44 protein-coding genes and 6 pseudogenes (1 of these 50 only partly in view) are annotated in these 57225 nt (G+C 72.2%); 15 read left to right on the forward strand and 35 right to left on the reverse strand.

The window, feature by feature from the left end:
* Window positions 1–275: 275 nt before the first annotated feature.
* The 9 genes and pseudogenes from ACH5AO_RS27090 to ACH5AO_RS27130 form a co-directional block, all read right to left on the reverse strand.
* Window positions 276–918: pseudogene (locus tag ACH5AO_RS27090) on the reverse strand (SDR family NAD(P)-dependent oxidoreductase).
* A gap of 130 nt (window positions 919–1048) precedes the next feature.
* The gene (locus tag ACH5AO_RS27095) at window positions 1049–1372 is read right to left on the reverse strand and encodes a putative quinol monooxygenase (RefSeq protein WP_398929036.1); all 324 of its coding nucleotides are present in this window, start codon (window positions 1370–1372) and stop codon (window positions 1049–1051) included.
* A gap of 66 nt (window positions 1373–1438) precedes the next feature.
* The gene (locus ACH5AO_RS27100) at window positions 1439–2263 is read right to left on the reverse strand and encodes an alpha/beta fold hydrolase (RefSeq protein WP_398929038.1); all 825 of its coding nucleotides are present in this window, start codon (window positions 2261–2263) and stop codon (window positions 1439–1441) included.
* A gap of 160 nt (window positions 2264–2423) precedes the next feature.
* Window positions 2424–5183, reverse strand: coding sequence for an AAA family ATPase (locus tag ACH5AO_RS27105; protein ID WP_398929040.1), 2760 nt, complete (start codon window positions 5181–5183; stop codon window positions 2424–2426).
* A 561-nt stretch (window positions 5184–5744) separates the two neighbouring features.
* A complete protein-coding gene (locus ACH5AO_RS27110) occupies window positions 5745–6986 on the reverse strand; it encodes a low temperature requirement protein A (RefSeq protein ID WP_398929042.1) in 1242 nt (413 codons plus the stop codon).
* The gene (locus ACH5AO_RS27115; protein ID WP_398929044.1) at window positions 6983–7276 is read right to left on the reverse strand and encodes a hypothetical protein; all 294 of its coding nucleotides are present in this window, start codon (window positions 7274–7276) and stop codon (window positions 6983–6985) included. Before ACH5AO_RS27115 ends, ACH5AO_RS27110 begins: the two co-directional genes overlap by 4 nt.
* A 210-nt stretch (window positions 7277–7486) precedes the next feature.
* Window positions 7487–7948 carry an SDR family NAD(P)-dependent oxidoreductase gene (locus ACH5AO_RS27120; RefSeq protein ID WP_398929046.1) on the reverse strand — a complete coding sequence of 154 codons (462 nt, stop codon included), beginning with the start codon at window positions 7946–7948 and terminating at the stop codon, window positions 7487–7489.
* Window positions 7870–9327 carry an aldehyde dehydrogenase family protein gene (locus ACH5AO_RS27125; RefSeq protein WP_398929048.1) on the reverse strand — a complete coding sequence of 486 codons (1458 nt, stop codon included), beginning with the start codon at window positions 9325–9327 and terminating at the stop codon, window positions 7870–7872. The genes ACH5AO_RS27120 and ACH5AO_RS27125 overlap by 79 nt, the downstream gene beginning before the upstream one ends.
* A 358-nt stretch (window positions 9328–9685) precedes the next feature.
* Window positions 9686–10156: a nuclear transport factor 2 family protein gene (locus ACH5AO_RS27130; protein ID WP_398929050.1), complete on the reverse strand. Its 471-nt coding sequence runs from the start codon at window positions 10154–10156 to the stop codon at window positions 9686–9688.
* A 161-nt stretch (window positions 10157–10317) separates the two neighbouring features.
* Here ACH5AO_RS27130 and ACH5AO_RS27135 point away from each other — a divergent pair, with 161 nt between their 5' ends.
* Window positions 10318–10761, forward strand: a complete 444-nt coding sequence (locus ACH5AO_RS27135; RefSeq protein WP_398929053.1) for an Rrf2 family transcriptional regulator — start codon at window positions 10318–10320, stop codon at window positions 10759–10761.
* 638 nt (window positions 10762–11399) lie between these two features.
* On the opposite strand, the pseudogene ACH5AO_RS27140 reads toward ACH5AO_RS27135, so the two are convergent.
* Window positions 11400–11516: pseudogene (locus ACH5AO_RS27140) on the reverse strand (restriction endonuclease); the annotation flags it as partial.
* 18 nt (window positions 11517–11534) lie between these two features.
* Window positions 11535–12557: a MerR family transcriptional regulator gene (locus ACH5AO_RS27145; protein ID WP_398929055.1), complete on the reverse strand. Its 1023-nt coding sequence runs from the start codon at window positions 12555–12557 to the stop codon at window positions 11535–11537.
* A 96-nt stretch (window positions 12558–12653) separates the two neighbouring features.
* Between ACH5AO_RS27145 and ACH5AO_RS27150 the strand changes: the two are divergent.
* Window positions 12654–13364, forward strand: a pseudogene (locus ACH5AO_RS27150) (IS982 family transposase).
* On the opposite strand, the gene ACH5AO_RS27155 reads toward ACH5AO_RS27150, so the two are convergent.
* A complete protein-coding gene (locus tag ACH5AO_RS27155; protein ID WP_398929058.1) occupies window positions 13352–14149 on the reverse strand; it encodes a HEAT repeat domain-containing protein in 798 nt (265 codons plus the stop codon). The pseudogene ACH5AO_RS27150 and the gene ACH5AO_RS27155 sit on opposite strands and share 13 nt — an antisense overlap.
* Before the next feature lie 408 nt (window positions 14150–14557).
* Window positions 14558–16204, reverse strand: a complete 1647-nt coding sequence (locus ACH5AO_RS27160; protein ID WP_398929060.1) for a glycoside hydrolase family 27 protein — start codon at window positions 16202–16204, stop codon at window positions 14558–14560.
* A 131-nt stretch (window positions 16205–16335) separates the two neighbouring features.
* Between ACH5AO_RS27160 and ACH5AO_RS27165 the strand changes: the two are divergent.
* A pseudogene (locus ACH5AO_RS27165) lies at window positions 16336–16617 on the forward strand (family 43 glycosylhydrolase); the annotation flags it as partial.
* Window positions 16618–16867: 250 nt separating this feature from the next.
* Here the strand turns inward: ACH5AO_RS27165 and ACH5AO_RS27170 are convergent.
* The gene (locus ACH5AO_RS27170; RefSeq protein WP_398929062.1) at window positions 16868–17881 is read right to left on the reverse strand and encodes a LacI family DNA-binding transcriptional regulator; all 1014 of its coding nucleotides are present in this window, start codon (window positions 17879–17881) and stop codon (window positions 16868–16870) included.
* Window positions 17882–18097: 216 nt separating this feature from the next.
* On the opposite strand from ACH5AO_RS27170, the gene ACH5AO_RS27175 reads away from it, so the two are divergent.
* A complete protein-coding gene (locus ACH5AO_RS27175) occupies window positions 18098–19063 on the forward strand; it encodes a glycoside hydrolase family 6 protein (RefSeq protein ID WP_398929064.1) in 966 nt (321 codons plus the stop codon).
* Between the two features lie 221 nt (window positions 19064–19284).
* Window positions 19285–19500, forward strand: a pseudogene (locus tag ACH5AO_RS27180) (GTP-binding protein); the annotation flags it as partial.
* Window positions 19501–19667: 167 nt separating this feature from the next.
* Here ACH5AO_RS27180 and aztD read toward each other — a convergent pair.
* The 4 genes from aztD to aztB form a co-directional block, all read right to left on the reverse strand.
* The gene (aztD, locus tag ACH5AO_RS27185; protein ID WP_398929066.1) at window positions 19668–20870 is read right to left on the reverse strand and encodes a zinc metallochaperone AztD; all 1203 of its coding nucleotides are present in this window, start codon (window positions 20868–20870) and stop codon (window positions 19668–19670) included.
* A gap of 91 nt (window positions 20871–20961) precedes the next feature.
* Window positions 20962–21921, reverse strand: coding sequence for a zinc ABC transporter substrate-binding protein AztC (gene aztC / locus ACH5AO_RS27190; RefSeq protein WP_398929068.1), 960 nt, complete (start codon window positions 21919–21921; stop codon window positions 20962–20964).
* The gene (locus ACH5AO_RS27195) at window positions 21918–23144 is read right to left on the reverse strand and encodes a hypothetical protein (RefSeq protein ID WP_398929070.1); all 1227 of its coding nucleotides are present in this window, start codon (window positions 23142–23144) and stop codon (window positions 21918–21920) included. The genes aztC and ACH5AO_RS27195 overlap by 4 nt, the downstream gene beginning before the upstream one ends.
* Before the next feature lie 10 nt (window positions 23145–23154).
* The gene (aztB, locus tag ACH5AO_RS27200) at window positions 23155–24051 is read right to left on the reverse strand and encodes a zinc ABC transporter permease AztB (RefSeq protein WP_398929072.1); all 897 of its coding nucleotides are present in this window, start codon (window positions 24049–24051) and stop codon (window positions 23155–23157) included.
* A gap of 14 nt (window positions 24052–24065) precedes the next feature.
* Here aztB and aztA point away from each other — a divergent pair, with 14 nt between their 5' ends.
* Both aztA and ACH5AO_RS27210 read left to right on the forward strand, forming a co-directional pair.
* On the forward strand, window positions 24066–24809 hold the full coding sequence (gene aztA, locus ACH5AO_RS27205; protein ID WP_398929075.1) for a zinc ABC transporter ATP-binding protein AztA: 744 nt from the start codon (window positions 24066–24068) through the stop codon (window positions 24807–24809).
* A 243-nt stretch (window positions 24810–25052) separates the two neighbouring features.
* Entirely contained in the window at window positions 25053–25496 is a 444-nt protein-coding gene (locus ACH5AO_RS27210; RefSeq protein ID WP_398929076.1) for a hypothetical protein, read from the forward strand.
* 169 nt (window positions 25497–25665) lie between these two features.
* Here ACH5AO_RS27210 and ACH5AO_RS27215 read toward each other — a convergent pair whose 3' ends face one another.
* The 7 genes from ACH5AO_RS27215 to ACH5AO_RS27245 form a co-directional block, all read right to left on the reverse strand.
* Window positions 25666–26679 carry a pyridoxal-phosphate dependent enzyme gene (locus tag ACH5AO_RS27215; protein ID WP_398929078.1) on the reverse strand — a complete coding sequence of 338 codons (1014 nt, stop codon included), beginning with the start codon at window positions 26677–26679 and terminating at the stop codon, window positions 25666–25668.
* Complete coding sequence (locus ACH5AO_RS27220; RefSeq protein ID WP_398929080.1) at window positions 26637–27641, reverse strand: GHMP kinase; 1005 nt, start codon at window positions 27639–27641, stop codon at window positions 26637–26639. The genes ACH5AO_RS27215 and ACH5AO_RS27220 overlap by 43 nt, the downstream gene beginning before the upstream one ends.
* Window positions 27638–28447: a Rossmann-like domain-containing protein gene (locus ACH5AO_RS27225; RefSeq protein WP_398929082.1), complete on the reverse strand. Its 810-nt coding sequence runs from the start codon at window positions 28445–28447 to the stop codon at window positions 27638–27640. The genes ACH5AO_RS27220 and ACH5AO_RS27225 overlap by 4 nt, the downstream gene beginning before the upstream one ends.
* Complete coding sequence (locus ACH5AO_RS27230; RefSeq protein ID WP_398929083.1) at window positions 28444–29196, reverse strand: methyltransferase; 753 nt, start codon at window positions 29194–29196, stop codon at window positions 28444–28446. Before ACH5AO_RS27230 ends, ACH5AO_RS27225 begins: the two co-directional genes overlap by 4 nt.
* Window positions 29197–29305: 109 nt before the next feature.
* Window positions 29306–30316, reverse strand: a complete 1011-nt coding sequence (locus ACH5AO_RS27235) for an ABC transporter substrate-binding protein (RefSeq protein ID WP_398929085.1) — start codon at window positions 30314–30316, stop codon at window positions 29306–29308.
* 14 nt (window positions 30317–30330) lie between these two features.
* Window positions 30331–31104, reverse strand: coding sequence for an ABC transporter ATP-binding protein (locus tag ACH5AO_RS27240; RefSeq protein ID WP_398929087.1), 774 nt, complete (start codon window positions 31102–31104; stop codon window positions 30331–30333).
* Between the two features lies 1 nt (window position 31105).
* On the reverse strand, window positions 31106–32125 hold the full coding sequence (locus tag ACH5AO_RS27245; RefSeq protein WP_398929272.1) for a FecCD family ABC transporter permease: 1020 nt from the start codon (window positions 32123–32125) through the stop codon (window positions 31106–31108).
* Window positions 32126–32537: 412 nt separating this feature from the next.
* Here ACH5AO_RS27245 and ACH5AO_RS27250 point away from each other — a divergent pair, with 412 nt between their 5' ends.
* A complete protein-coding gene (locus tag ACH5AO_RS27250; protein ID WP_398929089.1) occupies window positions 32538–33821 on the forward strand; it encodes an MFS transporter in 1284 nt (427 codons plus the stop codon).
* Window positions 33822–33996: 175 nt separating this feature from the next.
* Here ACH5AO_RS27250 and ACH5AO_RS27255 read toward each other — a convergent pair whose 3' ends face one another.
* Window positions 33997–34935 (reverse strand): SDR family oxidoreductase, encoded by a 939-nt coding sequence (locus tag ACH5AO_RS27255; RefSeq protein WP_398929091.1) that lies wholly within the window; start codon window positions 34933–34935, stop codon window positions 33997–33999.
* 296 nt (window positions 34936–35231) lie between these two features.
* Between ACH5AO_RS27255 and ACH5AO_RS27260 the strand changes: the two genes are divergently transcribed.
* Together ACH5AO_RS27260 and modA are read left to right on the forward strand one after the other, a co-directional pair.
* Window positions 35232–35567 carry a molybdopterin-binding protein gene (locus ACH5AO_RS27260; RefSeq protein ID WP_398929093.1) on the forward strand — a complete coding sequence of 112 codons (336 nt, stop codon included), beginning with the start codon at window positions 35232–35234 and terminating at the stop codon, window positions 35565–35567.
* On the forward strand, window positions 35567–36397 hold the full coding sequence (gene modA / locus ACH5AO_RS27265; RefSeq protein WP_398929095.1) for a molybdate ABC transporter substrate-binding protein: 831 nt from the start codon (window positions 35567–35569) through the stop codon (window positions 36395–36397). The genes ACH5AO_RS27260 and modA overlap by 1 nt, the downstream gene beginning before the upstream one ends.
* Before the next feature lie 128 nt (window positions 36398–36525).
* Here modA and ACH5AO_RS27270 read toward each other — a convergent pair whose 3' ends face one another.
* Together ACH5AO_RS27270 and ACH5AO_RS27275 are read right to left on the reverse strand one after the other, a co-directional pair.
* Window positions 36526–37740 carry a glycosyltransferase gene (locus tag ACH5AO_RS27270; RefSeq protein ID WP_398929097.1) on the reverse strand — a complete coding sequence of 405 codons (1215 nt, stop codon included), beginning with the start codon at window positions 37738–37740 and terminating at the stop codon, window positions 36526–36528.
* Window positions 37737–38540, reverse strand: a complete 804-nt coding sequence (locus ACH5AO_RS27275) for a MerR family transcriptional regulator (RefSeq protein ID WP_398929099.1) — start codon at window positions 38538–38540, stop codon at window positions 37737–37739. Before ACH5AO_RS27275 ends, ACH5AO_RS27270 begins: the two co-directional genes overlap by 4 nt.
* Before the next feature lie 265 nt (window positions 38541–38805).
* On the opposite strand from ACH5AO_RS27275, the pseudogene ACH5AO_RS27280 reads away from it, so the two are divergent.
* A pseudogene (locus tag ACH5AO_RS27280) lies at window positions 38806–39471 on the forward strand (MSMEG_1061 family FMN-dependent PPOX-type flavoprotein).
* A gap of 424 nt (window positions 39472–39895) precedes the next feature.
* On the opposite strand, the gene ACH5AO_RS27285 reads toward ACH5AO_RS27280, so the two are convergent.
* The 3 genes from ACH5AO_RS27285 to ACH5AO_RS27295 all read right to left on the reverse strand — a co-directional run bounded on the left by ACH5AO_RS27285 (window position 39896) and on the right by ACH5AO_RS27295 (window position 43424).
* The gene (locus ACH5AO_RS27285; RefSeq protein ID WP_398929101.1) at window positions 39896–40996 is read right to left on the reverse strand and encodes a glutamate--cysteine ligase; all 1101 of its coding nucleotides are present in this window, start codon (window positions 40994–40996) and stop codon (window positions 39896–39898) included.
* A 542-nt stretch (window positions 40997–41538) separates the two neighbouring features.
* Window positions 41539–41742, reverse strand: coding sequence for a hypothetical protein (locus tag ACH5AO_RS27290; protein WP_398929103.1), 204 nt, complete (start codon window positions 41740–41742; stop codon window positions 41539–41541).
* 230 nt (window positions 41743–41972) lie between these two features.
* Window positions 41973–43424 (reverse strand): hypothetical protein, encoded by a 1452-nt coding sequence (locus ACH5AO_RS27295; protein ID WP_398929105.1) that lies wholly within the window; start codon window positions 43422–43424, stop codon window positions 41973–41975.
* A gap of 648 nt (window positions 43425–44072) precedes the next feature.
* Here ACH5AO_RS27295 and ACH5AO_RS27300 point away from each other — a divergent pair.
* Window positions 44073–45611: a hypothetical protein gene (locus ACH5AO_RS27300; RefSeq protein ID WP_398929107.1), complete on the forward strand. Its 1539-nt coding sequence runs from the start codon at window positions 44073–44075 to the stop codon at window positions 45609–45611.
* Window positions 45612–45935: 324 nt separating this feature from the next.
* Window positions 45936–47762, forward strand: coding sequence for a glycoside hydrolase family 3 protein (locus tag ACH5AO_RS27305; RefSeq protein WP_398929109.1), 1827 nt, complete (start codon window positions 45936–45938; stop codon window positions 47760–47762).
* 66 nt (window positions 47763–47828) lie between these two features.
* Here the strand turns inward: ACH5AO_RS27305 and ACH5AO_RS27310 are convergent, their stop codons facing one another.
* Window positions 47829–50468, reverse strand: coding sequence for a HEAT repeat domain-containing protein (locus ACH5AO_RS27310; RefSeq protein ID WP_398929111.1), 2640 nt, complete (start codon window positions 50466–50468; stop codon window positions 47829–47831).
* Between the two features lie 342 nt (window positions 50469–50810).
* On the opposite strand from ACH5AO_RS27310, the gene ACH5AO_RS27315 reads away from it, so the two are divergent.
* A complete protein-coding gene (locus ACH5AO_RS27315; protein ID WP_030869652.1) occupies window positions 50811–51185 on the forward strand; it encodes a hypothetical protein in 375 nt (124 codons plus the stop codon).
* 204 nt (window positions 51186–51389) lie between these two features.
* The gene (locus ACH5AO_RS27320) at window positions 51390–51755 is read left to right on the forward strand and encodes an ArsR/SmtB family transcription factor (protein WP_398929113.1); all 366 of its coding nucleotides are present in this window, start codon (window positions 51390–51392) and stop codon (window positions 51753–51755) included.
* Window positions 51756–51770: 15 nt separating this feature from the next.
* Here the strand turns inward: ACH5AO_RS27320 and ACH5AO_RS27325 are convergent, their stop codons facing one another.
* The 3 genes from ACH5AO_RS27325 to ACH5AO_RS27335 all read right to left on the reverse strand — a co-directional run.
* Window positions 51771–53933 (reverse strand): SWIM zinc finger family protein, encoded by a 2163-nt coding sequence (locus tag ACH5AO_RS27325; RefSeq protein ID WP_398929115.1) that lies wholly within the window; start codon window positions 53931–53933, stop codon window positions 51771–51773.
* Complete coding sequence (locus ACH5AO_RS27330) at window positions 53930–56836, reverse strand: SNF2-related protein (protein ID WP_398929117.1); 2907 nt, start codon at window positions 56834–56836, stop codon at window positions 53930–53932. The genes ACH5AO_RS27325 and ACH5AO_RS27330 overlap by 4 nt, the downstream gene beginning before the upstream one ends.
* A 99-nt stretch (window positions 56837–56935) precedes the next feature.
* Window positions 56936–57225: the 3' portion of a sugar kinase gene (locus tag ACH5AO_RS27335; RefSeq protein WP_398929120.1), read on the reverse strand. Its footprint extends 289 nt past the window's final position; the window shows 290 of its 579 coding nt (coding positions 290–579); the start codon falls outside the window, past its right edge; the stop codon is at window positions 56936–56938.

Raw genomic sequence — 57225 nt, forward strand, 5'->3', positions numbered from 1 at the left:
GAGGCGGGCAGGGCGTCGTGACCGGATGCCGGAGCAACGGGCGACACGGTCCGCCTCAGGTGCGCCGCCTGGAGGCCGGCGGGTTGCGCTGATTCCCATGGTGCATGACGATCCCGGCACCAGCGGGCCGGTCCTGTCTGAAAGAAGCGGACTTGACGTCCACTCAGGGGCTTGGTGACTGAGTCCTGATTCCCCCGGTAAGGGCCCGTCGGCACTTACCGGTGCGCCGGGTGGGTGTGGTTGCCAGGACTGTCGCGGGGTCGGGCCTGTCGCCGTCACCAGGGGAGTGCGCCGGCGCGGTCGGTCACCGTGCCGGTGGGCGTGTCGGGCCCCAGGGTGGCGATACGCACCGCCGCCTCCGCGTCCTCCTCGACGCTCTGCCCGATGTGGCCGGTGAACTCGGTCGCGGTCCGGCCGGGGTCCACCGCGTTGAAGTGGACGTCGGGGATCGTCCTGGCGTACTGCATGGTCAGCATGGTGACCGCGCTCTTCGACGAGCCGTAGGCGGCGAGCGGATACCGCGACTCGACCCGCTCCGGGTCGTGGGTCGGCGTGAACGACCCCGGACCGCTGGTGACGTCGACGACGGACGGGGCAGTTGCCTTACGCAGCAAGGGCAGGAACGCGTGCGTGACGCGCACCAGGCCGAAGACGTTGGTTTCGTGGACGTGACGGATCTGGTCGGCCGTCATGTCCTCGGGCGTGGTCACTTCGCCGGGGATCCCGGCGTTGTTGACGAGAATGTCCAGGTGGCCCGCCCGAGCGCGCAGCGTCTCGACCGCCGGGCCGGTCGGCGGCCTTGCGTCCGTTCCCGGCGTCCCGGGCTCCGATCCAGACCGTCCGGCCCGCCTGGACGAGTCGGCGCGCGATCTCGTGGCCGAGGCCCCTGTTGCCGCCGGTGATCAATGTGGTGGTCACCTCGTGTCTCTCCTGTGCGTGTCGTCGGAGCGGGTGCTCCCGGAAGGCGGTCACCGGGAGCACCCAAGGGAGTGGTTCCGTGGCGGTGCGCTCCGTCGGCGTCGGCCCCGACGTCGGCGGGCGCCCTGCTCTAGCGGGCGGGACGGAACGGACGCAGCAGGCGGATGCCGTCCTCGATGGATCCGTCGATCAGTTCGAGCATCTGCGGGACGAGTTCCCGCATCCGGGGCGCGGCGAGGTGGGCGTCGAGGTGGGCGCGTGTCTCCCAGCGTTCGTAGATGACGAACTCGCCGGGTCGGCCCTCGACTTCGTGAGCCTCGTAGTCGATGTTGCCGGGGTCGTTGCGTGAAGGGGTGACGGCGGCGGTGATGAACGCCTTGAGGTCGTCCTCCCTGCCCGCCTTCGCCTTCGCGTCCCAGACGACGGTCACGTAGCCGGTGGGTGTTGCGGTCATGGTGATTCCTTCTCTGTTCCGTGTCGTGTTCCGTACTGACGGGCTGTGTGCCGGTACCGAGCCGGGTCAGCTCTCGATGAAGTCGAGGAGGTCCGCGTTGACGGTGTCGGCGTTGACGGTGCACATGCCGTGCGACAGGCCCGGGTAGACCTTCAGGTCCGCGTGCTCGACCAACGTGACCGCCGACCGGGCGGAGTTGGTGATCGGGACGATCTGGTCGTCGTCGCCGTGCAGGAGGAGCGTGGGCACGTCGATCGCCCGGAGGTCGTCGGTGAAGTCCGTCTCCGAGAACGCTCTGATCCCCTCGTGGTGCGCCTGCGCGCTGCCGGCCATCCCCTGGCGCCACCAGTTCTGGATGATGCCCTGGGAGACGTCCGCGCCCGGACGGTTGAATCCGTAGAACGGCCCGGAGGCGATGTCGAGGTAGAACTGGGAACGGTCGGTAGCCACGCCCTCGCGGAAGCCGTCGAAGACCTCCACCGGCATCCCTGCGGGGTTGGATTCCGTTCGGACCATGAGCGGCGGGACCGCTGCGATGAGGACGGCCTTGGCGACCCGGCCGGCACCGTGCCTGGCGACGTACCGGGCGACCTCTCCGCCACCGGCGCAGTGGCCGACGTGGACGACGTCGCGCAGGCCGAGGTGGGCCACCACGGCGGCGGCGTCCGCCGCGTAGCGGTCCATGTCGTGCCCGTGGCCGACCTGGGCGGAGCGCCCGTGCCCGCGGCGGTCGTGGGCGACGACGCGGTAGCCCCGCCGGACGAGGAACAGCAACTGGGCGTCCCAGTCGTCCGAACTCAGCGGCCAGCCGTGGTGGAACATGACCGGCCGGCCCGAGCCCCAGTCCTTGTAGAAGATCTCGACTCCGTCGCCGGTGGTGACGAACGGCATGGTCCGCTCCTCGTGGTCTCGCCCGGATACCGGGCGGATTCGATGTCTCCACGAGAATGGCCCGGCCGCCGTGTCGGCAGCCTCCGTCAGCTGACTGACATCCGGCCGACGGCTCGCTCACGTCAGTACCGGGGCAGTGCTGGGACCCGACCGGTGGCTCTCACAGCCGGGTGGCCGGAGGCTCGGGAGGCAGCGCCTCCAGAGCGTCGCGGAGCCCGGCCCGCGACGTGATCCCCAGCTTCGGGAACACACGGTAGAGATGCGACGACACGGTCCGCGGCGAAAGGAACAGACGCGACGCGATCTGCGGGTTCGACAGCCCCGTCGCCGCCAGCCTGGCGACCTCCAGCTCCTGCGGGGTGAGGGCCTCACCAGCCTTGTTCCGGCCGGTCCGCGTCATCCCGGTGGCGCGGAGCTCCGCCGCGGCCCGGGCCTCCCACGGACGGGCCCCGAGCTCCTCGAAGCGGCCGCGGGCGGCGGCCAGCTGCACCCGGGCCTCGCGGTTGAGCCCCTGACGGCGCAGCCTCTCGCCGTACGCCAGCTGAGCACGGCCGACCTCGAAGGGCCACCGCTCGACGCCCGGCAGCCCGAGCGCCTCCTCGAAGCACCGGACCATGTCCTCGGCAGCCGATGTCATCGCCGTGACCGTGGCCGCGCTCAGCGCGAACCGCGACGAGAGGTGACCGACACCGGCGTCGCGCAGCGCGTCCGCGTGCCGTCGCGCCTCCGCGTGCCGCCCGGAGCGCACGGCGGCCTCGACGAGGTCCGGCGCGGACCACACGGCCTCGGGGTTGAACGCCGGCAGCACACCCGGGGCGCAGATCGCCGTGGCGTGCCGGAACGCCGTCTCGAAGTCGGCGGCGCCGAGGGCCGCCCGGGCCGCCGCCTGGTGGGCGCAGTTCTCCAGCCGCCGCAGGCCCCTGGGACCCGACCACCCCCAGATGTCCTCGCAGTGTTCCCGGCACGTGTCGAGGGCGCCGCGCTGGGCCGCGGCCATCGCAGCGACGTAGTGCCCCACCTGGGCGAACAGGTGGTACCCCGTCTCCTCGGACAGCGCGATGAGCTCGTCCGCGGCGCCGGCCGACGCCTGCCACCGGCCGGCGTACAGGTCGTCCAGGGCGACGAACATCAGGGCCGGCATGCTCGATCCCACCGCGCCGCCGTCGCGTATGACCCGGGACACGGCCTCGCGACAGCCCGGAAGCCGGTCGAGGTACGAGGCGGTCAGGGCGGTGCGGATGACCACGTCGGCGTCACTCTGGTCCCTCAGCCGCGCGATCTCCTCGTCCAGGCGGCGCAGCATGCCGTCGGTGACGGAGCCGAGGTCGTGGTGGACGCGCCCCAGTGACGCCGCGGCGGCGGGCGCCGCCTCGGGGACCCGGGCGAGCACGTCGACCAGAGGTTGCCAGTGCTCGGGCCGGCCCGAGTACTGGCTGGCGAGGGTGAGGGTGAACAGTGCGGTCTCCAGCTCCTCATGCGGCGGTCCGGGCATCATCGGGGCCTGCTCGACCGCCTCCATCAGGAGCGCATGGGCCGTATCGGCGTCGCCTTCCGTGACGAGCACCAGGAAGCCGGCCGTCGCGGCCGCCGAGAGCGACCGGGCCGCCGGATTGCCCTCGACCTCACGCATGATCTCGTGGCTGACCTCCAGATGGCCTGTGACCCAGGCGGCGGCATAGGCGGCCTGCGACAGGCGGCGCCTGCGGTCCGCTCGATCGGTGCTCAGCTCGGCCGCGCGCCGCAGTCTCGCGATCGCGCCGTCGGCGTCACCGCGCCGCAGGCTGCTCCGGGCCGCCGACTCCACCACGGCGGCGACCGCCTCGTCGGGCGCCGTCGTGGCTCTCGCGAGGTGATCACCGCGCCGCTCGGGCTGGTCGGCCAGCGCGTCGGCCAGTCGGCGGTGTGCGCCGCGCCGCTGTTCACCGGTGGAACCGTCGACCACCGCAGACCTGACCAGCGGATGCCTGAAGCGCACCGCGCGGCCGTTCTCCGTGACCATGACCAGGTGGTCACGCTCCGCGGGAGCGAGTTCCTCAAGGCTGCCCGGCCCGCCGGCCGCCTCGAGGACGCCGATGTCGCCGGAGCCCTCGAGAGCCGCGAGCAGCAGCACCTCGCGCGTTCCCCGCGGCAGTCGTCCGACGCGGGCGCCGTACAGAGCGCGGACATCCCGCCCCGGGCCGCTCGCCCACCCCGGCCCTTGGCCGTGTCGGCCGCCGGAGATCCCGGTGGACCCGGCGAACTCGAGCAGCGCCAGGGGATTTCCCTGCGCCTCGTGGGCCACGGTCGAAAGAACCCGGCGGGGAAGGTGTGCAAAGCGTCGGGACAGCAGCCGCAGGGCGTCCGCGTCACCCAGCGGCACGACCTCGAGCTCCGGCAGACCGGTGGACCGGAAGGATTCGCCGGGCTCCGCCCGCTGCGCTCCGAGCAGCCCGATGCGGCGGCCCCCCAGTCTTCTGGCGACGAAACCCACCGCGGCTCGGCTCGCCCGGTCGACGACATGAAGGTCATCGACCACGAGGAGCAACGGCCGCTCCTTCGCGGCCTCGTCGAACAGGGACAGTGCCGCGTTCAGGACGGCGATCCGGCTCGGCGCGGGACCGACGCCGAGACCGAGGGCGACCTCGAGGGCCTCCCGCATGGAACGCGGCAGACGACCGAGCTCGTCCGGCAGCGAGCCGACGAGCTGATGGAGCCCCGCGAAGCTGATGTCCGTCTCGTACTCGACACCGCCGCCGCGGACGACCCGCACTCCCTTCGCCACCGCCAGCTCGGCGGTCGCGTCCAGGAGCGCCGTCTTCCCCACGCCCGGATCACCGGTGAGCAGCAGAACGGCTCCGTCCGTCCCGGCCATGTCCAGGAACGCCGCAAGCTCGGCGAGCTCGCCCTCCCGGCCGACCAGCCCGGTCGGGCCGACGCCCACACCTGTCCCTGACTTCGCCCACATCCGCCGCGTCCCTCGTCCTGCCTCGCGAAGCAGTCGACACACTAGCCACGCACCTGACCAGGAAGTATCGCACCCGCCGGCAAACGGAGCCTGAAGCCGTCCGCTTCGCCGACATCCCCAGCTCCCGGACGAAGATCATGCAGAGCACCCGTCGGGCGCCGCAGCCCCACCGCAACGACAGCACCAAGGGCAGTCAGCCTTCCCGGGAAGCCCTTCGAGTCGGCTGATGACGGTGATGTGGGTGGCGTCGACGTTGGCGGCCTGAGCGGCGTTGAGGACCTTGGTGGTCTCGGCTCCGTCGATGAGTACGCGACCCACTCGGCGGTGCCCACGGCGTGTACGGTCGCGTGGGTCACCGCGTCCGCGCCCCGCCGTGAGGACGTTGTCCAGGGTCGTCGGGTTCGCGGTGCCGAGCGGGTGCGTCCCCGTCGTCGGCGTGAACAACGTGTCGCCGTCATCGAGCAGGTGCACCGGGCGCACGGCACGGGCGCCGTCGTACGCCGTGCCGGCCAGGTTCCCGCGGCAGCGAGGGTTCCCTCACAGAACTGGCACCGCGACGCCTTCCTCGCCCCTCCCGCGCTCCGGGCTCGCCCCGAGCGCCGTCAGCGTCACCCCGGCTGCCACCGCCAGCGCCGCCACCAGCCCCGCCGCGAGCACCGCCCAGTGACCCAGGAACGTACAGACGACCACCAGCAGCGCCGTGGCCGGCAGCACCGACTGCTGGGCGATCCCCACCTTGTAGAAGCGCGAGTGCAGCGCCCACACCGTGAGCAGGAACAGCGCTGTCGGCAGCGTCACCGCTGCCGACGCCGACAGCGCCGAAAGGTGCGTCTTGCCCACCGCCTGCTCCACCGCCACCTCCAGGCCGGCCCCGATCGCGGCACCCGAGACGAAGATCAGGTAATGGCCGTAGCCCCAGAGGAAGGACTGCCGGTTGGACCGGAGGTGCCCGTGGATGGGGACCGCGAAGTAGACCCACCAGGCGGCGAAGATGATCAGCAGTCCACCGGCGGCGATGGGCAGCAGCTCACCCAGGGCCTCGTGCTCGTCGATCCCCGACTTCACGGCGACGGTGGCCGCCGCGATGGTCTCGCCGAGCACGATGAGCGTGAGCAGCCCGTACCGTTCGGCGATGTGGTGGGGGTGCCAGGGCGTGGGGTGGGCCCGCTCCGCATACAGCGGTACGGCCATCTCCAGCAACGCCATCACCAGGAAGACCCACGGGCGGCCGGCCTCCGGCAGGGCCAGTAGCCCCAGCCAGCCGATCTGGCACAGCCCGATGGCGTACCGCAGCGCCATCGTCCGCTCGGGGCCCTGGCTCGACCGCGCCACGCGCAGCCACTGCGCCGTCATGGCGAGCCGCATGATCACATAGCCCAGGACGACGACCAGGTACGCGTGTTCCTCGAACACCTGGGAGACGCCTGCCGTCAGGACGAGCACGCCGACCATCTGGATCAGCGTGACGATCCGGTACAGCACGTCGTCGTTGTCGTAAGCCGAGGCGAACCACGTGAAGTTCATCCACGCCCACCAGATGGCGAAGAAGATCATCAAGTAGTCGAGGATCCCCTCGCCCGTGTGTCCCTCGACCATGGCGTGCACCAACTGGGCGCCTGCCTGGGCTATGGCCACGATGAAGCACAGGTCGAAGAAGAGCTCCAGTGAGGAGACTCCGCGGCGGGTCTCGTCGCGGCCTCGCGCCGTGAGCCTGCGCAGTGGTCTGTGGTGTGCGGGCGCCGCGGAGCACACCGGCGGCGGAGCCGGGCTGCTTGTCATCTGGTGAGCCAAGCTCCGAAATGCCGCTGCAGTCGGGGATTGATCTGCCAGACCATCGCTGCTGCCGCCGCCGGGACGAGTACGGCGAGTCGCACCGGCAGGTACAGATCCTCCAGAACGGGGTTCGTGGCCAGGCCCAGCAGGACGATGGTGGGGTAGATACCGCACACGGTGAGGAGCCACAGCTTCCAGCGCCGGACGGCGGCCGGAACGGTGAGGCCGAGCCGGGGTTCGGCGTTCGCGGACGCGTTCCGGCCCTGCTCCCGGAGCGTGTGCCGGATGCCTGTCACTGCCGGTGGGCTCGGCAGTCCAGGATCGTCGGCACCGTAGGCATCGGAAACAGTTCTCTCGTTCATGGACCACTCCACATCGAAAAGCTGCGTATCGTTTTGATTCCATCGGTTCCTGCGCGACCGAGGCGATGCCGGCGCTGCGTGAGGGGCTGCCCGAGCGCAACAGCGGCAGCGGTTGCCAGGTGGGCAGCACAGGGCTCGGATGGCTCACCGCCAGCCGCTGCTGGTATCCGTCTGCCGGCATGCCTCGGATGGTGCCGTTCCAAGTGAAGCCACACCCGCGTTGTCAACCAGCACGTCGAGGCGACCGCGCCGTGCCGCCACTTCGGCCGCGAGTCGCTGGGTCTCGGCCGGAGCGGACCGGTCGGCGATGTATTGCCCGGCCCCGAAACGCTGCGCGACCGGCACCGGTCGCTGCGGGGCACAACCGTGCGGAAGCAACTGGTGCACGGCTTCCGCAAGCTCCTCAGCCAGAGCGAGACCAAGACCGTTCGTCGCTCCGGTGATCAGAATCGAGGCCGTGGTGCACCCTTCCTGTGCAGGAAGGCTGCCCGGCGCCCAGGTGGGCGCCGGGCCAGGTGATGATCTGATCAGTGAGCGGACTGGGTGTGGTCCTGCTCCACGTACACCTTGAGGGCCTGGAACTCCTCGATCGCTCGCGGGCCGCACAGGTAGCCGTAACCGCTTCCCTTGACGCCGCCCTCCTCGAAGTCCTCGCTGATGGCTCCCCAGGTGTTGATCCATACGGTGCCGGTGCGGATGCGCCGGGCGATCCGGCGGGCCTTCATCGAGTCCGAGCTGAACACCGAGGCGGCCAGGCCGTAGATGGTGGCGTTCGCCTTGGTCACGGCGTCGTCCTCGTCGTCGAAGATCTCGAACGTCTGGACCGGGCCGAAGACCTCTTCCTGCACGATCCGGACGTCGGTGCGGTCCACCTCGATCAGGCTCGGCCGGTAGAACGCCCCAGCGGCCAGCGGGCCGTCGGTGACCACACCGCCGCGCAGCAGCACCGTGCCGTACGAGGCGGCTTCCTCGACTATCGCGTCCACCCGCTGGGCGGACGCCCGGTCGATCACCGGGCCGAGCTGGGCCTTCTCGTCGTCGCCCGACCCGAGCCGCACCTGCGCGAGCGCGGCGGTGAGCCGAGTGCGCACCTGGTCGGCGATGTCCCGGTGAACCAGTACACGGGAGCCGGTGCAGCAGAACTGCCCGTTCATCAGCACCAGCGACTGCACCACGGTCGGGATCACCATGTCCAGATCGGCGTCGGGGAAGATCACCATCGGCGCCTTACCGCCCAGTTCCAGACCGAGCCGCTTGAGCGTAGTGGAGGCCGCGGCCGCGATACGGCGGCCGACCGGCGTACTGCCGGTGTAGTTGATCACGTCGACCTTGTCCGAGGAGACCAGGAACGGGGCCCCGGTGTTGCCGGACTCGGTGAACACGCTGACCACGCCCGCCGGGATCTCCGGGACCGAGGCCAGGACCTGCGCGAAAAGCTCATTGGTCAGCGCCGTCTGAGCCGGAAGCTTGACCACGACGGTGCAGCCGGCGGCCAGTGCGGGGCCCAGGGCCCGCACGGTCAGCATGATGGGAGAGTTCCAGGGGGAAATGATCCCGGCGACACCGAGTGGCTCGGGAACCGAGTGGGTGTACTGGCCGGGTGCCGTCTCGGCGGCGCGTCCGGCGGTCTGGGTGCGCGCAGAGGCCGCCGCGTACCGCAGCCACCCGACCGCACCGCTGACCTCCCACGTGGTCTCGCCCAGAAGCTTGCCGTTCTCCCGGGACAGCATGGCCGCGACCTCGGGCACCCGGGCCTCGAGGGCGTCGGCCAGCCGGTTGAGCGCGGTCGCCCGGAGCGAGGGGGTGCGCGCCCATTCGGTGGTCGCGAACGCGGTGGCGGCGGCGTCCACGGCGGCCGAAGCCTCTGCCTCGCCGCCGTCGTAGAACGAGCCGACGACGGTGCCGTCGGCCGGGTCGATCGATTCCAGAACCGAGCCGGAGCCGGTCCACTGTCCGTTGATCCAGTGTCGCGCGATGGTGTTCATGGTCCGCTCCTCGTGGTCTCGCCCGGCTATCGGGCGGATTCGATGTCTCCACGAGAATGGCTCGGCCACCGTGCCGACAGCCTCCGTCAGCTGACTGACATCCGGCCGACGGCTCGCTCACGTCAGTACCGGGGCGGTGCTGGGACCCGACCGGTGGCTCTCAGCGGACGTTGAGTCCGCTTCTGGTGGCGGCCTCGTCCGGGTTGAGTGAGGAAGCCTTGGCGGGTGAGGTGTCCGAGGCGGCCGCGGGTGATGTCGGCGGTTGGGTGCGAACAACAGCTTCGTTCGAGAAGCAGCGCCGGGTATGCGGCCCGAAGAAGGGAGTGTCCTGTCGCATACTCGGCGCTGACCGGCAGGGTTACGCCGTCGTGGCTGCTGTCCCGGTGGCTTCGACTGCGGACTTGAAGTCAGGGTGGACCCCGATCTGATCAAGCCACACGTTCATCGAGTTGTAGCAATTGAACCTTTCGATCTTTCCGTCACGGAGGTACCAGAGGTCCGCCGCCGGCACGTCGATCCGGTTCCCGGTCGGCGGGATCTCGCCGACCGGAGTCGGAAACCCTCCGAGATGCGTGCCCTGGATTCGCAACTCGACGGCGACGACATCACCGAACACATGCACCTCGAGCAGCTCACGGTGTACATCGGGGAACGAGCGGGCGAGGCCCGCGATCACCTGAGGAATCTGCTCTCCGCGGAAACTCTGCGAGGTCGACATGTCGTTGAACGACCCGTCCTCGGTGAACAAGGCCAGGAAACCGTCACCGTCGAGAACGTCTCCTTCCGCGAGCCGGTAAGCCTCGCGAATGATCTTTTCGTTACTTTCCATTCCTGTTCTCCTTCGAATTCGCAACACGCTCACGGTCCGCGCTTGCCTTTGATCGACCCTTCCCGACTGTCGTAACGATAATTGTTACGGCAGATTGTCGCAACTTTCACTGTTACGACCGCACTGTCGTAACATGGAGCGTTGCGACCGGAGGAGGGGTCATGAGCGCCAACAGCAGGCTGACCATTGCCGCCCATGCGCTGGCCTGGATCGGTCTCTACCAGCGCCAGGGCCACGAGGTCGCCACCTCCGAGCAGATCGCAGCCAGCGCGAACACCAACCCCGTGGTGATCAGACGGCTGCTCGGCGAGCTGCGCGGGGCCGGCCTCGTGGAGTCCCGGCGGGGCGCGGGCGCGGGCTGGTCGCTGGCGCGCGAGCTGGGGTCGATCACCCTGCTCGACGTGTACGAGGCAGTGGAACCCGGCCCGCTGTTCGCGATGCACCGCACCACCCCGGACCAGAGATGCGTGGTGGGTCACGGCATCCAGCCGGCGATGCGGGGCATCTACCAGGACATCGAGGAGACCCTGAGACACGAACTGGCCCGCGTCACGCTCGAGAAGGTACTCAGGGACGTACTCGCGGCACCTCGCCAGCCTCTCTGATCAGCTGGGCGACCCCGTGCGAACCGTAGGGTCCGGCGTGGGTTCCGCCCACCGGGGCGGAGTGACGTGAGCGTGTGCCGCCGCACGAACTCCACCACCTGCTCCGGCACGCCCTCCGGCGCCAAAAAGCACCCATGCGCTGATACGACTTCAGCATCAGCGACAAGGCCGGCAGATCCTGAGCCTTTTCAGCGTCGACGCTCCAGGACCGGCGCTCAATCGGGCCTGGGCGGGCTGACAGTGAGTTGGCTCTTCGCCCACTCGTGATCAACATTGACGGGCAGCCTTGTGGGCCGCCTCACCGGCTGTCCTTCGTCGGCCATGGCACGAATGGCCCGATCTGCGGTCGACCCACGCCACCGCCGGATGTGACGAACTACCGGGCAGGTGTCCCCACGTCGCAGGTACACGAGGACCAGCAGGGCCTGACGACCCGGCGTCAGGGGACGCCGCCGAGTGCCCCGGGCCCGGTGCCGGACGCGCAGGGTGGAGCTGGACAGGCCGATGCCCGAGCGGTAGGCGAGCACACGGAGCCTTTTGGGGTCGAAAACCACCTGTCACGGGCTTCGCTGAGGTGCCACCCGAACAGGGCAGCCCGTGCGGCAAGTTGTGAAGGGCCCACTCGCGCTGGATGACCGTGAGCGGCCGTCGGGAAGTCGGCTCAGAACGTCCGCACCGTTGTCCCCGGTGCCGCCGACGCGGCGGACCTCGGTACAGCCGTCACGGCGGCAGAGACCGGCGGCCAGGTCCTCCCAGTGCCTCTCCGATGTGCTTCAGGAGTCCTCGTCGGTTCGCTCCTCCAGGACTTCCATCAGGGCCGATGCCACGAGGGCGACCGCTCGGTCCTTGTCGTGGGCCAGGTGGCGCAGGATCTCCTGCGCGGTGGTTCCCTCCAGTTCGACCAGCGCCTGGGTCAGGCGGATCCGTGTCCCCGAGTCCACGGTGGGCGCGGCGAGTTCGTCAGCCAGGGCTGTCACGATCCGGTCCGCGCATTCGGGGTCCTGGTACAACATCCCCAGAGCCTCCGCCGCCTCCACGTCGTTGGAGCCCTCGACCACCATGCTGACGAGCGTCGGCACTGCCGCGGCCACTCCGTATCTGCCAAGAACCGGAGCGGCGCGCCCGCGCACCGTCGCGTCCGGGTCCCCGAGGGCGTCCGCGAGCAGCGCGATCGCCCCCGGAGCCTCGGGCATCTCGGCGATCGCCAGCACCGCACGCCGCCGGATGTCCACGTCCTCCGAGCGCGCGGCGGCGGCCAGCGCCGCCACACCCTCGCCGCCCGCCCGGGCGAGCGCCCAGCGCAAGGCGCCTGAGACATGCGGGTCGGATTCGGTCAGGACCGCCCCGACCAATAGCTCGGCCGGAACCGACACGCCCTCCGGCTGCGTCAGAACGGCCTGCTGTCTGCGCGCGGCGCTGGTCGAGCTGAGTTCCCGCATGAGTTCGACGACGCGCAGGACGTCCTGCCAGCCGGTGGGCGCCGACGCGTCGATCACACGGAGCCGCTCCAGCAGCTCCTGTTCGCGCGCCAAGCGGTCCTCCGTCCACTGGATGAGGTCGCTGACCAAGGCCGACGGTGTGAAGGCCGGGTCCTCCAACGCGCGCCCGATCTGCTTGAGCGACAGCCCGAGGGACCGCAGGCTCTCCACGTGGAAGATCTTGCGGACGTCCTCGGCCGAGTACTCGCGGTAGCCGCTGACGGTGCGGCCCGTCGGCTGCACCAGCCCCAGGGCATCGTAGTGCCGGAGCATCCGGGTGCTCACCCCGGAGTGACGGGCCACATCACCGATCAGCAACCTACGGTCTCCTGGACGAGTAGTTCCGAATGCGGGGTTCTCAGATGTGAGGAAGGTGTCCGACATCGGGTTGCGACAACCGAGTCGGGAACCCTCTTGACCGCACTGTACGTGCACATTGATGACCGCCTGAAGACCTCGCGGTGGCGCGGCAGGCCGCCCCGGCCGACCGACGCGGAACTGATCACCCTCGCCGTGGCCCAGGCCGTGCCGGGCTTCCACTGCGAGGCCCGCCGACTGCGCTTCGCCCATGCCCACCTGCACGGCATGTTCCCCCTGCCTGCCCCAGCGGCCCGTCTGCAACAAGCGCCTACGGGCCGCGCTGGGCCTGGTCGAGCAGGCATACGGTCCTTGGCGGCGGACACCGACCTGTGGCTGGACGACATGTGGATCGTGGACTCCACGCCGGTCGAATGCGCCCGCTCGCGCGAGACCGTGCGCCGCTCCGACCTGGCCGGCCGGGCCGACTACCGCTACTGCCGCTCCCACTCACGCTTCCACTGGGGCCTGAAACCGCACCTGGTGTGCACCCCGGCCGGACACAGCATCAGCCTGCTACGGCCCTCCTACCGGAACCGCGGCACCCCACGACCAGGAGAAGCCCTGCTCAAGACAGTGCGCCAGCTGATCGAGTCGGTCAACGACACCCTCAAGGGCCAGCTCGGCCTCGAACAGCACGGCGGACGCACCACCGAAGGCGTCGGTGTCCGAGTGGCCCAGCGGATCCTGGTGATGACCTGCGCGATCCGGCACAACCGCGCCATCGGCGCACCCGTCACCAGGTCACTGACCGCCTACGACCACTGAGCCACATCGGAACTGCTCATCCAGCCCTCTACGGCCTTGGCGGCCTGGTTCGGGCCGGTCTGCTCGGTCGACTCAGTCGTCGCCGCGGGCTCGGCGGTCTCTCCGGCTTCGGTGCCCACCGCCGCTGCCTCGGCCGCGGCAGCTCGCTCCGGGCCGAGCCTGACCATGCGCTTCGCCTCCTCGATCGCCGCGTCGAAACCGGTCTCCGGGTTCTGCCGGAGCAGCTCGGTGGCACGGGCGTGCGCCGCCACGTCCGGGTGTGGGTCTTCCGCGGCCTTCTCCAGGGCGGGCTTGATCACTTCGCCGAGGTCGACGAGGGCCCGGCTCAGGCTCAGCTGCACGTTGCGGTCACCGCGGCCGAGCTGCAGAACCAGCTCGTCGACCAGGTCCTTCTCCTCGTCCTCGGGTACGAGGACTACCGCCACGCGCCACGCGGTCCGCGCGACCTCATCATCGGCGTCGCGCAGCATGTCGCGGGTGATCCAGGCCCAAGTGCTCTTGTCGTTGATCTTGGAAAGTGTGTGCAGCGCCTGGCTGCGGGCCTGATTGCGGCTGGAGTCAAGCTCCTTGCGAATCCGGGGCAGGGTGATCTCCGGCGAGAGGCGGGTCAGCGCCCAGGACAGCATGTCCCGTACGAAGAAGTCGGGGTCGACCGCGCACCGCTCGACGAGGGTCTCCAGAAAGACGGGGTCGGGGTCCGAGCCGGCCGCCAGGGCCGCCTGGAGCCGCACCGAAGAGTCCTCGGCACCCAGGGCCTTGATCAAACGGGTGTGCTGCGTGGTCACATTGGTGGTGTTGATTGGGACCACCTCCTGCGTCCAAGTGGAAACCTTGTCACCGTGTCAAGGTCAAGCCCGTGATCGAACCCTGCGAAGGCCGTTTGTGTCCATTGTTTTGCAGGCCCGCGTCCGGAGCTGCCGACCGCTCAGCGCCCCCGGGTGCATCCACGAGCACACGCCCGCCACCCTCGTACCCCTCGCCCGGCGCCGGGCCCACCGTGTTCGTCCGCCGAAGGTCCTCCCGAAGGGCCGGCCGGCACGGTCGCCCTCCCCGTCCCCCGACTGCTGCGACCGCCATTTCGACACCTCGGCGTCACGAGTGCGGTCGGAGCGCTGCGCCGGCGGATGCGGCAGCCGTGCGGGAGGCCGTGGCCGGGGTGTTGTCGTTCCGGTCACGGCCCGGTGCCGTGTCGCTCACGCGCGGGTCCACTTCTGGTTGGCCTGGCCGTTGCAGGTCCACAGCACCAGCCGGGTCCCGTTGGCGGTGCCGGCCCCGTTGGCGTCGAGGCACAGCCCGGAGTGGACGTTGCGGATCGAGCCGTCGGAGCCGACGGTCCACTTCTGGTTGTTCTGGCCGTTGCAGGGCCAGGTGATGACACGGGTGCCGTTGGTGGTGCCCTGCTCGTAGGCGTCCAGGCACTTGTCGCCGTAGACGCGGATCTCGCCGCCCGCCCATGTGGTCCACAGCTGGTTGGCGGCCGTGTGGCAGTCCCACAGCAGAGTCGCGGCGCCGGCGGCCGTGGAGGCGTTGTCCACGTCCACGCAGCGGCCGGAGGCGTTGCCCCGCAGGCGTGAGGTGGTGGCGGCCAGCGGGCTGCCGCCGCTCACCCGGTACGCGGCGACGCCGTGCGCGGGGACGCTCGCCGAGATCTGCCCGGACGTGCTCGCCGTGCCGCCGGTCCACAGGTCGGTGAGGGTGAACGGCCCTCCGCTCAGGCCGACCTGGGCGGCCGTCGTGGTGACCGTCGCCGCGCTCCCGCCCCGGTTGAACAGCCCCACCGCGACCGAACCGTCCGCCAGGGGCTTGGCGAACACCTCGATGTCACCGTCGTCGCGCACCCTGCGTCCGCCCGCGCCCTGGGGATCCTGGTTCACCGCCAGCAGGCGCGGGTTGCGCAGGATCGCGCTGACGTCGGCGGACATCGTGCGGATGTCGTTGCCGGCCATCAGCGGGGCACTCATCAGCGCCCACAGGGCGAAGTGGGAGCGGGACTCGGTCAGCGACAGGCCGGGCCGGCCGACGACCAGCATGTCGGGGTCGTTCCAGTGCCCCGGGCCGGACTGTGCGGCCAGCGGCGCGTTGACGTCCAGGACGTTGCCGACGCCCATCGGGTAGCTGTTGGTGTTGCCGTTCTGCCAGATGTCGAGCAGGTCCTCGGTCGTCCGCCACAGGTCGGCGACCTCGCCCCAGTCGTACGTGGACCCCGTGATGGCGTGGAAGCTGTTGGGGTTGATGCTGTAGACGATCGGCCGGCCGGTGGCGCGCAGGGCATCACGCATCAGCGTGAACCGCGCGACCTGCTCGTCACGCGTGCCGCTCGAGGAACACCAGTCGTACTTGAGGTAGTCGACCCCCCACGCGGCGAACGTGGCGGCGTCCTGGGTCTCGTGGCCCCTGCTGCCCGTGGAGCCCGGGTACGTGCCCACGGTCTGCGCGCAGGTGCGCTCGCCCGGCACCTGGTAGATGCCGAACTTCAGGCCCTTGCTGTGGATGTAGTCCCCGAGGGCCTTCATCCCGCTCGGGAACTTCGTCGGGTTGGCCCGCAGGTTGCCCTGTGCGTCACGCTGCGGGTCGAACCAGCAGTCGTCGACCACCACGTACCGGTAGCCGGCGTCCCGCATGCCCGAGGACACCATCGCGTCGGCGGCCTGGCGGACCTGGGCCTCGGTGATCCCGCACCCGAAGCTGTTCCAGCTGTTCCACCCCAGCGGTGGGGTGAGCGCCGGACTGCCCGGCGCGGCCGTGGCGGTGGACTGCGCCGAGGCCGTCACGGACGCGGTCACCGTCAGCGCGGCGGCCGCGAGGAAGCGGAACAGTCGTCCACCTGATCGTCTGGGCACCGGGACTCCTTCGGCAGGGAAGAGAGACGAGAGGGGAGAGTTCGAAATTTCGATCGAAGTTCGGAAACTTCGGATGCCCCACGGATACTAGAGAGGCGGCCGACCATGTCAACTCCCCCTTCAGAAACAGGATTTGCCGCGCGATCAGCAAGGTGGCGAGGGCGAGGCCCACCGATTCCACACCAGGAACTTCGAACATTTCGAATGCGGCAGAGTCGCTTCAACCGGCGAACTCGAGGCGAACACCCCCATGGGTTTGCCATAAGCACACGAACCCGGTGATCTGGCAGGACTTCGCGGACATCGACGTCATTCGCGTCGGCGACACCTCCTACGCCTCGGCCTCGACGATGCGCTACTCGCCGGGCGCGCCCGTTCCGCGGTCGTACGACCTGGTGAACTGGAAGCCCGCTGAAACAGCTCGGTCTCCGCCGGGCATTCGTCCTGAGCGTGCCGGCCGCGACCGTCCTGATGAACCCGGCACCGCGACCGGCAGCAGCAAAAAGGGACAGGTGGCAACCAGTACCCAAGCCATCGGGCCGGAGGGCGGTCGCCGCTTCCGCTGCCAGGCCTCGACCACCCCGACCGGCTCCCCGGACCCCCGTGCCGCGTCCGGGAGGAACCCGTCCGGACCGGGGCCCGCCCCTCCCGGACAGTGAGGAGTCAGGCGCTGGCCCGGACGACCAGGCGGGTGGGGAGGACCAGCGGGGTGGGGTCCTGCCCGTTGACGAGCGCGACGAGCATGCGCGCCATCTCCCGTCCGAGAGCCTCTATGGGCTGATGGACGGTGGTGAGCGGCGGATCGGCGATCCGGGCGACCGTCAGGTCGTCGAAGCCGACCACGGCGACGTCGGCGGGGACCCGTCGGCCGGCCTCCCGCAGGATGCGCAGCGCTCCCGCCGCCATGTTGTCGTTGGCGGCGAACACTCCGTCCACGTCGGGGTGTTCCGCCAGCAGCGCGGCCATGGCGGCGGCTCCGCTGCGCTCGGTGAAGTCCCCCTCCAGCGGCGGGAACGGATCGAGACCGGCGCCCAGCACGGCGTCCCGGTAGCCGCGGTACCGGGCACGCCCGGCCTCGGTGTCCAGACGCCCGCAGATCACGGCCACGCGCCTCCGGCCGAGTGAGACCAGATGCTCGGTCGCCTCGCGCGCTCCGCCGACGTTGTCCACGTCCACGTACCACCGGGGAGCCGGACCGACCGGGCGCCCGCCGAACACGACGGGCATCTGCGCCTCGTCGGCCATCCGGGTCAGCGGATCGCCCTCGCGCAGCGCCATCAGCATCACGCCGTCCGCGCCCCTGGACCGCAGGAGCTCCTCGACCCGCTTGCGGCCGCGGTCGGAGGCGGCCAGGCACAGCATCAGATGCAGGTCCGCCTCGTCCAGGGCGGCCGACGCCCCCACGATCACGCGGGCGAAGAACGGATCGGCGAAGATCGACGGATCCTCTCCCGAGACGACCAGGGCGGCCGCTCCCGTCTGACGGGTGGCCAGCGCGCGGGCGGTCGGATTGGGTACGTAACCGAGTTGCCGCACGGCCCGTTCGACGGCCTCGCGCTTGGCGCGGCTGACGTGCGGGGCGTTGTTGAGGGCGCGGGAGGCCACGGAGCGGGAGACACCGGCGCGTTCGGCCACCTCGTCGAGCGTCGGATGCCGACGCGGCGCTGCTTCTGCCATGGCTCGTGAGTCTTCCACAGTCGTCCACGGGCGGGAGCGCTCAGGGACGCAGGAGATGGGACCGCTTCCAGTACGACGGCCCACAGGACCCACGTCTCCCTGTGAAATCCCGGTGCTGCGCAGACTGTTGACACCCCAACCACCCGCCCGGACCATTGGGACCGCTTCCAGTGGGAGCGCTCCCAAGCACGCCTCCTCCGAAACCGAGGTACTGTCTTGAGCCGCAGACTCCGCACACTGATGGCAGCGCTCTGTGCTCTGCCGCTGGCCTTCGCCGCCGCGCCCTCCGCCCACGCGGCCGACCCCACCACCATGACCAACGGGTTCTACGTGGACCCCGACTCGAGCGCGAAGCGGTGGGCGGCCGCCAACCCCGGCGACGGCCGGGCCGCCGCGATCAACGCCTCCATCGCCAACACGCCGATGGCCCGCTGGTTCGGCTCCTGGAGCGGCACCATCGGCACCGCGACCGGTGCCTACGCCGGAGCGGCGGACCGCCAGGACAAGCTGCCCATCCTCGTCGCCTACAACATCTACCACCGTGACTACTGCGGCGGGCACTCCGCCGGCGGAGCCGCCTCGCCGTCCGCCTACGCCAACTGGATCGCCCAGTTCGCCGGAGGCATCGCGGCCCGCCCGGCCGTCGTCATCCTCGAACCGGACTCCCTCGGAGACTACGGCTGCATGAACCAGGCCCAGATCGACGAACGCGAGGCCATGCTCACCGGTGCCCTCGCCGAGTTCAACCGCCAAGCCCCCAACACCTGGGTCTACATGGACGCCGGCAACCCGCGCTGGGCCGACGCGGCGACCATGGCCCGGCGCCTCCACGAAGCCGGCCTCCGGCAGGCCCACGGCTTCTCGCTCAACGTCTCCAACTACGTCACCACCGCCGAGAACACCGCCTACGGCAACGCCGTCAACAACGAACTGGCCGCCCGCTACGGCTACACCAAGCCGTTCGTCGTGGACACCAGCCGCAACGGCAACGGCACCAACGGCCAGTGGTGCAACCCCTCCGGCCGCCGCATCGGCACGCCCACCCGGACGGGCGGAGGCGCCGAGATGCTCCTGTGGATCAAGACCCCGGGCGAGTCCGACGGCAACTGCGGTGTCGGAGCCGGCTCCACGGCCGGCCAGTTCCTCCCCGAGGTCGCCTACAAGATGATCTACGGCTACTGACCCGGGGCTCCCGCCGCCCGCACGGGCGAGGCAGCCGGTCCGGCCGCTCACGCGACCCGGTCGCGCCGGGAGGGGCACGTACCTCGTACGAACGGTGAGCGGGTGCGATCGCACACCGGGCACCCGAGGGAATCACGGGCGACCGGACCGCACGAAGCACCGACCGCATCGTGTGCGCCAAGGCGCGCGATCTCACGGCGGGGCCGTACCGGAGTGTTCAGGTGTGGCTCCGCCGTCTCACGGATCCGGGCGGGGATCCCGCCACGACGGGCCTCGGTGCGGCCTCGCCGCGCCTTCCCGTCACCGTCCTGTCGGGGTTCCTCGGAGCAGGCAGGACCACCCTCCCCCACCACGTCCTCACCGACCGCGAGGGCCTGCGCGTCGCCGTCGTCGTCAACGACTTGAGCGAGGTCGGCATCGGCACCGCCTTCGTGCGCATGCCCTGAGATCCGCGTCCGCGTCTTACGTGATGCCGATGCGGGCCGTGACTCCTCCGAGTCACGGCCCGCATCGCCGCCCGCCCTGCGGGTGGCGACGTCACCAGGAGGACTTGGTGACCCCGGGCAGGAAGCCGGCGGGCGCCGCGTGCTGGAAGCGGGACCGGTCAGTGACCGTCCACCGTCCCGGACAGTTCGTTGGTGCCCTTCGGCAGGGTCACGGACGTCAGTTTCTCGCCCGAGTCCAGGTCGAAGGCGTGCAGTTGGCGCTTGCCCGGTTCGGAAACGTACGCCGTGTGGTCACGGACGAACAGGGTGGGCCTGGGCTGCTGCCAGTCCAGGGGCTCGGTCCAGTCACCGACCGCTTCGATCTTCTTCTCCACCTTGCCGGTCTCCGGGTCGATGACGTGCAGGACGCCGTTGGTGCCGAGCACGAGGGCTTCGCCGTGCGGGCCGCGGGCTAGGGAGCGGAAGGAGTAGCTGGTGCCGAGGTCGACCAGCTTCATCTTCGCCGTGCGGGTGTCGATCAGCGATATGCGGGTCGGCCGTTCCAGCTCCGCGTCGGGGTCGGTCTTGTAGTCGCCCAGGAGGATCGGGGAGACGTCGCTGCCGGCCTGGTTGCCGGTGCGGGCGTAGTCGTCGGGGGCGTCGACCTTGGTGAACTTGCCGTCCTTGTAGAGCAGGACGCCGTCCTCACAGCCGAGACCGACCACCTCGCCCTGGGCGGCGGCCTCACCGTGCACGCCCGGGCAGTTCTCGGCGCGGGCGATCTCCTTGTCGTTCTCGTCCAGGACGAGGGCGCCGGTGCGCTTCTCCTCGGTGCCCAGCGTGGTGACGAGTTCACCTCCGGTCAGTTCGATGGCGACGCCGTGGTGGGGCTCGGCAGAGGTGTAACTGCGGCCTTCCGGCTGCTTTCCGCCGGCCAGGTCCGCGGGATCGAAGACGTTCACCTCGCCCGTGCCGTCGGTGAACAAGGCCGTCCTGCCGCCGTGCCGCACGACGTGACCCGGCTTCGCACCCTTGAACTCGGCGTCCGTGAACGTCTGCCGGGAGGCGTCGAACACGCGGAAGCCGCTGTCGGTGGAGACGATGACGTGGTCCTCGTCGCCCGCCGGGTTGACCCGGTTGAAACCGGGCAGCTCGACGGTCTTCGCCAGCTTCAGGGTCTCGCCGTCGAGGACGTAGAGGCCCCCGTCGTAGGTGGCGACCAGCGGATTCTTGACCGCGGTGGCCTCACTGCCCTTCGTCTGCTTCTTCGGCTCGGCGTCGGACGAGGCATCGTCGCTGCCGCCACAGGCGGTCAGCGCCATGGCCGCCGTCAGGGCCAGGGCCGTGCCCGTGAGCATTCTGGCGCGTGTCGACCTGTTCATCGTGTGTCTGTCCTCTCCGGCCCCTCACAGGGCACGGGGTTGTGTGGTGGAGCGACCGGCGATCCGTACGCCGGCCCGCGGGGGAAGCTGGTCAGTCGCCGGTGAGGCCCTCGGCCATGGCCGAGGTGTTGGCGCGCATCATCTCCAGGTAGGTGCCGGCGCCCTCGCCCTTCTCGGTCAGCGACTCGGAGTACAGCGAGACGACGTCCACGTCACCGCCCATCTCCTGGCGCAGGACCTCGGCGAGCCGGGTGGGCTGCGAGGAGTCGGCGAAGACGGCGCGCACCCCGGCCTCCTCCATCGCCTCGGTGAGGGAGCGCAGGTCGGAGGAGCTGGGTGAGGCGAGTGTCGTGCCGCTGGGGATGACGGCGCCGATCACGCGGAAGCCGAAGCGGTCGGCGAGGTAGCCGAAGACGTGGTGGTTGGTCACCAGGGCGCGGCGGTCCTCGGGGACGGCCGCGAAGGACTTCTCCATCCACGTGGTGAGGTCGGCGAGTTGTCCGTCGTAGTGTGCGGCGTTGTCGCGGACGGCCTTCTCGTTCACGCCGTCGACGTGCTCGACGACCTGGTCGGCGATCAGACCGGCCGCCTTGCGGACGCGGTCGGGGTCGGTCCAGAAGTGCGGGTCCGGCTCGCCGGCCTCGTCGTCGGGACCGCCCTCCTCACCGGCGTGGAAGGTCAGGGGGTCGGCCGCCTCGCCGGCTGCGAAGGTGGCCACGCCGGACTCACGGGCCGCCTCCACGTGGCGGAGCACGTTCTCCTCCAGCCCGAGCCCGTTGTAGACGACCAGGTCCGCGTTCTCCAGCTCCGCGGCCTGCACGGCCGACAGGCCGAAGGAGTGCGGATCGGCGTTCGGCTTCATGAGGACACTGACGTCCGCCTCGTCGCCGACGATCTCCCGGGTGATGTCACCGAGGATGTTGGTCGTCACCACGACCCGGGGCCGCTCGCCGCCGCCCGCGCAGCCGGTCGCCGTGGCGGCGAGGACGAAGAAGCCGACCAGGGTCACCAGCAGTGCACGGATCCGAGCCGCGCCCACGCGCACGCTCATCGGCCCGTCTCCACCATCAGGGACGGCCGTACGTCCAGGTCGAAGGTGCGGGCCACCCGGAGGTCGTCGTTGTAGTCGATCTCGTACACGCGCTTGCCCTCGGGGTCGTTGAGGTAGGCGCGGCTCCGGTCGACCTCGATCACCGGTGCCGCGGCTTCGCCGGAGGCGTCCTTGAGCAGGCGTTCGGTGACCGTGGTCTCCTCGCCGGTGGGGATGTCGTAGCCGTGCAGGGCTCCGTCGTTTTCCAGTACGACGAGCGGGGAGCCTTCACCGGCGGTGTTGGCGGCGACCACGGGGCCGGTCTCCACCCGCTTCCAGGCGCGCTCGGTGACGTCCAGGACCCAGACGGCGTCCTTCCCCGCGGGTGCGGTGAGCGTGGTGCTGCCCGGACGGTGCCGGAACTCCCCGGCCCGCTCCGGCTTCGGCACGTCCTCGTCGTACGGGATCTTCTCGGCGGTGAAGGTGCCGTCGTCCTCGTGGACGAGCAGGGCGCCGTCGGCGCAGCCGAGGACGAGCCCTCGCCGGGTGACCGCGTCGCCCTTCGGGTCCTCGCACGCGGGCTCCAGGGTGGCGACGCGCTTTCCGGACCGGTCGAGCACGGCGGCTTTCGCGGGAGCGTCGCCGTCGCGCGCGAGGGCGACCAGGTGTTCCGCGTACGGCACGACGGGCCCGGCGTAGGTGCCGGGGAGTCGGCCGGGGGTGCCGAGGGCACCCTTCTCCAGATCGGCGCGGAGGTGGACGCCCGCTTTGCCGTCCGCTGCCGTGACGACGGTGACGCCCGCGTCGCTGCGGATGCTCGTGCCGGTGCCGGCCGGGAGTTCGCCCACCTCCTGGATCTTCGCGCGGTAGTAGTGCACGTGGTCTCCGTGGTCGACCGTCCAGGCGCCGCTGTCGAGGACGTGGGTGCCATCCGCGCCGTGGAGGTAACCGAAGCGGCCGTCGGTGGTGAGTCCGGTGACGCCGGATCTGCGCCCCGGGTCGTGGATCTTGCCGGTGATCAGGTCCAGCACGCGGATGTCGCCGGTGCCGGGGTCGCCGAGCAGGAGCCGGGACTGCTGCTCGGCGGCTTCGGTGGCCCCTTCGACGTAGCCGTGGGGGGTGGCGGAGGAAGAAGGGCTCTTCGGGCCGGACTCGGCATTGTCCTGACCCGCGCAGCCTGCGGTCAGGAGGAGCACGGCCGCCAGTGCCGGGGCCGTCGATGTGACGTTTCTTCGGACGAACAAGGAGATCGCCTCAGGTTTCGTTCGGTCGGGTCGTGGGGGCGTTCGCGATGGAAGCGGCGGCGCGGGCGGGGAGACCGACCCGGTGCGCACGGCGCCGGTGCCGGAGTCCGGACGCCAGGTGGGACAGGAAGAAGAGGCTGACCGCGAGGGCCGAGACGGTCGCTCCGGCCGCGGTGCTCAGGTGCCAGGAGAGCAGCAGGCCGCCGAAGGTGGCGGATGCGCCGAGGACCGCGGCCAGGACCATGACGCCGCTCACGCTGCGCGCCCAGGGCAGGGCCGCCGCGGGCGGGGCGATGAGCAGGCCGAGGACGAGCAGCGTGCCCACGATGTGGAAGGAGGCGACGATGGCCAGGGCCAGCAGGCCGAGCAGCACGGCGTGGGCGAGGCGGGGGCGCAGGCCGAGCGTGTGGGCCTTGCGCTCGTCGAACGCCAGGGCCAGGAAGGCCCGGTGGCCGAGCACCGCGACGGCCAGCGCCGACAGCAGCGCCACGCCGAGGAGGACCAGGTCGCTCTCCCGCACGGCGAGGACGTCCCCGAAGAGGAAGCCGGTGAGGTCCACCGCGAAGGACTGCGAGCGCGACACGATGATGACGCCCAGCGACAGCATGCCGACGAACAGCAGACCGATGCCGGTGTCCTGGGACAGCCTCGGCGTGCGGCCGAGCGCGGTGACGCCCGCGGTCATCACGGCCGCGCTCACCACCGCCCCCACCAGCGGGTTGCCCCCGAGCAGGGCGGCGACCGCGACACCGGGCAGCAGTCCGTGGGACATGGCGTCACCGAGGAAGGCCATCCCCCTCAGCACCACCCACGTCCCCGCGAGGGCGCATATCGCCGATACCAGGATCCCGGCCCACAGGGCCCGTTGCACAAAAGCCACTTCGAAAGGGGCCGTCAACCACTCCATACGAGGACCCTACAATGACAACCATGTTCAAAAAACACCCGCCGGTGCCGCCCTGCGACGGACCGAGGAGCGAGCGCGTCCGTTTCAGCGACCTGGACGCGGGCTACCCCGGACGTCCGGTACTCCGTCAACTCACCGCTCGAATAACGGCCTTGGCCATGACGGCGCTCGTCGGACCGAACGGCAGCGGGAAGTCCACGCTGCTCGGCGTCCTCGCCGGCGTGATCGACGCCACGTCCGGACAGCTCCAGTACGCGGAAGGCCGCCCGCCGGCCTTCGTCCCACAGCGTGGCGCCGTCGGCGACGCACTCCCCCTCACCGCGCGGCAGACCGTCGAGATGGGCCGCTGGGGAGAGCGGGGGCTGTGGCGGCGGCCGACCCGGCAGGACCGGGCCGTGGTCGACTCCGCCATGGAGCGACTGGGCGTGGCCGACCTCGCCGGCCGCCAGCTCGGCGAGTTGTCGGGCGGCCAGCGCCAGCGCGTCCTGATCGCCCAGGGCCTCGCCCAGCAGTCCGACCTGCTGCTCCTGGACGAGCCGACCACCGGGCTCGACCCCGAGGCCCGGGAACGGATCACGGCGCTGTTGACGGAACTGGTCGCCGACGGCACGACCGTCGTCCAGGCCACGCACGACCTGGAGGCCGCCCGTTCGGCCGACGCCTGCCTGCTCCTCAGCGACGGCCGGCTGGTCGGGCAGGGTCCGCCCGAGCGGGTACTCACTCCGGAGGCGCTGTCCCGGATCTGGCAGCCGGCGTGAAGCAGCCGGGCCGGTGACGCCGGCGCGCTCGCCCCACCACCGTCCGTACTGTGGGACATACAGGAACTCACCGGCTCCGCCCACGGATCGCACGGGCTGCCTCATCGATCCGGGCAAGTCCGACACCATGTGAGAACCGCGCTGACGGCCACGAGCCGACCTGGCACGGTGGACGCAGAACGGTGAAGCCAGTGACGTGAGCGATCAGAAGTACGCGGGAGGAGAGGCGGGCTCGCCGACGCCGTGCGCCTGACCGTGCGGACCTGTGTGCAGGTCCTGCTCGGCGGATCCGCGCTCCTCACGATCGTCACGGTCACCGGGGTGCTCGGGCCGATGCTCGGGCTCGGCCTCCGCACACCGCCCGTCGCGGCCCGGTGGACCGTGTTCACCGCCGTGGTCGTCCAGGGGTGGTCGTCCAGGGGGTGCCGCTCCTCCTGCCCGGCGCGTCGGTCTCCGCGGCCGTCGGCGCGCTCGTGCCCGAACGGGTCCTCACCCGTCCGCTGCCGCGCCGCCCACGCCGGCGGGTACTCGCTGAAGGGCCGCACGGTCCGCCTGACCGGGTTCGTCACCACGGGCGACGGCGGCACCCGGTACGTCACCCGGCTGCGGGTGGCGTGCTGCGCGGCCGACGCGACGGCGGTCAGGGCGGAGGCGGCGCGGGGGCGCCGGAGGCCGGCACGTGGGTGACGGTGACGGGGACCTGGCACACCCGGGGCGAGCTGGGCTCGGCCGCGGCCCGGACCCCGGTGCCGGACGCCACGACGGTCCGTGCGGTCGCCGAGCCGTCGGACCCCTGCGAGGAACACGGAGACTCCGATGCTCTCCTGCCGTCACCCGGCCCCGTCCCCGCGGCGGCCTACCTGAGGAGTGCTCCCTCGGGCGCGGGTGAGCCGTCCCAGCTCATGCGTGACCACGGGAGGGACAGTTCGTCCGTGCCGCTCACCGACCGAGGGGCCAGGTCCTCGATCCGGGCGGCCTCCCGGTGCCGGGCGAACACGGTGTCGACGTAGCGGTGTCCGGTGTCGGCGGCGATGAACAGGGCCGTACGGCGGGGGTCTTCGCGGCGCTCCCACCGGGCGGCGAGGTAGGCGGCTCCGGTGGACAGGCCCGCGAAGACGGCGTGCCGGCGCAGCAGGTCGACGCTGCCGGCGAGGGCGGCGTCGAAGGCGAGCCAGTGCAGGATGTCGTAGAGGTCGTGGCGGACGTTGCCGAAGGGGATGGAGCTGCCGATCCCGGCGATGATGATCTCCGGGTCGGCGACGTGCTCGCTGCCGAAGGTGACGCTCCCGTACGGCTGGACGCCCACGAGCCGTACGTCGACGGAGCGTTTCCTCAGGTAGTGGGTGAGGGCGCCGGTGGAGGCGCCGGAGCCCACTCCGCCGACGAACGTGAGGGGGTCGCCGCCGGCCCGGGCCTGGATCCGCTCGGCGACGGCTTCGTAGCCGAGGTAGTGGATGTCGTCGTGGTACTGGCGCATCCAGTGGTAGTCCGGATTGTCCCGCAGGATCTCGCGGACGCGGGCGACGCGGCGGTTCTGGTCGAGCTTGAGGCTGCTGCTGGGCGGCATCTGCTCCAGGTGGGCGCCGAGGATGTCGAGTTGGGTGCGCAGGGTGTGGTCGACGGTGGTGGAGCCGACGATGTGGCAGCGCATGCCGTAGCGGTGGCAGGCCAGGGCGAGTGCGTAGGCGTAGATGCCACTGGAGCTGTCGATGAGGGTGTCGCCGCGTCGTACGGCTCCGGTGTCGAGCAGGTGGCGTACGGCGGCCAGCGCGGAGACGACCTTCATGGTCTCGAAGCGGAGGCAGAGCAGGCCCTCGTCGAGGCGTATCAGGTCCGGGCGGCCGATGGCTTCCGAGATGTGTTCGTCCACGGGAACTCCTCGCTGGTGGCGGACGCGAAGGTGGTGAAGGTCCGGGTCGGTGTGATGCCCTCGCGGTCCAGGGCACGGGTGCAGCGGCGCAGCCTGTGGTGCAGCCCGGGAGAGCGGGGGTCGTAGAGGATGCCGGCGACGTTGCCGCTGTGGGCGATCTGCACGCCGACGGCGCCCGTGCTGTCGGCGATGCCGGTGAGGACGGGGAACTCCTCGTGGCGCAGGACGCGTTGCCGCAGGCGGGCACTGGCGGTGCCGACCCGGCCGAGGAGGGTGGTGTCGGCGTCGGTCACCGCGCGGCGGAGCATGCGGCGCAGGTGCCCGTAGGCGGCGAGGTCGCCGTCGTGGTGGAGGGCGGGGAGGGAGAGGGTGTCGACCGGTGCGCCCGATGCGAGCGTGCACCCGACCACCACGGCGGGCGGCAGTGCGGAGCCGAGGACCTCGAGGACACGGCCCTCGCGCTGCGCGAAGAGCAGGGGGCGCGAACCGTGCATCAGGGGGTCGCTGGCGCCCTCGGCGCGCACCGCGATGCGGGCGATCGTCTCCGACGGCAGCAGCACACCCCAGGAGTCGGCGACCGCCCGCACCGTGGCGATGACGTCGCTGGTGGAGGAGCCCATGCCGAGGCCGACGGGGAGGTCCCCGGTGAGGGTCAACTCCCCGCCGCAGGGCTCCGCGTCGTGGCGCGCGGCGCACTCCCGTACCGCGAGGACGGCCGCCGCCCGCGCCTTGGTCCGCCCGGCGGGCGTCACCCGCACGTCGTCCGGCGGGCTGCCGGGCCGGTGCGTGAACCGCGCGGTGCTGCCCGGTCCGTTCATCGGCATGGTGACCAGTGCGTGGACGGGGCGACGCCGCTCGTCGAGGAAGACGCCCTGCAGGATCTCGCCGTGGTGGCAGGCGGCGCGCCCCGTGCCCTCCGTGCCACGGTCGGCGGCCTCCGGCGGGCGGGTGGCCGCCGTCATGCGCCGGCCACCGCCCGGTAGCGGTACAGGGTGGTGGGTTCGGCGCTGAACTGGGAGAAGGGGAAGGGCTCCGCGGACAGCGCGGTCACCCCCGCGCCGAGGAAGGCGCGCGCCACGGCGCTGCCGGTCTGGGCGTAGACCACCAGGGGCACACCGCGTTCCCGGCAGCGCGACAGGACGGTGTCGAAGCTGCCGTTGCTGAGGGTCATTCCGGTGGCCACGACCGCGTCGGCGGCGTCGAGGACCTCGTGCATGTCGTCGGTGACCGGGTCGCCCCACTGGGTGGTGCGCAGGTTGAAGTCGCAGGGCAGGGGATCACCGCCGCGCTCGCGGATGGCCGCGACGAGCGGGTTGACCACTCCGATGAGAGCGACCTTGGCCCCGGCGTCGATGTCCAGGAGCCCGGCGATGGCCGCGTCCCGGGCCAGCGCCCGGGTCTCGGGCGTTCCGGCGGGCAGGGTGACCGGCTCCGCCTCCCTCGCCTCCCGGTGCGGGCGGACCGAGCTGAGGTAGGCGTCGAGCGCGGCGATCCGCAGCGGTCTCGGCGCCGCGCGCAGCAGCGTGTCGACGGGAGCGCCGGAGGCGTCGCGGCACAGGGACGGGTCGACCTCGCCCGCCTCGAAGGCGCAGCCGCCGAAGGAGTCGCCCAGGCGGACGAGGACGTACTGGTTGAGGTAGGTGGTGTTCCCGCCGGCCAGCCGGGTGCCGTGGTGCACCCAGAACACGCTGGTGGCGACGAGGTCGGCGGGGCGGGGGCCGTGCTCGCCCGCCAGGACGGCGGCCAGGAGTTCCTCGGTGTTCTTCATCGCCGTCCTCCGGTGCGGGGCTTCTCGTGGGTGATGCGGAAGAGGAAGGTCAGCACGCCGTCCTGCCAGTCGTGGAGATGGTCGACGCGAGGGCTGAGTCCGTGGTCCAGGGCGTGCTGGACCAGGGCCCGCAGGTCCGCGGTGTTGGAGGCGATGACGTGGATCTCGCCGCCGGGGGCCAGCAGGTCCCTTTCCGCGATCTGGGTGAAGAACTTCGCCAACAGGGGCGCGCCCACGCACACGTTGCGTACGACGTCGGGGTCGTCGCTGACGGTCTGGCTGACGGCGGGCGGGTTGAAGGTGACGACGTCCAGCTGGACGTCGTCGGGGAGAGCGTCGAAGACGTCGCTCACCGCGGGGAGGAACGCGGTGTCCGGGCGTTCGCCGACCAGGCGCCGGTAGTGGCCGGTGGCGGCGGCCACGCTCTGCGGGTGGACGTCGAGCGCGTGGATCTCCCGGGCGCCCCGGATGCCCGCCGCGACGGCCTCGACGCCCAGGCCGACGCCCATGGCGGCGTACCGGAGACCGCGGGTCTCGATCCGGCCGTCGAGGACCCGCTCGTGGATCAGGCGGCTGGTCCAGCCGGGCAGGAAGACGCCGGGCGGAACGTCGAACGTCCAGCCGTTCCACTCGTAGGAACGAGTGGTGTGCGGGTCCGCCTTGGGCTGGTTGAGGGCGATGATCCGGTCGGCGGGCAGGGGTGGGGGCAACTGCTCGAGAAGAGCCTGGCCGGTCGATTCATGGTCCATGTCCGTGGGGTCCTTTCCTTGTCGCACGACGGGATGGCGCGGCCACGCCGAAGGACGGCCTGCCCGGCGGGCTTGCGTGCCTGCCGGACAGGCCGTGGCGTGCGGAGGCTCAGCCCTTGAGTTCGCGCAGGTAGGTGGCGAACTTCTCCAGGCCGTCGATGTTGCGGGGGCCGCTGATGCCCTCGTTGTAGTCGAGGACGAAGAAGTTGTTCTTCTTCACGGCCGGGAGTTCCCTGGTGTGGGGGGACTTCTTCAGGAAGTCGATCTTCTTTGCGGCGGGCAGGTCGCCGTAGTCGAGGATGACGATGACCTCGGGCTCGCTCTCGGCCACGGATTCCCAGTTGACCTGGGTCCAGCGCTCGTCGAGGCCGTCGAAGACGTTCTTGCCGCCTGCCGTCTTGATGATGTCGTTGGGGGGCACCTGGTTGCCCGCGGTGAACGGCTGGTCGGTACCGGAGTCGTAGAGGAAGACGGGCACCGGATCACCCTCCGGGGCCTTGTCCTTGACCGCCTCCACGCGCTTCTTCAACCCGTCGACGACTTCCGTGGCCTTCTCGTCGACCCGGAAGATCCTGCCGAGCCGTTCGAGGTCGGTGTAGAGAGCCTCGAAGGGGGTCATCTTCTCGGGGTGTCCGGGGTAGTTGAAGCAGCTCTCGGTGTGCATGAAGCTCTGGATGCCGAGCTTGTCGAGGATCTCGGGCGTGATGCCCCGCTCGTCCTTGAAGCCGGAGTTCCAGCCGGCCACGACGAAGTCGGACTTGGCCTCGACCACGACTTCCTTGTTGAGGAGGTCGTCGCTGAGCATCTTCACCTTCGCGTACTCGGACGCCCAGGGGGACTCGCTCACCGGCGGGTTCGCGGGAGGCATCACATAGCCGTACACGTGCTCGGTCAGGCCGAGGGCGAACAGCTTGTCCGCACTGCCGCCTTCGTAGGCGACGGCCCGCTCCGGCACCGTGTACTCCACCGGTTCGCCGCAGCGCTTGACGGTGACCTTGCCGGACTCCTCGGCGCCCGGTTCGAGATCGGCACCGCATCCGCTGAGCATCAGGACCGCCGCCAGGGCGGAGCCGAGGGCGGCAGGCCGGCGGAGTCCGGCGCGGGTTCGGGTGGTACGCATGCGTGAGTGGCCTTTCAACGGGTGGAGTCGAGCGAATAGAGGAGCTGGGGGTCACCCGTCAGCGGGTGGGGGACGATGCTGGCCCTGACGCCGAAGACGTCGGCGACGAGGTCCGTCGTCAGCACGTCCGCGGGCACGCCCGAGGCGACCAGGCGGCCTTGGGAGAGCACGCCGAGCCGGTCGCAGGCCGCGGCGGCGAGGTTGAGGTCGTGCAGGACGACGAGGACGGTGAGCCCCGACCCGCGCAGCAGCGAGAGCAGGGCGACCTGGTGACGGACGTCCAGGTGATTGGTCGGCTCGTCCAGGACGAGGATCTCCGGTTCCTGCACGAGCGCGCGGGCCAGCAGGACACGCTGGCGCTCGCCGCCCGACAGCGTCAGGACGCCCCGGTGCGCGAGGTGTCCGATGTCGAGCTGCTCCATCGCCCGCTCGCACAGCTCGCGTTCCCGGCCACTGAGCGCCTGGTTGCCGCGCAGATGGGGCGCGCGTCCGAGCGCGACGACCTCCTCGACCGTGAAGTCGAAGTCGACGCCACCGTCCTGGGTCATGGCCGCGATGGTCCGTGCGCTGTGGCGCATCGGGAGGCGGGTCAGGTCCTGCTCGCCCACCCGGACGGTTCCGGAGCTGGGCCGCAGCGCCCGGTAGACGCACCGCAACGCGGTGGACTTGCCGCTTCCGTTGGGGCCCACGAGCCCCACGACCTGACCGTCCGGCACTTCCAGGGAGAGTTCACGCACGAGACTCCTGCCGTCCGTCACCACGGAGATCCCGTCGAGTTCCAGGTTCACGTCAGCGCCCTCCGAAGGTGTAGCCCCTGCGGCGCATCAGGGCGATGAAGACGGGCACCCCCACGAGCGCGGTGATGACCCCGAGCGGCAGCTCGCGCGGGGCGACCAGGGTTCGTGCCGCCAGGTCGACCCACACCATGAAGATCGCTCCGACCAGGGGGGCCACGGCGAGCACGCGGGCGTGTGTGGCCCCGACGACCATCCGCACCACGTGCGGCATGACGAGCCCGACGAAGGCGATGGCGCCGCTGACGGCGACCATGACGCCCGTGACGAGCGAGACGAGCACCAGCAGCACCTTGCGGTACCGGTCGGGATCGAAGCCGAGGCTCGCTGCGGTCTCGTCGCCGAGGGAGAGGACGTCCAGTGCCCGCCCGTACCGGTACAGGACCGCGAGGCCGGCCAGCACGACGGCGGAGACGACGGGCAGCGCGCCCCAGGACGCGGCACCGAAACTGCCCATGGTCCAGTACAGGACCATGCTCGTCGCCTCGCTGTCCGGGGCGAAGTAGATGATCAGGCTCATGACAGCCTGGAAGCCCAGCGACATGGCCACGCCCGTCAGCACGAGGCGCAGCGGGGACAGCGCACCCCGGCTGGAGGAGGCGGCGTACACCAGAAGCGAGGCGACAAGCGCGCCCGTGAAGGCACCGACGGAGACAGCGTAGACACCGAGTGCCGCGAGCCCTCCGGTGACCGTGACCCCGACGGCCCCCACGGAGGCGCCCGAGGAGACCCCGAGGACGAAGGGGTCGGCCAGCGCGTTGCGCACCATGGCCTGGATCGCCACGCCGACCGCGCTCAGTCCGGCCCCCACCAGTGCCGCGAGCAGCACGCGCGGCGTGCGGATCTGCCAGATGATCTGATACGTCGTCACCTCGTCGGAGCCGATGCGCCCTCCACTGAGAGCCGCCCACAGATGGCGGGCGGTCTCCCCCGGGGGGACGACCGCGGGCCCGAGCCCGATGGCGACGACGACGGACACGAGCAGGACGGCGGCCAACACCGCGCAGCCGAGCAGCAGTCCGTTGCGGGACGCGAGTCGAGTCCGCGCGGCCCCCGCGGGCCGGGGCGCCACCGCCTCGCCCGCGACCGCGTCCGCGTCGGCCGAGGACACGGAGGCCGGGAGCGGGGGCTTGTGCGGTACCGTCACTTTCCCTCACTAATGAAAATCATGTTCATATTCGGGAACCTAGCACGCCCCCGACCCGACAGACAGCCCGGACCGACCGGCGACACGGGGTCGCGGCACCCTCGTGAGAGGACGGCCGACAGCACTCTAATGGAAACGATTATCACTGCGATAGTGTGGTGGCCGCGCCGCCCGCCGTGTGCCACGGCCGGTCCCCTCGCACAACCTCCCTGCCGGGCAGGGAAGTTGTAGCCGGTTCGCATCCGATCCGTTGCCGCTGACAGGACAGGAGTACTCCCTCGTGCCCACCCCCTCCGCCCCTCCCGTCACCGCCGAGCCCCCTCCCGTGGAGCAGCGCCCGATCCTGCTCGACCTGCCCTTCCTCCGTCTCTGGACGGGCGCCACCGCATCGGGCCTGGCCACCTGGGCCCTGCCCTTCGTCCTCGGCCTCGCCGTCCTCGACCGGACCCTGGCCGCCACCGACCTCGGTCTGCTACTCGCGGCGCGCACCGTCGGGTTCCTCGCCGCGGTGCCCGTGGCCGGGGTGCTCGCCGACCGGCACTCCCGCCGGGGCGTCGTGCTGTGGGCGGGGCTCGCCGCCGGAGCGGCGGCGCCGGTGATCGCCGTCGGCCTGGACCGCTCGGTGCCGCTGATGACGGCGGCCGCCGTGCTGGCGGGGGCCGGCCAGGGCGCCTGCCGACCCGCCTATCAGGCCCTGACCGCCGAGGTCGTCGACGCGGCTCGCCGGCAGCAGGCCAACGCCGCCATGACACTGGCGGTACGGGTCACCACGCTCGTGGGCCCCTCCCTGGCCGCGCTGCTCGCCGTCTTCCTGGACATCCGGGCACTGCTGGTGGGCATCGGACTGCTCTGGCTCGTCGCGGCCTGCGTTCCCGGACGCGGCGCACGGCAGGACATCGCGGAGGACACGTCGAAGCCTTCGGCCGGTGAGGGCAGGACGTCCTTCCTGGCCGAGTTCACGGAGGGCGTCCGCGAGGCGCGCAGGCACCCCTGGTTCCTCGCCGGTCTGGGCGCGCTGACGGCCGTCATAGCCACCGGCTACTCCGCGACCGGCGTCGCCCTGCCCATGGTCAGCAGGGACGAGTACGGGACCGAGGTCGTTCTCGCGGGTGCGATGACCGCCTACACCGCCGGAGCGCTGGGAGGGGCACTGCTCATCGCCCGCTGGCGCCCGCGCTCCCCCGGCCTGGCCGCCCTCGCCGGCCTGGCCTCCTACGGCTTCGCCCCGCTCAGCCTGGTGTTTCCCGTGCACCCGGTCGTCGTGATGGCCGCCTACGCCGTCGCGGGCATCGGCATCGAACTGTTCAACGTGCCGTGGTTCACCGCCGCCCAGCGCGAGGTCGCCCCGGACAAACTGGCCCGCGTCTCCTCACTGGACTTCCTGCTCTCCTACGGCCTCGCCCCGGTCGGACTCGCCGTCATCGCCCCCGCCATCGACGCCTTCGGCGCCACGGCGGTCCTCGCGGGCTGCGCGCTCGTCTGCTTCACGGCACCCGCCGCCGCCGCCCTCACCCCCAGCGCCCGTACCTTCTCGACCGCACGACGGTCCGGCGACGCCCACTGACGACCGCGGCAAGGAACGCGCCCCTGGCGGAGGCGGCCTGGAGTCATCCCCCCGTGCGTCGTCCGCACCCGCGTCCCCCGTGAACGCGCCCGCGAGGCACGCGAACCGCCCCGTCGCGGCGGGGCGTTGAAGGCCGCGGGGGCATGCCGTTGGTCCATGGCGCCGTCCGTCGCCGTCACGCGCAGCGCAGACCGGTCAGTTCCTCGGAGCGGTCCCAGATCCGACGGGCGTCGTCCGTGCTCCGCAGGCGGCTGTAGAGCTTCTGTCGCGCGGGCGGGCCGCCCAGCCGGCCGGGGCCGCCGGGGCCGTAGAACGCTCCGCGCTCGGCCTGCGGCGACGTGGCGGCGTACAGCGCGGGGAGTTGCGCGGTGCGGACCGTGCCCAGGAGGATGCCGCGGGCGGACAGGACGCGGATGACCCGTACGCCCAGGGTGTCCTGGGCGCGGCCCACTTCGGGGCGGGCGGCGAGCAGGCTGGTGGGGGCGACGCCCGGGTGGGACAGGTTGCTGGTGATGCCCCAGTCACCGGCCGCGCTGCGGCGGTCGAGTTCCAGGCCGAAGAGGCCGAACGCGATCTTCGACTGGCTGTAGGCGCGCATGCCGTCGTAGGAGCATTCCCAGTTCAGGTCGTCCCAGTTGACGGCGTGTCGGTTCGCCGCGATGCTGATCTGCGAGGTCACCCGCGCCCGGCCGGCCCGCAGCAGCGGCAGCAGGTGGGCGACGAGGGCGAAGTGGCCGAGATGGTTGGTGCCGAACTGCAGCTCGAACCCGTCCGCGGTGGTCTGCCGCGCGGGCGGCGTCATGACCCCGGCGTTGTTGACGAGCAGGTGGATCGGGCGGCCCTCCGCCAGCAGCGTCTCGCCGAGCGCCGCCACGGAGCCGAGCGAGGACAGGTCGAGCGTGCGCAGGGACACCTCCGCGCCCGGCACCCGCGCCCGGATCGCGTCGAGCGCGGCCTCGCCCTTGCGCGGGTTGCGGACCGGCAGGAGCACCTCCGCACCGGCGGCCGCGAGACGGGTGGCGATGCCGAGCCCCAGGCCGTCGCTCGCACCGGTGACGACCGCGCGCCGGTCGGCCAGATCGGGGACGGTGATGTCGAAGTCGGTGCGCGGCATGGGCTTGCTCCTGGGGTGTCGTTGCTTCCCTCGTCGTGACGTCCCTTCCACCATGACCGGATCCGGTGACGGGATACAGGGTCTGCCGATCCCCCTATCGCGCGGCGAGGCCGCGCCCGTCTCGTCCTCTGCGAACAGGTCGGCGCGGGTCTCCGGTGATGACGATGCCGGCCAGTGGGCCGGCTGCCGTGTCGGCGGTCGCGAGGGACTGGTTCACGGACTACCACCTCCCGGGGGACCGCGCCCGACGAACCGTCCTACGCAAACGCAGATGCCATGCTTCACGAGATAAAGCCATGCTCTTGCGAAGCAACCTTGGTTATTCACTTGGCGTCTGCGGCGATACCATCTCCGCATGCGCACCTACCGGACCGGGCGGACGTCCCGCCGGCTCCTGCGCCCGCAGCCGGTTCAACGGCACCGTCACCGAGGTGACCGTCGAAGACGCGCCCGCCCGGGTGGAGGGCTGGGCCGGACCGTTCCGGGTGGTGGCGCCGGTCAGCCGCGAATCGGCCGGGGAACTCGGGCCGGGGCCCGGCGTTCCGGCGGTTGCCGCGATCAAGTCGACCGACGTGGTCGTCGAAGGACCGTGGATGTGTCCGTTCAGGACCGTAGAGGGAGTGGACCCGTGATGACCCGAACCGCGTGCCGGAACCGCCGGATGCTCCAGGTGACCGGCGCATGCGTCGCCGCGCTGCTGGCCCTGAGCGCCTGCTCGTCCTCCGGCTCGAACGCCGGGTCCGACGCCTCGGCGCCGGCCGGCGCCTCCGGGAAGCCGTCCGGAACCGTGAACGTCTTCGCCGCCGCCTCGCTGACGGAGAGCTTCACCGAGCTGGGCGAGGAGTTCGAGGAGCGGCACCCCGGCACGAAGGTCGTCTTCAACTTCGGCGGCAGCGACTCACTCGCCGCGGGCATCACCAGCGGCGCCCCGGCCGACGTGTTCGCCTCCGCCAGCCCCAAGACGATGAAGATCGTCACGGACGCCGGAGACGCGAAGGGCACACCGGCCACCTTCGTCCGCAACCGGCTGGAAATCGCCACCCTGCCCGGCAACCCCCACAGGATCGGCTCCCTGAAGGACCTCACCGCCGGCGATCTGAAGGTCGTGCTGTGCGACAGGACCGTGCCGTGCGGCGCCGCCGCCGCGAAGGCGCTGACCGCCGCCGGCCTCGAGCTCACGCCCGTCTCCTACGAGGAGGACGTCAAGTCCGCGCTCAACAAGGTGGTCCTGAAGGAGGCCGACGCCGCCGTCGTCTACCGGACCGATGTGAAGGCGGCCGGTGACAAGGTGGAGGGCGTGGAGTTCCCCGAGGCGGCCGAGGCGGCCGAGGCGATCAACGACTACCCGATCGCTCTGCTCGAGGATGCGCCCCACGCCGAGGGCGGCAAGGCGTTCATCGAGCTGGTGCGGTCCGCCGAGGGCCGGAAGGTGCTGACCGAGGCCGGGTTCACCGCCCCGTGACCCCGCCGCACAGGACCGGTGCCGCGGAGTTCACCGCGGTGCCGGACCGCCGGTCCGGCCGACTCCGCCGAGGCCCGCCGCGCGCGGGCCGAGGCGTCCGCCGCCGGGCGTTGGGAAGCGAACTGGCTTCATCCACCGGTCAGTCGCTGGACGGTCTCGAGTGTCTTCCGTGCTCCGTCTTCGGTCGTCATGTGTTGCGCCGTTCTTGCGGCGGCTCGGCTGTACGTCTGCTGCTTCACCACTTGGTGAAGGGCGTCGGCGAGCCGTTCGGCGGTGAGGGACCTGAACGGGACGGGGGCGGTGGCGGCGCCGATGGCGGCGAGTCGCCCGGCCCAGAACGGCTGGTCCGCGGTGACCGGGACGGTGACCGCGGGCACCCCGGCGCGCAGCGCGGCGGCGGAGGTGCCGGCCCCGCCGTGGTGGACCACCGCGGCCAGCCGTGGGAACAGCAGGGCGTGCGGTACGTCCCCGATGGTGAGCACGTCCTCCCCGTCGGCGGTGAGTCCGGCGCTGCCGGCTTGGAGGACGCCGCGCAGGCCGGCGCGGCGCAGGGCTCGCACCGCGATCTCGCTCAGCCGTTCCCCGTCGCCGGACGCCATGCTTCCGAAGCCGACGAGGACGGGCCGGGGGCCGGCGGACAGGAAGTCCTCGAGCTTGTCGGGCAGCCGCCCGGCCGGATCGTGATGGGGCCACCAGTTGCCTACGACGTCCAGGCCGGGGCGCCAGTCGGAGGGGCGGGGCACCAGGGCCGTGCTGAAGCCGTGCAGGATGGGCCAGTTCGCCTGTTCCTGGCGTCGGCGCACCTCGGAAGGGGAGGCCGGGGGGAGAGTGAGGCGGCGGCGCATCTGTGCGACCGCCTGTGCGTAGACGCGGTCGGCCATCCGCAGGGCGAAGCGTCCGGTTGCCCGGTTGGCGAGCCGGCCCAGTGAGCGGGCGCCGGTCACGACGGGTGGGAAGTCGCCGGTCGGTGTGGTGGGTTGGAGGTACACGCCGAGGCTCGGGGTGCCCGTGGCCTCGGTGAGGTGCCAGCCGAGGGGAGCCGTGGTGGTCGACAGCAGGAGCAGGTCGGTGCCCTTGTCCACCGCGTCGGCGAAGCCCTGGCCCAGTTCGGTGGTGAAGGCCGCAGCAGCCCGCATCAGGTCACGTTTGCTCGTGGCCTCGCCGTGCGCCCTCGTGTCGGCGGGCAGGCTCCGGAACTCCAGCCCCGCCTCGCGTGCGAGGGGCGCGAAGGTGTCGGTGGCGGCGAGGGCGACGTCGTAGCCGGCCCGGCGCAGTTCGGCGCCCAGGCCCGTGTAGGGCGCGACGTCGCCGCGCGATCCGGCCGCGGCGATCATGATTCTCATCGGTTCTTCTCCTCACCGTCGGTGCCGTCACCGGCGTGGCGGGACGCGTTGGCGTGGACCGCCTTACGTGTGTAGGCGGCCAGGCCCGGGCGTTGCTGCGAGGGCGGTACGACCAGGGCGAAGGCGCGCGGGTCGGCGACGAAGTCGTCCGCGATGCGCCGGTGCATGTCGGGCGGGCAGGAGGTGAACCAGCGTGCGATGTGCAAGCGGTGTTCCTCGGCGAGGTCCATGGCCCGCTCGCCGTCGCTCGGCTCCCCCTCGTCGAAGGCCGCGAGCAACTCCGCGCGCCAGGCGGCTGCTTCCCCCATGAGCCGGCGCCAGTCCTCCTTGGTGTGGGCGTCCGCGCGCGCCATCGCCTCGCGCTGTCCTTCCGAGTGCGCCCACTTCAGCTCCGCCTCGGTGGCGTAGCTCAGGTCGAAGGCGACCTCCCCGAAGACCTCGAAGCGTTCCTCGGGAGTCAGGGGCACCCCGGTCTTCTGGACCTCGATGGCCCGTTCCGCCACCTCGGCCAGTCGTTGCAGCCTGGCGATCTCCTCGTGCAGCTGCCGCTGCCGGGCCCGGAGCCGCTCCAGGGGGTTCACCTGCGGATCCTTGAGGATCGCGGCGATCTCGTCGAGGGGGAAGCCGAGCTCGCGGTAGAAGAGGATCTGCTGGAGACGGACCAGGTCGGCCTCGCTGTAGAGCCGGTAGCCGGCCGGACTGCGGTCACTGGGCGAGAGGAGTCCCGCCTTGTCGTAGTGATGCAGTGTCCGCACCGTGACACCGGCGAAGGCCGCGACCTGCCCCACGGAGTAGCTCATCCACCTGCCCTTTCGTCGGTCCACAGCTTCAAGCCTGACGTAGGGGGAGGGTCAACTCGGGCTCGGCCGGGACATGGCCGGGGGCCGCGTTCGCGGGACGGCAGAGGCGTCGGCGTCGTGGTCGACGGCCGTCGCCGGCCCGCCGCCCGGTCGGTGACGGCCGTCCGGGCACACCCCCGTGACCTGTGTCGGAGGTTCCGCGGGCGGGCGGCGCTCGTCCCGGTCTCCGCCTCAGGTCACCAGGTCGCCTTCCAAGGTCGTCCGTATGACGATCGACGCGGGGACCACCGGCTTGCTCTTCGAATCCCTCCGGGCGGACGCCCTCACCAGCCCGGACCGGCTGCGCGAGCTCTACCCGCGGCCGAACCCGAACTCGCTCCGCAAGGAGACCGACCGCCTGACCGAGGAGACCCGGGCGTTGATCGGCTGCTCCTCGCTGGTGTTCGTCGGCAGCGCGGACGCCGAGGGCCGGGCGGACGTGACGCCGCGTGGCGGCCCGGCCGGGTTCGTCTCGGTGCTGGACTAGCACACCCTGGTGATCCCCGACGCGACCGGCGACAAGCGGCTGGACACCCTGCACAACGTGCTGGAGACCGGACGCGTCGGGCTGCTCTTCCTCGTCCCCGGCCGCCCGACCACGCTGCGGGTCAACGGGCGCGCCTGTGTCTCGGCGCGCCCGGAGCTGCTGGCCCGGCTCACTCCCGTGGGAAAGCCACCGGTCACCGCGCTGGTGGTGCAGGCCGAGCAGGTCTGTCCGCACTGCCCGAAGTCACTGATGCGCGCCGACGCCTGGCGACCGGAGCGGTGGTTGCCCGCCGACGCCCAGCCGAGCAGCGCCGAGGTGACCCTGGCCCAGCTGGGGCTGCCCGGCCTGACCCTGGAGCAGGTCGAGGAGGCCGAGCGGGAGTCACTGCGCCTGCGCTACGAGTGAGTTCGGTTCGAAGGAGCGTGTCGTCCCGGTGAGGTCGTTCGGTTCGAGGTTCCGGGGCCGCGCCCGTCCGGCGTGGAAGCGGAGCTGCTCGAGGCCGACGGGCTCGCCCTTCCCGGTCCGGCTCGGACGCCCGTGGACGGGTGTCCACGACCTGTGCCAGGTGGGGTCCCGCTCACGCCCCGGACCTTCTCACGTCTGACGGACGCCCCGTGGCAAGGGGGCACCGGACACCGTCCCGGCCAGGTCGAACACCTCGCGGGCGGGGTAGCGCTCGAGGCGTCGGACGCTCTCGCGCCGGGTCCCGCCTCCTGGGGGCGGTGTTCGCGGTACGCCCGGGCGCGGGGTGGAACGCGGCGGGTGCACGCGCCGCGGTGCCGCCGACCGTCTCCGCCGCCGTTCCAGGCGGTGAGGGCGGTCAGGGCGGTCAGGGTGTGCCGCCGGCTTCGACGATCATGGTCATGAGTGCGTCGAGACCGTGCTCGGCCATCGTGCGGCGCTGGCGGTCCGCGCCCGTACCCGTGCGCAGCAGACGGCGGACCAGTGAGGTCACCACGCGGGTGTCACCGGACTCCTCCAGGGCAGGGCCGACGTGCGCCAGCAACCCGTGCACGGCGTCCCCCGCCCGTCGGAGCCCGCCCCGTGGATCGATCAGGTCACCGCTCAGTCCGTGCCGCGCGGCCTGCCACATCGCCGCGTCCACCAGCTCCGGATCCGGGTCGGGCTCCTCGACGCCGTCGGCCGTCTCGCGCAGGGCCGTGTCGACGAGGGCCCGCAGCAGCCCGGCGAACATCACCGCTTCGTCCGTGCGCAGTTGGACGTCGAGGCAGCGGATCTCGACCGTGGGGTAGTGCTCGGACAGCCGCGCCTGCCAGTACAGCTGCCCGTTGTCGCCGATCACCCCGGCCGCCAGCAGACGGCGTACCCGTACGTCGTAGTCGGCGTCGTCGGCGAAACGCGGCGGGACACCACTGACCGGCCAGCGTCCGAAGACCACGGTGCGCCAGCTGGCGAAGCCGGTGTCGTGACCGTCCCAGAGGGGGGAGTTGGCCGACATGGCGGTCAGCAGCGGCAGCCAGACGCGGATCCGGTTGAGCACCTGGACGCCGACGGACCGGCTGGGTACGGCGACGTGGACGTGCATGCCGTTGACCAGTTGCTCGGCCACCAGCTGCGGTGCCTGCCGCTGGAGGGCACGGTAGCGGGCCTGGTCGGTGACGGGCACCGGCGGTGCCGCACGCAGCGGTGGCGTGCCGCTCGCCACGACCCGGCACCCGTGCGCCTCCGCGGCCTCGGCCACGGCGTGCCGCAGCCGCGACAGGTGCCCGCCGACTTCGTCCAGCGTGCCGCACACCGGGGTGGCCACCTCGATCTGCGCCTGCAACAGTTCCGGCTGGACCTCACCGGCGGCGACGAACGGCTCCAGGCCCCCCGCCGCCCGCACCTTCTCCGCATGTGGCACCAGCCGGCCGGTTCCCGGCTCCACCAGCATGTACTCCTCTTCCACACCGACGGTCGTGGTCATCATCGGCCTTTCGTCACCGTCACACGGCGCATGGACGGGGCTCGCGGAGTGCACGGTCCTACCAGGCCAATATCCAGTGAAACCGGCCGTTTCCACCACCGGAAAATCCGCCTACCGCCCGTCGTGCCCGCCGCCGGTCCGTCCGTGGCGGGATCCGGTGCACTCCATGTCGCGGAGCCGGCGCGGTCGTCCGGCGGGACGGGGATCGGCAAGATCGCGGACATGAGGGCCACAGGGGCCGTAGGGGCTCCAGGGGCCATAGGGGTCGCCGGACTCCGTGCGGGTGCCCGAAGCGGTGGATACGGTCCCCGGGCTCGGCGAGGTGAGGGGCGCCGGGGTGCGTCGGCGGCGGCCGTCCGCGGGCCGAAGCGGACGGGCCGGCGGGCAGGGGCCGGGCCGGTCCGGCCACGGCGCACCCCACCCGGTGTCCGTGCGGCCGGCGACGGCGTGCGTCCCCGTGCACGGCACCCCCGTGGGGTGCGGGGCCGGGGCCGGGCGCCACCGGGCCGGACGTCCGGCGACCTGGTGAGCGGCCCGCTCGGCGATCACGGGGCCCTCGGGGACCGGGGGCGGACGACGGCGCGGACGCAGCCGTCGGTCCCGTGCTCGGACATGGCGTACGCCGTGGGCGCCTGGCCGGGCGAGAGCGTGCGGGGCGCGCGGTGGGATGTCTTGATTCCGTCGGCGGCGAGCCGCTCCAGGGGCATCGCGAGGCCGTGGTGCCGCTCGTGCGTCCGGGTGCCGCGCACGGTGGGTCCCTCGTCGCCGACGTGCCACGGTGCCGGCGCCGGGACGCGCGGGCGGCGTGAGGAGGGCCTGTGGGCGGCCCCTGTCGCGAAAGGCGCGTCCCCACGACGTGGGGCGGTGCCACCCGGTGCGGGCCGTCAGGGCCCGGACCCGCGGGGACGACGTACTCGTCCACCGGCGGACGCACGGCGGCCGCGCCGCGCGGTGGACCGTCCCGCTCCCTGCCCGCCGGTCACCCCGAGGCCAGCTGCTCCGCTATCTCGCTGATCCAAGCGGCGGTCTTCGACGGGGCGTTGAGGCTCTCCGCCCACGCTTCGGGATCCAGCTTGTGGTCGGTGGGGCCTGCCTTGAGGGCGATGAGGAGGGCCCTCGCGGATTCCCTCATCTCGGGCGTCGTGTCGCCGCTGCCGGGGATGTCGGGACCCGCCGCCAGGGCGTAGATCTCGCGCGCCATGGCCTGGCGTTCGCCCTTCGACACCTTCTTCCAGAACGTCAGGGCGTGCTTCAGCGACTCACCGCGGGACGCGGCCTCCGCCGGGGTCTCGCCCTCCGGCGCCCAGCGCTCGGGATGGCGGACCTCTTCGTAGCGCTTCGTGGCGGCGCGGAGCGCCTTGTACAGGGTGACGCCGAGGACGAGACCGGCCCCCGCCCCGGCGAGACCCCACCCGACCGGGTTGCTCGCCAGCCCGGCCGTTCCCGCCGCGACCGCCGTCACGACACCGGCCGCGGCCTTGGTGGATTCGCCCACCGCGCCGCCGATCGTCTCCTTGCCGATCTTGGTGAGCTGCTTCTTCTTCGCGTACTCCTGCACCGTGTTCAGCTTTTCCACGTCCCGCTCCGCGCGCCGGACGTTCTCGGCGGCGCCACGGACCTCCTCCATTGCCTCCCAGGCGGCGTCGATGGCCTCGGAAACGAGCTCCAGCCGTTCCCCGCCCTCGTGGTCCCAGTAGGCGTCCAGCGCGACGTACGCCTCCGCCGCGGCCCAGCTGGCCTGCTCGTACGACTCGTTCAGCCGGGCCAGTGACGCCGCCTGGACGAGGTGGGGATCTCCGAGCTCCTTCACCCTCTTGTACTTGCGGGCCGCTCCCCCGACGCGGAAGGCCGCCCGCACGCCCTTGATCGCGCCGACGGAAGCACTGGCGATGCCGCTCGCCTCGGACGCCACCGCGGCGTCCGCCGCCTTCTGTATCTTGGTCACCTCCTTGGCGATGGCGGCGCTGTAGCTTCCCGAACCGGCGGCGCCGATGACCGCGTCGGTCCCCTTGACCTTGGCCTTCTTGTTCGCCGTGTGGTGCTTGGCCCCGGTCTCGTGCGTCTTGGCGTCCTTCATGTTCTTGTACGCGTCCATGCCGCTGACCACGGTGCCGGCGGCCTCCGTGAGGAGGTTCCCCGACGCGGCGGAGGTCCCCGAGGCGGCGGCGGAGTGCTTGAGGCCCTCGTTGGCCGTGGCGGCGGCCTGCTGGGTGAAGCCCGCGTTGGTGGGGGTCTGGACTCCCTTGATGAAGGTGTCGATGGGCTCGAGGTTCTTCTTGAACCTGTCCAGGAGCGCGGCGATCCGGTCGCGGTAGCTCTTCTTCTTCGCTCCGGCGGACGCACCGCCGCCGTCCGGTGCCTTCCCCTTGTCGGCGCTCCTGGCACGCTGCACCGCCTCGGCCGTGGCCCGGTTGCCGGCGCTGGACTGCATCCGGAGGAGGGCGTGCCCCGCCGGGTTCGCGGACGGACTCCCGGTCCGGTTCCCTTCCCGGTGCTGCCGGGCCGACGCCACAGCGGTTGCGGACTGCCGTGTCGAGGTGCGGTGGACCGGGGTGCTCATGGACGTACCTCTCCTGCTGGCGGGCCGGGCGAGGTGAAGGTAGCCGGGCACGGCCAACGGAAGAGGTGCTGCGGGGAAATTCTTCGGGGACACTGTGAAGCACGTTGGCCGGAACCGGGTCGAGGTGTGTGCGCTGCCGCGGTCGTGGGTCAAGTGGATGGTGTTCAGGACGAGTTCGACGCGGTGTGTGCCGGGTGACGCCGCGGATGTCGCGCTCACGCGTCACGCGGGCGATGCGCTTGCGGTTCACCTGCCGCCCCGGACGCCGTGATCCGGACGCCCTGGTTCAGCCACCTGGTCCGGCCGTCTGCGGCGTACCGATCCGAACTGACACGCCCCGGAGGAAAACCACCTCCGTCCCTGATCGTTGACCGGGTGACGCCGCTCCGTCGTCGCGCGCCGGTGGGCAGGGCGAGTTCGCCGGTCCCGGGCCGCGTACGGTGGGTTTCACCGTGCACCGCTCAGCGCTGCGGGAGGGCAGGCGGCGAGTACCGGAGACACATCGGGAGGGAGAGCCGGATGACGCAGACCGCGGTGGACGAACTGGGTGATCGGGTGCCGGGGCGCTGGTGGACGGTGCGGCTGGACGCCGTCGGCCGGGGCAGTACGGCCGTGCGCGTCACGTGCAGCCGCCCCGCCTGCGCCGAACAGCGTCTGCCGTCCGCGGCCGCCGGCCGTGCGGCCGCGGTCGCCCACCTCAAGGCCCATCTGCGCGCGGTCCCCGGCCCCAGGGCCGAGGCGTACTGCGCCTGCCGGGCCGAGGGCTGCCGCGCCCATCTGCCCGACACCGGCCGCCCCACGCGTGCCGAACCCTGGCGATGCGGCGGCCCGGTCGTCCTCGCCGTCGTCACCGACCGGGAAGGACGCCGGTGGCAGGCCATGGAGTGCTGCTCGCGGTGCGCGGCCGCCACCCCCGGCGCGAAGGCCGTGGGCGCCTCCCCGGCGTCCGGCCCGCAGGCCGCCGTACGCCCGGCCCCCGCGACCGCACGCGCAGGCACCGTGGGCGTGCCTCAGTTCTCCGACCACCAGGGCTCCGCCGGGACGAGGGCTCCTGCTCCCCGCCCCGTACCCGCGCGGCGCCGCCCGCGGCAGGCGCGGATCGCCCAGCGGGTCATCCCGCACGACCTGCGGCCCGTCACCCTGCGGGACGAACTCACCGAACTCGGCGACCTCTTCCGCGCCTACCAGCGGCGCGAGCAGCCCGACCTGGCGCTCCTCGCCGACCTCCAGGAACGCAAGGCGCGCGCCTTCGCCTCCTGGGCCGACGTCACCTGCGACGGCGCCCTGCGGTGGGAGGCCCGGCGTGCCGAGCAGGCCGCTGCCGCCATCCGTCTCCAGCACCAGCAGCGCACCGGCGGCATCACGGACGGCGACGGGCCGGCCGTGGCACGGCTGCTGACCGTACCGTCGCAGTGGGAGTACGCGCGCTCCGTCCTCGCGCACGTGGCCGACCACGCCCCGCTGCCCGGACCGGAAGCACGACTGCTGGTGCTGATGCTGACCCTGCGCACCGCGCACTCCGGCACCGGCAACCTCGTCGGCCAGGACGTCAACGGGCTGGGCCTGGCCGATCCGCAGGACCTGGTCGAGCAGCTGACCGGCTGCGGCTGGCTGTCCCTTCCCGGCACCGTCGGCGACCTGCTCGCCTCCCGGCCGGAGAATCCCACCCCGATCACCGTCCCCTCCCTGGTGCCGCCCGAGGGCGGGACGGGCCCGTTCGCGTTCGGCAAGAAGACGCGGCCCAAGCTCTCCGGCTGGGCCCAGAGGGTCGTCTCGGACAAGAAGCTCCGCAAGTCCAAGGCCGCCGCCGGCACCCGGCTGCTCGCCCTGACGCTGGCCACCCGGACCGACGCCTCGGGACGCCTCGGCCCCGACGGCGAGGGCGTCCCCCTGGACGATCTCACCACCCGGGTCCCGGTCGGCTCCGGTGAACTGGAGGACCTGATCGACCGGCTGACCGCGGCGGACTGGCTCACCGACACCACCCTCACCGACACCCACCTCACCGGCCGGCTGACCGAACGCGTCCTCCCCCTCACCTGCCCCCTCATCCGGTAGGGCTTGGTCGTCCTCAGTCGTGAGCAGGGTGTCTGACAGCTCGTCGGTGTCGTCGCGCCGGTGCGACGACACGCGAGGAAGCCGGCCGCCCCACGCCCCCGCCGCGCGGGCCGAAGATCAAGTCAGGCGTCCCGAGGATCACAGGAAGCGGCGTGTGTCCCGTATCGGCCCGGCTCGGGCATCCGCACGCGCGGCGGGGGAAGCCCTCATTTTGTCTAGACCTCTTGTCCCGCCCGTGATCCGAGGGCTACGTTTCCCCCTGCTCGGAGTCTTCGCGTTTCCTTCAACTCCCTTCACGGGCAAGGCTGGAAGGAGCACGTCCGCATGCAGGACCGGAGTCTGTCCAGACGAACCGTTCTCGCCTCCGCGACCGTGGTCGCCGGGACCACGACGGGCGTCGTGGGCGTGGCGGCCACCCCCGCGGTCGCGCGCGAGCGCGACCACCGCCTCAAGAGGATCATCTCCCGGATGAGCGTCGAGGCGAAGATCGGCCAGCTGTTCGTGCCGTACTTCTACGGTACGTCGGCGACTTCTCCCAGCCAGTTCGACCAGGACCGCAACCTCAGGGAACTCGGCGTGCGCACCGTGGCCGAGCTCATCGCCAAGTACCACATCGGCGGTGTCATCTACTTCCACGGCTGGACGAACAACATCCAGGACCCCCGCCAGATCGCGGAGTTGAGCAACGGTGTGCAGCGGGCCTCGCTCGCCCTGCCCACCCCCGTCCCGTCCCTGATCTCCATCGACCAGGAACACGGGGTCAACGTCCGCATCGGCAGCGGCGCCACGCAACTGCCGGGCGCGATGGCGCTCGGCGCGGGCCGCTCGCTCTCCGACGCGCGCACCGCCGGACGGATTTCGGGCACCGAACTCGCCACCCTGGGCATCCACCAGAACTTCGCCCCGGTCGCCGACGTCAACGTCGATCCGGCCAACCCCGTCATCAACGTCCGCTCCTTCGGCGCCGACGCCCGCGCGGTCGGCCGCATGGTGGCGGCCCAGGTGGCGGGTTACCAGCGGGCCGGCGTCGCGGCCTGCGCCAAGCACTTCCCCGGCCACGGGGACACCGGGGAGGACAGTCACACCAAACTGCCCGTGATCACCCACACCCGCGAGGAGTGGGAGCGCATGGACGCCCCGCCCTTCCGGGCCGCGATCGCCGCCGGCGTCGACTCGATCATGACCGCGCACCTCCAGGTCCCCGCGCTCGACCCCAGCAACGACCCGGCCACCCTGTCGCCCACGATCCTCCAGGGCGTGCTGCGCGGCGAACTCGGCTTCGACGGCGTGATCGTCACCGACGCCCTCAACATGCAGGGCGTGCGTACCAAGTACGGCGACGACCGCGTGCCCGTCCTCGCCCTCAAGGCCGGCGCCGACCAACTGCTGTTCCCGCCGGACATCGGCGTCGCCTACCACGGCGTCCTGGCCGCCGTCCGCAGCGGGGAGATCACCGAGGACCGGCTCGACGAGTCGGTCCTGCGCATCCTGCGGCTCAAGGAGAAGACCGGCCTGCTCGACGGCAGCCCCTACGTCTCCCCGCGGGAGGTCGACCGGGTCGTCGGCGCCCGCGGGCACCGGCGCGCCGCCGCCCGGATCGCCGAGCGCACCACCACCCTGCTGGTCAACGAGGACGGGGCGCTCCCGCTGCGCCGCGGGCAGCGAAAGCTGCTCGTGGTCGGCGCCAGTCCGGCCTTCCCGACCGACGACACCCGCACCACGGTGCCCGAACTGGCCAGGGCGTTCGACGAACTGGGCTACCGCACCACCCACCTCGCCACCGGCCGGGCACCCGACGCGGCGAAGATCGACGAGGCCGTGGCCGCCGCACGGGGACGGGACGCGGTGGTGGTCACCACCGACAACGTCGACGCCACCAGCACCCAGCGCACCCTGGTCTCCCGGCTGCTCGCGACGGGCGTCCCCGTCGTCCACCTCGCGGTGCGCAACCCCTACGACATCGCCCACCTCGGCGACGTCCCGGCCTCCCTGGCCTCCTACTGCTGGACCGAGGTCGAACTGCGCGCCGCCGCCCGGGTGATCGCCGGCCGGGTCCAGCCACGCGGCAGGCTGCCCGTGCCCGTTCAGCGGGCCGACGATCCGGCCGAGGTCCTCTTCCCTTCCGGGCACGGCCTGTCGTACGACGACTGACGCCGACGTCCCCGTGCGGTTCTCGGCCCCGGTGTCCCCCGGAGGGAGAGTACCGGAGCCGGAGCGTCACCCGCCGGGGGCGGACTCCGCTCCACGGGGTCGCTCGCCGGGGTTCCCGTTGTGCTCGTCCTGCGGTCGGGGGGCCTCCAGCGGCAGGTGATCGCGGTGGTACGCCGAAGCGAACCAGTCCTGGGTCACGAGGAGCGGCCGGGTGAGGTGTGTGCCGCCGGTCCGTTGCGTCCGTATGAGGAGGCCGAGGTCGGTCAGGGCGAGCGACCCGTCGGGGGTGAACAGGATCGTCGCCCCGTGCTCGGCGGCGTAGCCCTCCAGGAGCCACTGCTCCATCTCCCCAGGGTCCTGCCCGGCCAGGGGGACGCCGGCGAGGGTGGTCTGGGGGCCGGTGGCCGCGCCGAGCGCGACGCACGCGAGGTGTCCCGTACCGTCGTAGAAGACGCTCACTCCCGTGGTGGTGAAGTCCTCCTGCGCGTAGGGGCCGCCGACCGGTGTCGCGGGTTCCCGGAGCGCGTGGGCGACCTCGGCCGGGGACATCCCGAGGCGCAGCGGGCCCACCCCGGTGCCCGGGATCAGTTCCCAGTGCTCCCGTTCCCGGTCCTGCGGAGCGGCGAGGCGCAACCGGAGGACGCGGCAGGCGCGTCGCGTCTCTTCGTCGGCGGCGACGCCCCGGCCGCGGCGGGCGCGCGCGAGTTCCGCCCGGAGGCGGGGCAGGGCCGGTGCCGCCGACGGGCCCATGCGGTCCAGGAACATCACGATGTGATGCGCGGTCGCCTCGTTCTCCTCCCACACCTCGAGCAGTGTGCCGATGACACGGTCGGCCTCCGCCTCGCCGGCGATGTCCCACACCGCGACGGCGGCGTGGAGACGGGTCCACTCGTAGCCGGCGGTCAGCATCTCCTTCAGCCGCGGCAGTGCGGTCACGGCGGCCGGTCCGATCCTGCCCAGCGCGTCGGCGGCCTCGTGGTGGCGGTAGCCTCCGAGCAGGTCGTGCAGTCGGGGCACGACGTCCGCCGGGTCGCGTTCGAGTGCCCACAGAGCGGCCGTGGCGGCTGCCCGGAGGTCCACGTCCGGCGCGTCGGCCAGCGGGCGGACCACGTCCAGGGCCGCTACGGCGTCGGTGCCGAACGACGCGAGCGCCTCCAGCGCGGCGGCGGCGAAATGCCACTGCTCGTGCCGGACCGCGGCGGTGACCGCCTCGGTGAGCGCGGGGACGGCGCCCGGGTCGCCGAGCGCGGCCAGCGCGGAGGTCAGGCCCCCGGTGCCGAAGCCGGGCCCCTGCCGCGAGAAGTCGACGGCGGCGAGACGCCGGCACAGCCGCGGCACCAGTTCGTCCGCGCCCCGCCGCAGACAGCCCGCGACCTGAACGGCGCGCCAGGCGTCGACGTCCGTGTCCAGCGCCGTCAGCAGCCCGGGCAGGGCACGCGGGTCGTCGAGACGGGCCAACGCCCTCACGGCCTCCTGGTGGGCACGGCGCAACAGCGCACCGGGCGCCGTCCACACGTCCGGCCCGTGCGCGGCACGCTGTGCGGCGACGAAGGCGGCGAGGGATTCGCGGGCGACCTCCGTGACGGGCACGAGGGCTCCGAGGGTCTCCGCCGCCGCCGACGCGGTGTACGGGTCGTCGGGGAGCAGACACTCCGCGAGGAGCGTGACGAGACGGGCGTGGTTCCCGCGCCAGGAGCCGATCAGGTCCCTGGCCATGCCGATCGCGTCGAAGCGGACGGCCGGGTCGGGGCTGCGCAGCTGCTCGGTGAGCAGGGCCGTGCGCTCGGGCACGCGGTGGTCCAGCACCTTGTGGAGAGCGCGCAGCAGTGGGGTGGTGGGCGCGTGGACCCGGTTGTGCCGTTCCATGTCGGCGAACGCGGCGACGATCTGCGGCGGGGTGTCCGGGGACGCCGTGTCAGGGGCGGGGGTACCGGAACCGGACCGGCACCGCTTCTCGTCGGACTCGGGTGGCGGCGCGGGGGTGAGCCGGCGCAGCAGGCCGATCGCCGCCGGTACGGTGTCGTCGCCGACGGCTTCCGGGACGCAGCGGGCGTGGTGGACGAGGGCGGCGAGCCGGACGTCGGCGTCGGCCGAGGTGTCGTCGGCCAGGCCGCGGAGCCAGGCGGTGGCGTCGGCCCGCGCTGCGGGCAGCCGCAGCGCCAGGTCGGCCGTCGTCCTGACGACGAGCAGCCGCTCGACGGTCCCGGACGCGGCGGACAGCCGGGAGCGGAGGGCGCCGACCGCGCGGTCGGCGTCGTCGAGAAAGAGGCCCAGGCCCACGATCGCCGCACGCCGCACGTCCGGATCCGCGTCGGCCGCGTAGGCGACGAACGCCTCGGAGCGGTCGCGCATCATCGCCGCGCCGTCCGCGCAGGCCGTCGAGGCGGTGCCGTCCGGTGCGATTTGGAGGCAGCCGTCATCGCGGTCCATGGATTCGCGTCCGATGCTCACCAGCAACCCGACCACGGAGGCGCGGTCGGGGGTCGCGGGATCGTCGGCCAGCGCGAACAGGAACGGCAGACTCGCCACCGTGCACGGGTACACGTCACCCTGGTGATGGGCCGCACTGTAGAAGTTGCCGAACGCCCGCTCCCTGATCCCGGGATCGGGTGAGGCCATCGCCCGGAGCCACACCGGGACGTCCACGGCCGGCCCGTACCCATGGTTCATCGACGACCAGTCGACACTGTCCACTTCGTTGATCATGCACGGCACTCTGCCGCAGGGCACTGACAGTCCTTCCTCGGGGCGGGCTTCCGCTCGCGTCGAGGCCGCCCCGCGGAGCCGCGGTCCCTGGCTCCGGCCGCGGATGCCCGTGTTCGATGGTGTGCGCCGTACGGTCTCGTGCGGCAGCGCGGTCACTTCCCGGACCGATCCCGGTCAAACGCCAGTTCCCTGGCGCAAGTATTCGGTCATTAGGGGTCACCCCCGAAAACCCGTTCCTCCGGGCCGGTGCCACCTGCCTACGGTGCCACCGCGGCCGGGGCGGGGACCACCGCCCCGTCGAGGCCGACGCAACCCGTGGAACAACAGATGAGGGAGACGTCCATGGCAACTGTCGAAGTGTCGCTGAAGGACATCATGACCGGCGTCGAGGGGTCGCTCGGAGCGGCCGTCGTCGACTACTCCAGCGGCATGGCCCTGGGAACGCTGGGCGGGGGCAAGGACCTGGATCTCACCGTCGCGGCCGCCGGCAACACGGATGTCATCCGGGCCAAGGTGCGCACCATGGAACTGCTGGGTCTGACCGGCCAGATCGAGGACATCCTCATCACGCTCGAAAGCCAGTACCACCTCATCCGGCCGGTCAGCGGGCGGAACGGCAGCGGGCTGTTCCTGTACCTCGTGCTCGACAAGTCCCGGTCGAACCTGGCGATGGCCCGCCACCAACTCAAGCGGGTCGAAGAACAGCTGGAGGTGTGAACGACCCGGGAACCGGGCCGACGCGCGCCCACAATGTGAAGACTTCTTCAAGTCATCACATCAACATGGCTCCAATCCGTGGATGCGCGCCGGGCCGAGCGAGAAGGATCGGCTCCGAAGGACAGCACATCGTGCGGCGGCGCGTCCGTGAGGGCGCCGCCGCACCGTGGAGAACATCCCCGATGCGGCAGGGAGTGCGCGCCCATGCAAGTCCCCCTCTACCAGGCCAAGGCGGAGTTCTTCCGCATGCTGGGACACCCTGTGCGCATCAGGGTCCTGGAACTGTTGCAGCACGGGCCCGTGCCGGTGCGGGACCTGCTCGCCGACATCGACATCGAGCCGTCCAGCCTCTCGCAGCAGCTCGCCGTGCTCAGGAGGTCCGGCATCGTCGTCTCGGTGCGGGAGGGCTCCACCGTCCGGTACGCCCTCGCCGGCGGTGACGTCGCCGACCTCCTCCGCGCGGCCCGCCGGATCCTCACCGAACTGCTGGCCGGGCAGAGCGAGCTCCTGGCCGAACTCCGGCAGACCGACACGCTCCTGCCGTCGGCGCCCAGGAGCGGGCGGGACTGAGGAACCCCGGGGCCGTCACAGGTCGCCCGGTGCGTCCAGACCGGTCAGGGCACCCACCGGGTCCGGGTCGGGGGTGCCGCGGGGCCACCAGTCGTCGTGGCCCGGCTCGGACTCGTAGGCGTACCAGAGGTGGTCGCGGCCGAGGCGGAGCTGGACGTGGCCCCGTGGGTGGGTGAGGTGGTTGCGCCAGGGGCGGAAGGCGGGGAGGTCGGCGGCGAGGAGGAGCGGGCGGGCACGGTCGAAGCGGCCGGCCGGCGGGTCCCAGGGCTCCTCGAGGACGGCGAGGCCCGTCAAACCGCCCTGGCGCCAGGCGGCGACCGCGCGCGCCAGCTCGGCGGGGGTGCGGCCGGCGGCTTTGGCGAGGGAGGAGTAGAGCCTGCGCGTCGCCGCGGTCAGGCCGGAACCTGGGCGGGCGGCGGCGAGCCGCACCGCGTCCTGCCAGAGGGTGAGCCGGCCCACCGGGTCGCGGCCGGTGGTGAGCAGGGCGTGCGCGCGGGCGGCGGCGTTGGTGGCCAGCTGGTCCAGCGCGAACGGGTCAGGGCCGCTCGGGGAGGCGGGGTACACGGGCGGTTGCCCGGGGCGCGGCGGCGGGGGCGACGGGGCCGGGAGCGGAGGGAGGGGGCGGTCGCGTCGGGCGAGGACGTCGGCGGCCCGTACGCCGGGCAGGGGTTCCGGTTCCCTCTCCTGGGCGGCGCGGGCCGCGCGGGTGGCGCTGAGCCGGGACAGTGCGTCGATCACCTGGCGCTCGCCGCGTCCGCGCAGCAGGAGCAGCACGAACGGGTCGGCGTCGAGCAGCCGGGCCGTCTGGTAGCAGAGGGCGGCGGCGTGCTTGCAGGGGTGGCCGGAGTCGGGGCAGCTGCACAGCGGGGCGAGGTCGCCGGGGCCGGGCAGCAGCGGGGCCCCGCAGTCGGCGAGGGACTGGGGCATCTCCTTGTCCAGCAGCGCCGCGATGTGGCCGGGACGGTCGGCGGCGGCGTCCAGGAACCGCTCCCAGTCGGCGTCCGTGAACGTCCGCAGCCGCAACTGCACGCGGTACGGCCGCGGGCGGCTGCCCCGCACGTACGCGAGGACCAGTCCCGGCGTGACGGTGATGGCGTCGACGTGCCCCTGTCCGGCGTACCCGCGTCCGCGGGCGAGCCGGGCCGCGTCCAGCGCCCCTTCCTCCAGCGCGGTGACCCAGGCGTCGCCCCACCAGGTCTCGGCGAAGCCCTCGCTGTCCGAGGCTCGGGGCGGGAACGCCGGGAAGGTGCGGCGCAGGTCGCCGTCGCGGGCGGGGTCGGCCATGGAGCGGGGGGTGGCGGGTGCGGGCGAGGAGCCGGGGGCGGCGGGTGCGGGCGGTGCGGTGTCCCGCGGGGTGCCGGGCGGGTCGGCGCTCACGGAGGCTCCGTCCCGGGCGTCCGCGGCCGGGGGGCCGCCGTGCGAGCGCGAGCCGCCGGAGGGCGCGGGGGTGCCGCTCGGGCCGGGGGTGGTGTCGGTGTCCGGATCCGGTTCGGTCTCCGGTTCGGGCATGCGGAAGGCGTCCGTGAGCAACTCCCGCACCTCACGGGCCCGGGTGTCGGAGGCCCGGTCGCCGCGCGTCGTGCGCGGGACGCGGGGTGTCGTGACGCGTCGTTCACGGGGCGCGGTGTCCGTCGCACGGTCGCCGGGTGCCGGACGTGCCCGCAGCGCCTCCTCGCGCGCGGAGCGCAGCGCCTCCCGCGCGATGTCCCCGGGGCGTGGGGGCGCGCGGTGTCCGGCACCACCGTCGGCAGCGGCCTCCGTGTCCCCGGACGACGGATCGGCGGAGGACGGGTCGGCGAATGAGGGTGCGGCGGACGGGGCGGCGGGGGCCGGCCCGTCGCCGTGGGGTCCCGGTCCCTCCGCGGAGGGGGTCTCGCCCTCCGCTTCCGGCGTGCCGGTGTCCTCGCGGTGCGGGGCCGTGGCGTCGGCGGGCCCCGCCGTACCGCGCCGGGCCCGTACCGCCTGCCGCAACGCCTCGCGGGCCACGTCGCCCGGGCGGGTCCCACGGCCGGGGCGACCGGGACCGTCGGGCTGTCCGGGGGGCGGGACGGCCGGGGCGGCCGTCCGCTCCTGAGCGGGCCGGTGCTCCGGTGCGGCCGGGGCCGCCGGCTCGCGGATCGCGCGTGCGCGGGCCGCGCGCAGGGCCTCGCGGGCCTCGTCGGAGGGGCGGGGGGTCATGCCGGCCTCCGCAGCGACACCAGGTCGGACAGGTCACGGTCGGACAGCTCCGTGAGGGCCGCCTCGCCGGAGCCGAGGATCGCGTCGGCGAGGGCGCGCTTGGACTCCAGCATCTCGGCGATGCGGTCCTCGACCGTGCCCTCGGTGACGAGGCGGTGGACCTGGACGGGCTGGGTCTGGCCGATGCGGTACGCGCGGTCGGTGGCCTGCTCCTCCACCGCGGGGTTCCACCAGCGGTCGAAGTGGACGACGTGGCCCGCGCGGGTGAGGTTCAGGCCGGTTCCGGCGGCCTTGAGGGAGAGCACCAGGACCGGGGTCGCGCCGCTCTGGAAACGGTCCACCATGCGCTCCCGCTCCACCACCGGCGTACCCCCGTGGAGGAGTTCGACGGGGACCGCGCGCCCGGCGAGGTGCGCGGTGATCAACCGGGCCATCCCGACGTACTGCGTGAAGACCAGGGCGGAGCCGTCCTCGGCGAGCAGGGTGTCCAACAGCTCGTCCAGCAGGGCCAGTTTGCCGGAACGTGCCGCGAGCCGGTCGTCTCCGGCGCGCTCGTGCCCCTCCTTCAGGTAGAGCGCCGGGTGGTCGCAGATCTGCTTGAGCGAGGTCAGCAGTTTCAGCACCAGTCCGCGCCGGCCCATGCCCCGCGCGGCCTCGATGGCCTGCATCGACTCGCGCACCACCGCCTCGTACAGCGCGGCCTGTTCGCGGGTGAGCGGTACCGGGTGGTCCGTCTCGGTCTTGGGCGGCAGTTCGGGGACGATGCCGGGATCGGACTTCCTGCGCCGCAGCAGGAAGGGGCGGACCAGGCGGGCGAGGCGCTCGGCGGCCTCCTCGTCGTCGCCGGTCTCCACGACGCGCGCGTGCCGGGCGCGGAAGGACTTCAGCGGGCCGAGGAGCCCGGGCGTCGTCCAGTCGAGGAGGGCCCACAGCTCGGAGAGGTTGTTCTCCACGGGGGTGCCGGTGAGCGCCACCCGCGCGGGCGCCGGGATCGTGCGCAGCGCCCTCGCGGTCGCGGAGTGGGGGTTCTTGACGTGCTGTGCCTCGTCGGCGACGACCATGCCCCACGGCTGCCCGGCCAGCTCGGGTGCGGTGGAGCGCATGGTGCCGTAGGTGGTGAGGACGAAGCCGCCGTCGAGGCCGTCCAGGGTGCGGTCGGGGCCGTGGAAGCGGCGCACGGGGACGCCGGGCGCGAACCGGGTGATCTCCCGCTGCCAGTTGCCGAGCAGCGAGGCCGGGCAGACCACCAGGGTCGGCTCGGTGCGGGCCCGCTTCAGGTGCAGCGCGATGAGGGTGACGGTCTTGCCCAGGCCCATGTCGTCGGCGAGGCAGCCGCCGAGGCCGAGGGAGGTCATGAGGTCCAGCCAGGCCAGGCCCCGCAACTGGTAGTCGCGCAGGGTCGCGTCGAGGCCGGGCGGCGGCTCGGCGGGCCGCACCCCCGCGGTCAGGCGGTCGCGGAGGGTGGCGAGGGCGCCGGCCGGCACCGCCTCGACCGTCTCCCCGTCGACCTCCGCGTGGCCGGTGAGGGCGACGGCCAGCGCGTCGACCGGGTCGAGCAGCCCCAGGTCCCGTTTGCGGGCCTTGCGGACGAGGGCGGGGTCGACCAGCACCCACTGGTCGCGCAGCCGTACGACGGGACGGTGGGCCTCGGCCAGGGCGTCCATCTCGGCCTCGGTGAGCGGGTCGCCGCGGAGGGCGAGCTGCCAGCCGAACCGCAGCAGGTCCTCGCCCTCGAAGAAGCCGGTGCCGTCGGTCGCGGAGCCGGGGGCCGGGCGGACCACCGCCGTGGCGGTCAGGTCCTGGGCGAGGTCCCGGGGCCAGTGCACGGCGACCCCGGCGGCGGCGAGCCGGGTGGCCGCCGCGCCCAGCAGGTCGTTCAGCTCCTCCTCGGAGAGGGCCAGTACGTCCGGCGCGTCCTGGTCGGAGAGCCGGTCCAGCGGCGGCCAGACCCGGGCCGCGCGGCGCACCGCGAGGGCGGCGTCCACCCGCGCGCGGGGGCCGAAGGCGCTGTCCGCCGCGCCCGCCCACAGGGCCGCCGCGTCGGCCACCAGGGTCGGGTCGGCGAGGCTGTGCACCTGCACGATCGCGGCGCCCGCGCTCCGCGCGGCGCCCCCGTCCGCTTCCCCACCGGTGTCGAAGAGGTCGTACGCGGACAGGTCCAGGCGGAGCGAGATCCGTACGCCGGCGTCCATGCCGGCGGCGACCTCGGCGGCCCAGTCGTGGGCGCCCGGCAGCCGCTGCGCCTTCCGCGCGGCGAACGGCGGCCCCGAGGCGTACGGTGCGGCCGGGGTGCGGGGCAGGGTGTCGGCGACCGCGTCCAGGAAGGCGCGCACCAGCGCCTCCGGCCGGGGCAGCCGGAGGGGGCCGGGTCCGGGCAGCGGGACGGCGTGGCCCTCGTGGGGCAGGGCGGCGGCCACCGCGCGCAGGTGCGCCACGTCGTCGGGGTCGAGGGGACCGGCGCGCCAGGCGTCGTGGCCGGTGGCGGTCAGTCCGGGCAGCAGCCGCCCGCGGGCCGTGAGCCGCAGGGCGTGCAGGGCGGCGGCGCCCCAGCAGGCGGTGGCGGGGTGGGCCGCGGGATCGTGCCGGGCGCGGACCAACAGGGGCAGGGCCTCCTCCACGGGGAGGAGGAGCGCCGGGGTCGTCCGCCGCCGCACCCCCGTGCCGTGCGGGCGGACGACGGTGAGGTCGGTGCGCGGCGCGGGCCCGGAGGCGTCGGACGGTGCGGGCGGTCGTTCGCCGACGGGGCCGCCCTCGGGGTCGTAGAAGGCGACGCGTCCCTCGCGCGGGAGGGGTGCCGGGAGGAAGACGGCCGCGAGCCGGGCGGGGACGTCCGCCCCGTCCACCCCGTCCGCGCCGCCGGGCGCGGCGGTGTCCCGCCCGGCCGTCACGGTCCGCTCACCCATACGTCCTGTCACCTCCCGCCCGTGAAGTCGGATCATTCGTCTCCGACTCTACGGGCGGGGTCTGACAACCGGCCTCGGCGGCCGGCGAGGCGGGCGGGGTCAGGGCACGGTGCGGGAGACGACGTACACCCTCGGATAGCCCGGCTTGTCGTGGTTGACGACGACGTCGTGGGTGGGTGCCGGGTCCTTCTGCTCGTGGACGAGGCCGGACCAGGTGCCGGGTCCGTCGAACGTCCATCCGGTGACGTCCCGGTCGCGCTCGCCGATGGTGATGTGGCCCTGTTTCAGGTCGTGCCGTTGCACGCCCATGCTGGTGAGGAAGGCGCTCAGGCCCGCGTCGGTGGTCTCGAACTCGACGTAGAGGCGGCTGGTCTTCCAGTTGTTGGTCT

This window comes from Streptomyces sp. NPDC018964 (assembly GCF_044390325.1).
In the GTDB taxonomy this organism is placed as follows: Bacteria; Actinomycetota; Actinomycetes; order Streptomycetales; family Streptomycetaceae; genus Streptomyces.

Coding starts and splice junctions, on each gene's coding strand:
- ACH5AO_RS27270 (WP_398929097.1), bottom strand. CDS start 37,740: ATGAGAATCATGATCGCCGCGGCCGGATCGCGCGGCGACGTCGCGCCC.
- ACH5AO_RS27110 (WP_398929042.1), bottom strand. CDS start 6,986: ATGACAAGCAGCCCGGCTCCGCCGCCGGTGTGCTCCGCGGCGCCCGCA.
- aztC (WP_398929068.1), bottom strand. CDS start 21,921: ATGAGCGTGCGCGTGGGCGCGGCTCGGATCCGTGCACTGCTGGTGACC.
- ACH5AO_RS27135 (WP_398929053.1), top strand. CDS start 10,318: ATGAGCGCCAACAGCAGGCTGACCATTGCCGCCCATGCGCTGGCCTGG.
- ACH5AO_RS27255 (WP_398929091.1), bottom strand. CDS start 34,935: ATGCCGCGCACCGACTTCGACATCACCGTCCCCGATCTGGCCGACCGG.
- ACH5AO_RS27275 (WP_398929099.1), bottom strand. CDS start 38,540: ATGAGCTACTCCGTGGGGCAGGTCGCGGCCTTCGCCGGTGTCACGGTG.
- ACH5AO_RS27260 (WP_398929093.1), top strand. CDS start 35,232: ATGCTCTTGCGAAGCAACCTTGGTTATTCACTTGGCGTCTGCGGCGAT.
- ACH5AO_RS27170 (WP_398929062.1), bottom strand. CDS start 17,881: ATGGCAGAAGCAGCGCCGCGTCGGCATCCGACGCTCGACGAGGTGGCC.
- aztA (WP_398929075.1), top strand. CDS start 24,066: ATGACAACCATGTTCAAAAAACACCCGCCGGTGCCGCCCTGCGACGGA.
- ACH5AO_RS27305 (WP_398929109.1), top strand. CDS start 45,936: ATGCAGGACCGGAGTCTGTCCAGACGAACCGTTCTCGCCTCCGCGACC.
- ACH5AO_RS27295 (WP_398929105.1), bottom strand. CDS start 43,424: ATGCAGTCCAGCGCCGGCAACCGGGCCACGGCCGAGGCGGTGCAGCGT.
- ACH5AO_RS27100 (WP_398929038.1), bottom strand. CDS start 2,263: ATGCCGTTCGTCACCACCGGCGACGGAGTCGAGATCTTCTACAAGGAC.
- ACH5AO_RS27130 (WP_398929050.1), bottom strand. CDS start 10,156: ATGGAAAGTAACGAAAAGATCATTCGCGAGGCTTACCGGCTCGCGGAA.
- ACH5AO_RS27320 (WP_398929113.1), top strand. CDS start 51,390: ATGCAAGTCCCCCTCTACCAGGCCAAGGCGGAGTTCTTCCGCATGCTG.
- ACH5AO_RS27125 (WP_398929048.1), bottom strand. CDS start 9,327: ATGAACACCATCGCGCGACACTGGATCAACGGACAGTGGACCGGCTCC.
- ACH5AO_RS27325 (WP_398929115.1), bottom strand. CDS start 53,933: ATGACCCCCCGCCCCTCCGACGAGGCCCGCGAGGCCCTGCGCGCGGCC.
- ACH5AO_RS27300 (WP_398929107.1), top strand. CDS start 44,073: ATGACGCAGACCGCGGTGGACGAACTGGGTGATCGGGTGCCGGGGCGC.
- aztB (WP_398929072.1), bottom strand. CDS start 24,051: ATGGAGTGGTTGACGGCCCCTTTCGAAGTGGCTTTTGTGCAACGGGCC.
- ACH5AO_RS27225 (WP_398929082.1), bottom strand. CDS start 28,447: ATGAAGAACACCGAGGAACTCCTGGCCGCCGTCCTGGCGGGCGAGCAC.
- ACH5AO_RS27315 (WP_030869652.1), top strand. CDS start 50,811: ATGGCAACTGTCGAAGTGTCGCTGAAGGACATCATGACCGGCGTCGAG.
- ACH5AO_RS27235 (WP_398929085.1), bottom strand. CDS start 30,316: ATGCGTACCACCCGAACCCGCGCCGGACTCCGCCGGCCTGCCGCCCTC.
- ACH5AO_RS27310 (WP_398929111.1), bottom strand. CDS start 50,468: ATGATCAACGAAGTGGACAGTGTCGACTGGTCGTCGATGAACCATGGG.
- ACH5AO_RS27230 (WP_398929083.1), bottom strand. CDS start 29,196: ATGGACCATGAATCGACCGGCCAGGCTCTTCTCGAGCAGTTGCCCCCA.
- modA (WP_398929095.1), top strand. CDS start 35,567: ATGACCCGAACCGCGTGCCGGAACCGCCGGATGCTCCAGGTGACCGGC.
- ACH5AO_RS27220 (WP_398929080.1), bottom strand. CDS start 27,641: ATGACGGCGGCCACCCGCCCGCCGGAGGCCGCCGACCGTGGCACGGAG.
- ACH5AO_RS27330 (WP_398929117.1), bottom strand. CDS start 56,836: ATGGGTGAGCGGACCGTGACGGCCGGGCGGGACACCGCCGCGCCCGGC.
- ACH5AO_RS27285 (WP_398929101.1), bottom strand. CDS start 40,996: ATGATGACCACGACCGTCGGTGTGGAAGAGGAGTACATGCTGGTGGAG.
- aztD (WP_398929066.1), bottom strand. CDS start 20,870: ATGAACAGGTCGACACGCGCCAGAATGCTCACGGGCACGGCCCTGGCC.
- ACH5AO_RS27095 (WP_398929036.1), bottom strand. CDS start 1,372: ATGACCGCAACACCCACCGGCTACGTGACCGTCGTCTGGGACGCGAAG.